Annotated in this window: 69 protein-coding genes and 1 tRNA gene (1 of these 70 only partly in view); 44 read left to right on the forward strand and 26 right to left on the reverse strand. The window is 36.3% G+C overall.

Annotated features, from left to right (window positions below; all coding sequences use genetic code 11):
- The first annotated feature begins 114 nt into the window (after positions 1-114).
- From metE to CVT14_RS00125, 25 genes are all read left to right on the forward strand, one after another.
- Complete coding sequence (gene metE, locus CVT14_RS00005; protein WP_107849370.1) at positions 115-2,388, forward strand: 5-methyltetrahydropteroyltriglutamate--homocysteine S-methyltransferase; 2,274 nt, start codon at positions 115-117, stop codon at positions 2,386-2,388.
- 25 nt (positions 2,389-2,413) lie between these two features.
- Positions 2,414-2,872 (forward strand): hypothetical protein, encoded by a 459-nt coding sequence (locus tag CVT14_RS00010; RefSeq protein ID WP_035169741.1) that lies wholly within the window; start codon positions 2,414-2,416, stop codon positions 2,870-2,872.
- A gap of 4 nt (positions 2,873-2,876) precedes the next feature.
- On the forward strand, positions 2,877-3,761 hold the full coding sequence (locus tag CVT14_RS00015; protein ID WP_107849371.1) for a methylenetetrahydrofolate reductase: 885 nt from the start codon (positions 2,877-2,879) through the stop codon (positions 3,759-3,761).
- A 97-nt stretch (positions 3,762-3,858) separates the two neighbouring features.
- On the forward strand, positions 3,859-5,229 hold the full coding sequence (locus CVT14_RS00020) for a mannose-1-phosphate guanylyltransferase/mannose-6-phosphate isomerase (protein WP_035169743.1): 1,371 nt from the start codon (positions 3,859-3,861) through the stop codon (positions 5,227-5,229).
- 3 nt (positions 5,230-5,232) lie between these two features.
- The gene (gmd, locus tag CVT14_RS00025; protein ID WP_021088705.1) at positions 5,233-6,375 is read left to right on the forward strand and encodes a GDP-mannose 4,6-dehydratase; all 1,143 of its coding nucleotides are present in this window, start codon (positions 5,233-5,235) and stop codon (positions 6,373-6,375) included.
- A 3-nt stretch (positions 6,376-6,378) separates the two neighbouring features.
- The gene (locus tag CVT14_RS00030) at positions 6,379-7,425 is read left to right on the forward strand and encodes a GDP-L-fucose synthase family protein (protein WP_107849372.1); all 1,047 of its coding nucleotides are present in this window, start codon (positions 6,379-6,381) and stop codon (positions 7,423-7,425) included.
- A complete protein-coding gene (locus CVT14_RS00035) occupies positions 7,418-9,106 on the forward strand; it encodes an ABC transporter ATP-binding protein (protein WP_107849373.1) in 1,689 nt (562 codons plus the stop codon). Before CVT14_RS00030 ends, CVT14_RS00035 begins: the two co-directional genes overlap by 8 nt.
- Complete coding sequence (locus CVT14_RS00040; protein WP_107849374.1) at positions 9,103-10,293, forward strand: UDP-N-acetylglucosamine 4,6-dehydratase; 1,191 nt, start codon at positions 9,103-9,105, stop codon at positions 10,291-10,293. The genes CVT14_RS00035 and CVT14_RS00040 overlap by 4 nt, the downstream gene beginning before the upstream one ends.
- On the forward strand, positions 10,280-11,431 hold the full coding sequence (locus CVT14_RS00045; RefSeq protein ID WP_107849375.1) for a LegC family aminotransferase: 1,152 nt from the start codon (positions 10,280-10,282) through the stop codon (positions 11,429-11,431). Before CVT14_RS00040 ends, CVT14_RS00045 begins: the two co-directional genes overlap by 14 nt.
- A gap of 2 nt (positions 11,432-11,433) precedes the next feature.
- Positions 11,434-12,045 carry an acetyltransferase gene (locus CVT14_RS00050; RefSeq protein WP_021088795.1) on the forward strand — a complete coding sequence of 204 codons (612 nt, stop codon included), beginning with the start codon at positions 11,434-11,436 and terminating at the stop codon, positions 12,043-12,045.
- 33 nt (positions 12,046-12,078) lie between these two features.
- Complete coding sequence (locus CVT14_RS00055; RefSeq protein ID WP_107849376.1) at positions 12,079-12,906, forward strand: glycosyltransferase; 828 nt, start codon at positions 12,079-12,081, stop codon at positions 12,904-12,906.
- 12 nt (positions 12,907-12,918) lie between these two features.
- Positions 12,919-13,980 (forward strand): N-acetylneuraminate synthase family protein, encoded by a 1,062-nt coding sequence (locus tag CVT14_RS00060; protein WP_107849377.1) that lies wholly within the window; start codon positions 12,919-12,921, stop codon positions 13,978-13,980.
- A gap of 133 nt (positions 13,981-14,113) precedes the next feature.
- Complete coding sequence (locus tag CVT14_RS00065; protein ID WP_107849378.1) at positions 14,114-15,160, forward strand: nucleotidyltransferase family protein; 1,047 nt, start codon at positions 14,114-14,116, stop codon at positions 15,158-15,160.
- A complete protein-coding gene (locus tag CVT14_RS00070; protein ID WP_021088703.1) occupies positions 15,160-15,861 on the forward strand; it encodes a cytidylyltransferase domain-containing protein in 702 nt (233 codons plus the stop codon). The genes CVT14_RS00065 and CVT14_RS00070 overlap by 1 nt, the downstream gene beginning before the upstream one ends.
- Positions 15,862-15,942: 81 nt before the next feature.
- A complete protein-coding gene (locus CVT14_RS00075; protein ID WP_021088737.1) occupies positions 15,943-17,586 on the forward strand; it encodes a hypothetical protein in 1,644 nt (547 codons plus the stop codon).
- Between the two features lie 40 nt (positions 17,587-17,626).
- Positions 17,627-18,424, forward strand: coding sequence for a TIGR04325 family methyltransferase (locus CVT14_RS00080; protein WP_159071732.1), 798 nt, complete (start codon positions 17,627-17,629; stop codon positions 18,422-18,424).
- Positions 18,421-19,371 carry a hypothetical protein gene (locus CVT14_RS00085; protein WP_021088776.1) on the forward strand — a complete coding sequence of 317 codons (951 nt, stop codon included), beginning with the start codon at positions 18,421-18,423 and terminating at the stop codon, positions 19,369-19,371. The genes CVT14_RS00080 and CVT14_RS00085 overlap by 4 nt, the downstream gene beginning before the upstream one ends.
- On the forward strand, positions 19,372-19,731 hold the full coding sequence (locus tag CVT14_RS00090; protein WP_021088730.1) for a sugar 3,4-ketoisomerase: 360 nt from the start codon (positions 19,372-19,374) through the stop codon (positions 19,729-19,731).
- Complete coding sequence (locus CVT14_RS00095; protein WP_021088802.1) at positions 19,732-20,817, forward strand: DegT/DnrJ/EryC1/StrS family aminotransferase; 1,086 nt, start codon at positions 19,732-19,734, stop codon at positions 20,815-20,817.
- Positions 20,814-21,689: a glucose-1-phosphate thymidylyltransferase RfbA gene (rfbA, locus tag CVT14_RS00100; RefSeq protein WP_021088820.1), complete on the forward strand. Its 876-nt coding sequence runs from the start codon at positions 20,814-20,816 to the stop codon at positions 21,687-21,689. The genes CVT14_RS00095 and rfbA overlap by 4 nt, the downstream gene beginning before the upstream one ends.
- Positions 21,686-22,717, forward strand: a complete 1,032-nt coding sequence (rfbB, locus tag CVT14_RS00105; protein ID WP_021088719.1) for a dTDP-glucose 4,6-dehydratase — start codon at positions 21,686-21,688, stop codon at positions 22,715-22,717. Before rfbA ends, rfbB begins: the two co-directional genes overlap by 4 nt.
- 58 nt (positions 22,718-22,775) lie before the next feature.
- Positions 22,776-23,534 (forward strand): glycosyltransferase, encoded by a 759-nt coding sequence (locus CVT14_RS00110; protein WP_159071733.1) that lies wholly within the window; start codon positions 22,776-22,778, stop codon positions 23,532-23,534.
- 4 nt (positions 23,535-23,538) lie between these two features.
- A complete protein-coding gene (locus tag CVT14_RS00115; RefSeq protein ID WP_035169747.1) occupies positions 23,539-24,519 on the forward strand; it encodes a glycosyltransferase family 2 protein in 981 nt (326 codons plus the stop codon).
- A 9-nt stretch (positions 24,520-24,528) separates the two neighbouring features.
- A complete protein-coding gene (locus CVT14_RS00120; protein WP_021088748.1) occupies positions 24,529-25,575 on the forward strand; it encodes an EpsG family protein in 1,047 nt (348 codons plus the stop codon).
- Positions 25,572-26,705, forward strand: coding sequence for a glycosyltransferase family 4 protein (locus tag CVT14_RS00125; RefSeq protein WP_021088767.1), 1,134 nt, complete (start codon positions 25,572-25,574; stop codon positions 26,703-26,705). The genes CVT14_RS00120 and CVT14_RS00125 overlap by 4 nt, the downstream gene beginning before the upstream one ends.
- A gap of 39 nt (positions 26,706-26,744) precedes the next feature.
- Here the strand turns inward: CVT14_RS00125 and CVT14_RS11000 are convergent, their stop codons facing one another.
- From CVT14_RS11000 to CVT14_RS00140, 4 genes are read right to left on the reverse strand one after another with little or no spacing between them, the layout of a single operon-like run.
- Positions 26,745-26,918, reverse strand: a complete 174-nt coding sequence (locus tag CVT14_RS11000; protein WP_199907314.1) for a helix-turn-helix domain-containing protein — start codon at positions 26,916-26,918, stop codon at positions 26,745-26,747.
- A gap of 59 nt (positions 26,919-26,977) precedes the next feature.
- Positions 26,978-27,367, reverse strand: a complete 390-nt coding sequence (locus tag CVT14_RS10690) for a hypothetical protein (protein ID WP_199907309.1) — start codon at positions 27,365-27,367, stop codon at positions 26,978-26,980.
- Positions 27,367-28,071 carry a cytochrome c3 family protein gene (locus CVT14_RS00135; RefSeq protein WP_107849380.1) on the reverse strand — a complete coding sequence of 235 codons (705 nt, stop codon included), beginning with the start codon at positions 28,069-28,071 and terminating at the stop codon, positions 27,367-27,369. The genes CVT14_RS10690 and CVT14_RS00135 overlap by 1 nt, the downstream gene beginning before the upstream one ends.
- Positions 28,068-28,505, reverse strand: a complete 438-nt coding sequence (locus tag CVT14_RS00140; protein WP_103568684.1) for a cytochrome c3 family protein — start codon at positions 28,503-28,505, stop codon at positions 28,068-28,070. The genes CVT14_RS00135 and CVT14_RS00140 overlap by 4 nt, the downstream gene beginning before the upstream one ends.
- Before the next feature lie 225 nt (positions 28,506-28,730).
- On the opposite strand from CVT14_RS00140, the gene CVT14_RS00145 reads away from it, so the two are divergent.
- Positions 28,731-28,806 (forward strand) — tRNA-Val (locus CVT14_RS00145).
- Between the two features lie 157 nt (positions 28,807-28,963).
- A complete protein-coding gene (locus tag CVT14_RS00150) occupies positions 28,964-30,163 on the forward strand; it encodes a tyrosine-type recombinase/integrase (protein WP_107849381.1) in 1,200 nt (399 codons plus the stop codon).
- Here the strand turns inward: CVT14_RS00150 and CVT14_RS00155 are convergent.
- The 22 genes from CVT14_RS00155 to CVT14_RS00255 all read right to left on the reverse strand — a co-directional run bounded on the left by CVT14_RS00155 (position 30,119) and on the right by CVT14_RS00255 (position 41,519).
- The gene (locus tag CVT14_RS00155) at positions 30,119-30,328 is read right to left on the reverse strand and encodes a hypothetical protein (protein ID WP_087582262.1); all 210 of its coding nucleotides are present in this window, start codon (positions 30,326-30,328) and stop codon (positions 30,119-30,121) included. The genes CVT14_RS00150 and CVT14_RS00155 overlap by 45 nt on opposite strands.
- A complete protein-coding gene (locus tag CVT14_RS00160) occupies positions 30,325-30,507 on the reverse strand; it encodes a hypothetical protein (RefSeq protein WP_107849382.1) in 183 nt (60 codons plus the stop codon). Before CVT14_RS00160 ends, CVT14_RS00155 begins: the two co-directional genes overlap by 4 nt.
- Positions 30,500-30,916 carry a YopX family protein gene (locus tag CVT14_RS00165; RefSeq protein WP_107849383.1) on the reverse strand — a complete coding sequence of 139 codons (417 nt, stop codon included), beginning with the start codon at positions 30,914-30,916 and terminating at the stop codon, positions 30,500-30,502. The genes CVT14_RS00160 and CVT14_RS00165 overlap by 8 nt, the downstream gene beginning before the upstream one ends.
- Positions 30,916-31,395 carry a hypothetical protein gene (locus CVT14_RS00170; protein WP_107849384.1) on the reverse strand — a complete coding sequence of 160 codons (480 nt, stop codon included), beginning with the start codon at positions 31,393-31,395 and terminating at the stop codon, positions 30,916-30,918. The genes CVT14_RS00165 and CVT14_RS00170 overlap by 1 nt, the downstream gene beginning before the upstream one ends.
- Positions 31,346-31,885 (reverse strand): hypothetical protein, encoded by a 540-nt coding sequence (locus CVT14_RS00175; protein WP_107849385.1) that lies wholly within the window; start codon positions 31,883-31,885, stop codon positions 31,346-31,348. Before CVT14_RS00175 ends, CVT14_RS00170 begins: the two co-directional genes overlap by 50 nt.
- Positions 31,886-31,895: 10 nt before the next feature.
- On the reverse strand, positions 31,896-32,156 hold the full coding sequence (locus CVT14_RS00180; RefSeq protein WP_107849386.1) for a DUF5336 domain-containing protein: 261 nt from the start codon (positions 32,154-32,156) through the stop codon (positions 31,896-31,898).
- A complete protein-coding gene (locus CVT14_RS00185; RefSeq protein ID WP_107849387.1) occupies positions 32,153-32,392 on the reverse strand; it encodes a hypothetical protein in 240 nt (79 codons plus the stop codon). Before CVT14_RS00185 ends, CVT14_RS00180 begins: the two co-directional genes overlap by 4 nt.
- Before the next feature lie 11 nt (positions 32,393-32,403).
- The gene (locus CVT14_RS00190) at positions 32,404-32,853 is read right to left on the reverse strand and encodes a hypothetical protein (protein WP_107849388.1); all 450 of its coding nucleotides are present in this window, start codon (positions 32,851-32,853) and stop codon (positions 32,404-32,406) included.
- The gene (locus tag CVT14_RS00195) at positions 32,840-33,088 is read right to left on the reverse strand and encodes a hypothetical protein (RefSeq protein ID WP_107849389.1); all 249 of its coding nucleotides are present in this window, start codon (positions 33,086-33,088) and stop codon (positions 32,840-32,842) included. Before CVT14_RS00195 ends, CVT14_RS00190 begins: the two co-directional genes overlap by 14 nt.
- A gap of 125 nt (positions 33,089-33,213) precedes the next feature.
- A complete protein-coding gene (locus tag CVT14_RS00200; protein WP_107849390.1) occupies positions 33,214-33,690 on the reverse strand; it encodes a DUF736 family protein in 477 nt (158 codons plus the stop codon).
- A complete protein-coding gene (locus tag CVT14_RS00205) occupies positions 33,690-34,727 on the reverse strand; it encodes a recombinase RecT (protein WP_159071734.1) in 1,038 nt (345 codons plus the stop codon). The genes CVT14_RS00200 and CVT14_RS00205 overlap by 1 nt, the downstream gene beginning before the upstream one ends.
- Entirely contained in the window at positions 34,708-35,139 is a 432-nt protein-coding gene (locus CVT14_RS00210) for a hypothetical protein (RefSeq protein ID WP_107849392.1), read from the reverse strand. Before CVT14_RS00210 ends, CVT14_RS00205 begins: the two co-directional genes overlap by 20 nt.
- An 18-nt stretch (positions 35,140-35,157) precedes the next feature.
- A complete protein-coding gene (locus CVT14_RS00215; RefSeq protein ID WP_107849393.1) occupies positions 35,158-35,919 on the reverse strand; it encodes a PD-(D/E)XK nuclease-like domain-containing protein in 762 nt (253 codons plus the stop codon).
- Positions 35,912-36,832, reverse strand: coding sequence for a DUF1351 domain-containing protein (locus CVT14_RS00220; protein ID WP_107849394.1), 921 nt, complete (start codon positions 36,830-36,832; stop codon positions 35,912-35,914). The genes CVT14_RS00215 and CVT14_RS00220 overlap by 8 nt, the downstream gene beginning before the upstream one ends.
- A gap of 65 nt (positions 36,833-36,897) precedes the next feature.
- Positions 36,898-37,530 carry a DUF3560 domain-containing protein gene (locus CVT14_RS00225; RefSeq protein WP_087582249.1) on the reverse strand — a complete coding sequence of 211 codons (633 nt, stop codon included), beginning with the start codon at positions 37,528-37,530 and terminating at the stop codon, positions 36,898-36,900.
- A gap of 63 nt (positions 37,531-37,593) precedes the next feature.
- Positions 37,594-37,932: a hypothetical protein gene (locus CVT14_RS00230; RefSeq protein ID WP_107849395.1), complete on the reverse strand. Its 339-nt coding sequence runs from the start codon at positions 37,930-37,932 to the stop codon at positions 37,594-37,596.
- Between the two features lie 622 nt (positions 37,933-38,554).
- Positions 38,555-39,127, reverse strand: a complete 573-nt coding sequence (locus CVT14_RS00235; protein WP_103602806.1) for a hypothetical protein — start codon at positions 39,125-39,127, stop codon at positions 38,555-38,557.
- Positions 39,128-39,173: 46 nt separating this feature from the next.
- Complete coding sequence (locus tag CVT14_RS10770) at positions 39,174-39,431, reverse strand: thermonuclease family protein (RefSeq protein ID WP_234403096.1); 258 nt, start codon at positions 39,429-39,431, stop codon at positions 39,174-39,176.
- A complete protein-coding gene (locus tag CVT14_RS10775) occupies positions 39,385-39,561 on the reverse strand; it encodes a thermonuclease family protein (protein WP_234403100.1) in 177 nt (58 codons plus the stop codon). Before CVT14_RS10775 ends, CVT14_RS10770 begins: the two co-directional genes overlap by 47 nt.
- An 8-nt stretch (positions 39,562-39,569) precedes the next feature.
- Positions 39,570-40,331 carry a DUF1828 domain-containing protein gene (locus tag CVT14_RS00245; protein WP_103615288.1) on the reverse strand — a complete coding sequence of 254 codons (762 nt, stop codon included), beginning with the start codon at positions 40,329-40,331 and terminating at the stop codon, positions 39,570-39,572.
- 1 nt (position 40,332) lies between these two features.
- On the reverse strand, positions 40,333-40,830 hold the full coding sequence (locus CVT14_RS00250) for a DUF6978 family protein (protein ID WP_103615289.1): 498 nt from the start codon (positions 40,828-40,830) through the stop codon (positions 40,333-40,335).
- Positions 40,831-40,847: 17 nt separating this feature from the next.
- Positions 40,848-41,519, reverse strand: a complete 672-nt coding sequence (locus CVT14_RS00255; RefSeq protein ID WP_087582245.1) for an XRE family transcriptional regulator — start codon at positions 41,517-41,519, stop codon at positions 40,848-40,850.
- A 109-nt stretch (positions 41,520-41,628) separates the two neighbouring features.
- Here CVT14_RS00255 and CVT14_RS00260 point away from each other — a divergent pair, with 109 nt between their 5' ends.
- From CVT14_RS00260 to CVT14_RS00335, 17 genes are all read left to right on the forward strand, one after another.
- Positions 41,629-41,865, forward strand: coding sequence for a hypothetical protein (locus tag CVT14_RS00260; protein ID WP_103615290.1), 237 nt, complete (start codon positions 41,629-41,631; stop codon positions 41,863-41,865).
- On the forward strand, positions 41,852-43,036 hold the full coding sequence (locus CVT14_RS00265; protein WP_275935694.1) for a DNA cytosine methyltransferase: 1,185 nt from the start codon (positions 41,852-41,854) through the stop codon (positions 43,034-43,036). Before CVT14_RS00260 ends, CVT14_RS00265 begins: the two co-directional genes overlap by 14 nt.
- 116 nt (positions 43,037-43,152) lie before the next feature.
- Entirely contained in the window at positions 43,153-43,353 is a 201-nt protein-coding gene (locus CVT14_RS10695; protein WP_199907310.1) for a hypothetical protein, read from the forward strand.
- Positions 43,346-44,254, forward strand: coding sequence for a hypothetical protein (locus CVT14_RS00275; protein WP_107849396.1), 909 nt, complete (start codon positions 43,346-43,348; stop codon positions 44,252-44,254). Before CVT14_RS10695 ends, CVT14_RS00275 begins: the two co-directional genes overlap by 8 nt.
- Positions 44,255-44,896 carry a hypothetical protein gene (locus CVT14_RS00280; protein ID WP_107849397.1) on the forward strand — a complete coding sequence of 214 codons (642 nt, stop codon included), beginning with the start codon at positions 44,255-44,257 and terminating at the stop codon, positions 44,894-44,896.
- A 1-nt stretch (position 44,897) separates the two neighbouring features.
- Positions 44,898-45,080, forward strand: coding sequence for a hypothetical protein (locus CVT14_RS00285; RefSeq protein ID WP_103615293.1), 183 nt, complete (start codon positions 44,898-44,900; stop codon positions 45,078-45,080).
- Positions 45,077-45,223 (forward strand): hypothetical protein, encoded by a 147-nt coding sequence (locus tag CVT14_RS10610; protein WP_159071735.1) that lies wholly within the window; start codon positions 45,077-45,079, stop codon positions 45,221-45,223. The genes CVT14_RS00285 and CVT14_RS10610 overlap by 4 nt, the downstream gene beginning before the upstream one ends.
- Entirely contained in the window at positions 45,192-45,572 is a 381-nt protein-coding gene (locus CVT14_RS00290) for a DUF1064 domain-containing protein (RefSeq protein ID WP_107849398.1), read from the forward strand. Before CVT14_RS10610 ends, CVT14_RS00290 begins: the two co-directional genes overlap by 32 nt.
- Positions 45,572-46,039 carry a glutamyl-tRNA amidotransferase gene (locus tag CVT14_RS00295; protein WP_107849399.1) on the forward strand — a complete coding sequence of 156 codons (468 nt, stop codon included), beginning with the start codon at positions 45,572-45,574 and terminating at the stop codon, positions 46,037-46,039. The genes CVT14_RS00290 and CVT14_RS00295 overlap by 1 nt, the downstream gene beginning before the upstream one ends.
- The gene (locus tag CVT14_RS00300; protein WP_107849400.1) at positions 46,032-47,321 is read left to right on the forward strand and encodes a phosphatase; all 1,290 of its coding nucleotides are present in this window, start codon (positions 46,032-46,034) and stop codon (positions 47,319-47,321) included. The genes CVT14_RS00295 and CVT14_RS00300 overlap by 8 nt, the downstream gene beginning before the upstream one ends.
- Positions 47,322-47,344: 23 nt before the next feature.
- On the forward strand, positions 47,345-47,617 hold the full coding sequence (locus CVT14_RS00305) for a hypothetical protein (protein ID WP_141089617.1): 273 nt from the start codon (positions 47,345-47,347) through the stop codon (positions 47,615-47,617).
- Positions 47,604-49,178: a phage head-tail adapter protein gene (locus CVT14_RS00310; RefSeq protein ID WP_199907311.1), complete on the forward strand. Its 1,575-nt coding sequence runs from the start codon at positions 47,604-47,606 to the stop codon at positions 49,176-49,178. Before CVT14_RS00305 ends, CVT14_RS00310 begins: the two co-directional genes overlap by 14 nt.
- 157 nt (positions 49,179-49,335) lie before the next feature.
- Positions 49,336-49,986, forward strand: coding sequence for an HIT family hydrolase (locus CVT14_RS00315; protein WP_107849401.1), 651 nt, complete (start codon positions 49,336-49,338; stop codon positions 49,984-49,986).
- Positions 49,987-49,996: 10 nt separating this feature from the next.
- Positions 49,997-50,317 (forward strand): hypothetical protein, encoded by a 321-nt coding sequence (locus tag CVT14_RS00320; RefSeq protein ID WP_180995824.1) that lies wholly within the window; start codon positions 49,997-49,999, stop codon positions 50,315-50,317.
- Positions 50,318-50,343: 26 nt separating this feature from the next.
- Entirely contained in the window at positions 50,344-51,492 is a 1,149-nt protein-coding gene (locus CVT14_RS00325) for a hypothetical protein (protein WP_107849402.1), read from the forward strand.
- Positions 51,493-51,507: 15 nt separating this feature from the next.
- Positions 51,508-56,322, forward strand: a complete 4,815-nt coding sequence (locus CVT14_RS00330; protein ID WP_107849403.1) for an LPD23 domain-containing protein — start codon at positions 51,508-51,510, stop codon at positions 56,320-56,322.
- A 130-nt stretch (positions 56,323-56,452) separates the two neighbouring features.
- Positions 56,453-56,466: the beginning of a DUF5309 family protein gene (locus CVT14_RS00335; protein ID WP_107849404.1), read on the forward strand. The gene runs 970 nt beyond the window's last position; the window shows 14 of its 984 coding nt (coding positions 1-14); it begins with the start codon at positions 56,453-56,455; its stop codon lies off the right edge, out of view.

Below are 56,466 nucleotides of genomic sequence, written 5' to 3' on the forward strand. Positions count from 1 at the left end.
CCCCAAACCCCCACCTACCCCACTGCACGTTCAAGGTTGCTGCGCCTTGCGCAGTTTTATAGTAGTCCGCAGAGCGAATTTTCGTCTGCAAATTTAAATTTATAAAGGATAAAAATGATAAAAAGTTATGTTTTAGGTTTTCCAAGAATCGGAGAGAAAAGAGAGTTAAAGCGCGCATTAGAGGGCTTTTGGGCTGGTAAAGAGGGCTTTAGCGAAGAAAATTTGCAAGAGACTGCAAAGACGCTTCGCCAAAGACACTGGAAATATCAGCAAGACGCTGGCATTTCGGCTATTAGCGTTAATGATTTTTCATTTTACGACCTAATGCTTGATAACATCATCGCTTTTGGCGCTACACCTCCAAGATTTGCAAATTTAAGCGGTTTGGAGCAATATTTTGCTTGCTCAAGAGGCAACAAAAATGGCGTTGCGATGGAGATGACAAAGTGGTTTAACACAAACTACCACTACATCGTGCCAGAGCTTAGCAGCGAGAGTAAATTTAGCCTAAAAGCGGATAAAATTTTAGCCGAGTACAAAGAGGCGAAGGCTAACGGCGTAAAAGGCAAGGTAAATTTGATCGGCCCTATCACGTTCTTGGCTCTTTCAAAGACGACTGACGGCAGCTGCCCATTTAAGCACCTTGACGCTCTTGTAGGCGAGTACAAAAAGCTACTTGAGCAAATTTCTAAGCTTGATGATGAAATTTTAGTGCAGTTTGACGAGCCGATCTTCGTAACTGACAAAAACGAAAGCGACCTTTTGCCACTTATCACAAAGGTTTATAACGAGCTAACAGGCGTTGCTAGCAACATCAAGATCGTGTTTGCGACATATTTTGAGCATGCGATCAAGGCAGTTAGCGAAGTGGCTAAAACTAAAATTTATGGTATCGCACTTGACTTCATCCACGGCAAGAGAAATTTCGAAGCACTTGAGACTATCAAAAATAGCCATTTAACGCTATTTGCTGGTGTGATCGACGGCAGAAATATCTGGAAAAGCAACATCGATGAGAAGGTAAAACTTGTAAGTGAAATTTCAGAGAAAATAGGCGGCAAAGACTTTTATATAGGCACTTCATGCTCACTTCTTCACGTGCCATACACTCTAAAATATGAAGAGAATTTAAACCCAGAGATCAAAAGCTGGCTAAGCTTTGCGGTTGAGAAGCTTGATGAGATCAAGATCATCACAAAACTAGCAAACGGCGAGAAGCTAAATGAGGCTGAGGCTAAAATTTACGAAGAGAACAAAAATGCTGTTAAAACTCGCGCCACTTCAAAGCTCATCCACTCTGAAAGCGTTCAAAATCGCGTTAAAAATTTAAGCAAATTTGAGCGTGATGAGAAATTTGAAGACCGCATCAAAATTCAACGCGAAACGCTAAAATACGGCATATTGCCAACGACAACGATAGGCAGCTTCCCTCAAACGGTTGATCTTCGCGTACTTCGCCAAAATTTCAAAAAAGGCGAGATCGGCGCGGCTGCTTATGAAGCAGGCATCAAAAAATACATCGATCACTGCGTGAAATTTCAAGAAGATATCGGCTTAGACGTGCTAGTACACGGCGAGCCAGAGAGAAACGACATGGTTGAGTACTTTGGCGAGCAGATCAGTGGATACGCATTTAGCCAAAATGGCTGGGTACAAAGTTACGGCAGCCGCTGCGTCAAGCCACCACTTCTCTTTGGTGACGTAAGTCGCCCAGAGCCGATGACAGTTAAGTGGATGAAATACGCTCAAAGCATCACAAAACACGTAATGAAGGGCATGCTAACGGGTCCTGTGACCATGCTAAACTGGAGCTTTGTGCGTGACGATCTTCCAAGAAGCGAGGTAGCAAAACAGCTTGCACTTTGTATCTATGACGAGATCGCAGACCTTCAAAATGCGGGCATTAGAGTGATCCAAGTCGATGAGGCAGCGTTTAAAGAGGGCTATCCGCTAAGAGCTGAAAATATCCCAGCTTATGAGAAATTTGCGGTTGATTGCTTCAAGCTTTCAGTAAGCTCAGCCGAGGCAAAAACTCAGATCCACACACATATGTGCTACTCTGAATTTAACGACATCATCAAGACCATCGAAGCTATGGACGCCGATGTTATCAGTATCGAGACTGCAAGAAGTGGCAACGAGCTACTTAAAATTTTCAAAGCCGTTGGCTACAAACAAGAGGTCGGACCTGGCGTTTATGACATCCACAGCCCACGTGTGCCAAGTGTCGAGGAGATCGTCGCTCAGATCAAAGCTCTGCTTGAGGTGTTACCAAAAGAGCAACTCTGGATCAACCCAGATTGTGGCCTAAAAACTAGAAAATGGGAAGAGGTCGAGCCAAGTCTTAAAAACATGGTAGAAGCCGTCAAGATCGTAAGAGGTCTATAAAATTTAATTAAAAAGGATTTGAAAAATGAAAAGGATTTTTCTATTTGTAATATTAGTTATATTTGCGTCCGGATGTAGCTCTGGACGCCACTCTATACCACTCAACAAAGGTGCGTACAAGCAAACAAATATCTATAGTATCAGTGAGGCTTTAAATTTAGAAGCTGCCAAAAAAGAGCTAGCAGGCTTTGAAAATGTGAGGCTTGAATTTGGCTCAAACGACCAAAATAAAAGCGTAATAAAGGCAAATGTAAAGGTTCAAAGATTTATCACTGATAGCGGAGATATAAAGGGCTATTGCCAAGAGGCTTTTGTCGCTGTCATAAAAAGATATATGATAGCTGCTAAAAAGCAAAATGCCGACGTGGCAAATATCGTAAGCTTTTGGCGAGCCGACGCAAAATACCTAAAAGACGAGTTTGTCTGCATGTCGTCAAAAAGTTCTGTTGGCGTGGTGATGAGGGCTGATCTAGTTCAAAAGTGAGAAAATGCTAAAAGAGAAAATTTTAAATAAAGAAAAAGGGCTCGTGCTATATGGACTTACTCCGCCAAAGGCTGAATTTGAAGAGGCAAAGCTGCGTGAGATCTCAGAGCGCTGGAGCGGGCGGATAAATGATATCAAGGCCGACGGGCTCGTGCTTTACGAGGTGCAAGACGAGAGCGAGAGAAATGATAGCGAGAGGACATTTGAGTTTAGTGGGACGCTAAGCCCAGAAATTTACTACAAAAAGTACCTAAACGTTGCAACGCCTAGTATATTTTACCGCGTGGCTAGCGGATACGGCGAGGATGAATTTCGCGCAGCACTTAAGGCTCAAAGCTCAAATTTAAACGTGCTAGTGGGGGCAACTTCTAGCACGCAAAAAGTGAGGCTAAATTTAGCTCGCGCTTACGAGATCGCTAGCGAATTTAAAGAGTTAGTAGTGGGTGGTGTCTGTATCGCAGAGCGTCACGGCAAAAAGGGCGATGAGCCACAAAGGATGCGTGAAAAGATCACAGCTGGGGCTAAATTTTTCATATCGCAAGCGATATTTGACGCACAGCTAGCGCGTAAATTTTTAGAGGATTGCGCGGCTGCAAAGATAAGCGAGCCGATATTTCTTACATTTAGCACAGCGGGCAATGCAAAAACGCTTGAATTTATCAAATGGCTCGGAGTGAGCGTGCCAAGCTCGGTAGAAGAGAGGCTAAATTTAAGCTCTGACTACCTAGCTAGTAGCTGCGAGATCATCAAAGAAATTTGGTGCGAGCTAAAGAAATTTGGCGATGAAAATGGGCTAAATTTAAGCATGAATATAGAAAGTGTCATGGCAAAACGCGCCGAGATTGAAGCGAGCCTGGAGCTAACACACAAGATGAGAGTGTTATTATGATCTAGTGAGCGAAGATCATCAAATTTATCTATTTAAAAGTGAGTTTTTGGTTTAATTAAATAAAATTTTTAATATTAATTTAAAGTTGAAATAAATTATGACTAATATATTATTATGCGGTGGTTCTGGTACGCGACTATGGCCTATTAGTAGGACTTTGATGCCAAAACAATTTATTAAATTATTTGATGATAGGTCTCTTTTTCAGCTAACAGCACTGCGAAATAGTGAAATTTGTGATAGGACATTTGTTATAACAAATATTGATCATTACTACTTAGCAATGGATCAGATAGAAAATTTAAATATCACAAATTTCAAATATCTGCTTGAGCCAGTTGGTAGAAATACTGCTCCAGCGATCACATTGGCTTGCCTCGCACTTGATCCAAATGAAGTGGTTTTAGTAACGCCATCGGATCATTTGATAAAGGATGCTAAAGAGTATCAAAAGAGCGTAAAGGTAGCAAAAGAGCTGGCTGAACAAAATTTTTTAGTTACTTTTGGCATAAAACCAAGTTCGCCTGAGACTGGATTTGGCTATATTGAGAGTTTTAGTGGTGATGTAAAGGCTTTTTATGAAAAGCCAGACTATGAAAGGGCAGTTAAATTTCTAAAAGATCAGAATTTCTACTGGAATTCAGGCATGTTTGTCTTTAAGGCAGGTGTTTTTTTGGATCAGATGAAAATTTTCGCCCCTGAGATACTTGAAGCATGTAAGCTAGCTTTCAATAACGCAAAAAAAGATGAATTTGATATTAAAATAGACACTACCGATATGCAAAATATCCCACAAAACAGCATAGATTATGCTGTGATGGAAAAATCAGATATTGTAAAAATGGTAGCACTAGATGCATCTTGGAGCGATCTTGGAAGCTTTGATAGTTTGGATGAGCAGCTACCAAAAGATACCAATGGCAATACAATAAATAGTGATCTAGTACAGATAAATTCTCACAATAATCTAATCCTATCTAGTGGCAAAAAAATAGCCTTGATAGACGTTGATGATCTAACTGTGGTTGATACAAAAGATGCTCTTTTAATATCTAAAAAGTCCTCTAGCCAAAAAGTAAAAAATGTTGTGGAAATTTTAAAAGAGGAGAGCTCTGAGCTTTGCAATGCTCATCTTACTACGAACAGACCATGGGGAAACTACACTGTTCTTGAAAATCAAGATGGCTATAAGATAAAAATAATAGAGGTAAAGCCTGGTAAAAGGCTATCTTTGCAAAAGCATTTTCATAGAAATGAGCACTGGATAGTACTATCAGGTAGTGCCACAGTAACGATTGGCGAGACAACTAGACTTGTTTGTCCTAATGAGTCTATCTATATAAAAATGGGTGAAGTTCATAGGCTATCTAATGAAGGCAAGATCCCTGTGGTTTTAATAGAAGCTCAAGTCGGCGAATATACAGGCGAAGATGATATAATTCGCCTAGATGATGATTTTAAAAGGTGATTTATGGATAAAAAAGTAGCGTTAATAACTGGTATAACTGGCCAAGATGGATCGTATCTGGCAGAATTTTTACTAAAAAAAGGTTATATAGTCCATGGCATAAAAAGGCGAACAAGTCTTTTTAATACAGATAGGATAGATCATCTTTATCAAGATCCACATGTTGATAATAGAAACTTTTTCTTGCACTATGGCGATATGACGGACTCTATGAATTTAACAAGGATCATCCAAGAGGTGCAGCCATATGAAATTTACAACCTAGCTGCCATGAGTCACGTGCATGTAAGTTTTGAGACTCCAGAATATGTCGCAAATGCTGATGGTACAGGCACTCTTAGACTACTTGAAGCTATAAGGATACTAGGGCTTGAGAAAAAGACTAAGATTTATCAGGCATCTACCTCTGAGCTTTACGGAAAAGTGCAAGAGACACCGCAGAGCGAGACTACGCCGTTTTATCCAAGAAGCCCTTATGCAGTCGCAAAGATGTATGCGTACTGGATAACGGTTAATTATAGAGAGGCTTATGGTATTTTTGCTTGTAATGGTATATTGTTTAATCACGAATCACCAGTTAGAGGCGAGACATTCGTAACTAGAAAGATCACAAGGGCAGCTAGTAAGATAGCGCTTGGACTTCAAGACAAGCTTTATCTTGGAAATTTAGACGCTAAAAGAGACTGGGGTCATGCAAAAGACTATGTGAAGATGATGTGGATGATACTGCAAGCCCCACAGCCAGAAGACTGGGTGATAGCAACTGGACAAACGACAGCGGTTAGAGATTTTGTAAAATTTGCATTTGCCTATGCTGGTATAAATTTGAGATTTGAAGGGGCTGGTGTAGACGAGGTAGGAGTCGTGGACTCACTAAATTTTGAAAAGGCAAAAGAGTTAAACTTAAATTTATCTCATTTAAGTGTTGGTCAAACTGTGGTTTGTGTGGATCCAAGATACTTTAGACCAACAGAGGTTGATTTGCTACTTGGGGATCCTAGTAAGGCAGAGAAAAAACTAGGCTGGAAGAGAGAATTTAATCTTCAAGATCTAGTGAATGATATGATGAAATCAGACTTAAAGCTCATGACAAAAGACGTCTATCTAAAAGATGGTGGATATGAGATAATGAGCTATTTTGAGTAAAAAATGGATAAAAATAGCAAAATTTATGTAGCAGGACATAAGGGGCTGGTGGGTTCTGCTATAGTGAGAAATTTAAAATCAAAAGGCTATGAAAATATAATCACAAGAACTCATAGCGAGCTTGATCTAATGGATCAAAAAGCTGTTTATGAGTTTTTTGAAAAAGAAAAGCCCGAGTATGTAGTACTAGCTGCTGCAAAGGTCGGCGGAATAGTGGCTAATAGTACGTATAGGGCTGATTTTATATATGAAAATTTACAAATTCAAAATAATGTGATCCATCAAAGCTATGTGCATAAGGTAAAAAAACTATTATTTCTGGGAAGTACTTGCATATATCCTAAAGATGCTCCACAGCCAATGAGCGAGGAGGTGCTTTTGGCATCTCCACTTGAATACACAAATGAGCCATACGCGATTGCTAAAATAGCTGGCATGAAAATGTGTGAGAGCTATAATCTGCAATATGGTACAAATTTCATATCTGTAATGCCTACAAATTTGTATGGTCCAAATGATAACTTTAATCTAGAAACCTCGCATGTATTGCCAGCACTTATAAGAAAGATACACCTAGCAAGGCTTTTAAGCGAAGAAAAATTTGACGAAGCGATAAAAGATCTAAAAGCAAGAAATATAAATGAAGCTATGACTTATCTTAATAAATTTGGTATTTCAAAAGATAGAGTAGAAATTTGGGGCACAGGAGAGCCTAGACGAGAGTTTCTACACTCAGAAGATATGGCTGATGCTTGTGTGTTTTTACTGGAGAATAGAGACTTTAAAGATACTTATGACAAAAATAGCAAAGAGATAAGAAATACACATATAAATATAGGCACAGGCAAAGATATCTCGATAAATGAGCTAGCAAATTTGGTTAAAAATATAATTGGCTTTAAAGGTGAGCTATACTTTAATGATAGTAGGCCCGATGGAACGATGCTAAAACTAACGGACCCGTCTAAGCTCCACTCTCTTGGCTGGAGGCATAAAGTAGAGCTTGAAGATGGGATAAAAACACTTTATGAGTGGTATTTAAATGACTAATCTAAAAAAGCTATTAGCAATAACAACACGACAAGAAAAGAAAAATTTTATAATTTTGATTTTTATGAGTATTTTTTTGTCGATCATTGAAACTGTTGGAATATCTGCTATTATGCCATTTATCACTTTGGCATCAGATCCATCAAAAATAGTTAGCAACAAATACTCAAAAATGGTTTATGATTTTTTTGAATTTTCTACCACTACAAATTTTATGATATTTTTTGGACTTTTTTTAATAAGCTTTTATATTTTTAGAGCCATTTATTCGATATTTTATAATTATATACTTAATAAATTTGCGTTTGGGAGATTTCACGCTTTTGCCTTTAGACTCTTTAAAAACTATACAAATTTACCGTATAAAAGATTTGTAAAAAGAAATAGTGCTGAACTAATAAAGACTATCGTAAATGAAGCTTCAAATCTTTCTTTCTATATGCAAAGCTTGCTTTTGATGTTCTCGGAGTTTTTTACTGTAGTATTGCTGTATGCCTTATTGCTTTTAATGGATTGGAAAATGACTCTAGTTTTAACTATTCTTTTGGGGGCAAAAGTATTGTTTTTACTGTTTTTTCTAAAAAAAAGAATAGAAAAAGAAGGTACAAGAAGATCAACAATGCAATCAAAATTTTATAAAATTTTAAATGAAACATTTGGTAATTTTAAGATTATAAAACTTATACAAAATGAAGAAAAACTTTATAGTGAATTTTTAAGCACAAGCCATGGTTATGCTAAGGCTAATATTGTAAGCAATACCTTAAATCAACTACCTAGACTCTCTCTAGAAACGATTGGTTTTAGCGTTCTTATAGGAATTGTTGTCTATGTTCTTTTTAAATATAACGATGCAAGCTTTGTTTTGCCAATTATTTCTATGTATGCCCTAGCTTTATACAGAATTCTTCCCGCTTTAAATAGAATACTTTCTAACTATAATGCTCTTTTATTTTTATCCAGCTCTCTTGATATTGTATATAGTGATCTTAGCTATACTCCGCAAACAGAAGGTAAAGATTTTATAGATTTTAAAAACAAAATAGAATTAACAAATGTAAGCTTTGAGTATAATAAAAATAAAAAGGTTCTAGAAAACATCAACATAATTATAAATAAAGGCGATAAAGTTGCTTTTGTGGGAGAGAGTGGAAGCGGAAAGTCTACTCTAGTTGATTTGATTATTGGATTATATAAGCCACTTAGTGGTGAAATAGTTATAGATGATAAGAAATTAACCACTGATAATGTAAAATCTTATAGGTCAAAAGTAGGCTATATACCACAATCAATATACCTTTTTGATGGCACGGTTGGAGAAAATGTGGCCTTTGGCTACGAATACAATAAAGAAAAAATTATAGAAGTTCTAAAAAAGGCCAATATATATGATTTCTTATCTTCTAAAGAAGGAATAGATACTTTGGTTGGGGATGGTGGAATACAGTTAAGTGGTGGGCAAAAACAAAGAATAGGAATAGCTAGAGCTCTATATAGTGACCCAGAAATTTTAGTACTAGATGAAGCAACAAGTGCTTTAGATAATGAAACAGAAGCAAAAATAATGGATGAGATATACGAAACAAGTCAAGATAAGACATTGCTAATCATTGCACACAGATTAAGCACAATTGAAAGATGCGATAGAAAAATAATGCTATCTAATGGAAAAATAATATGAATAATATCTTAAGCTTAATAGGACGTACGAAAAACCTCTTTGAAGATGATATAAAAGCGCTTGATAAAGACCTAAAAGAGATAGTTTCAAGCTCAAGCTTTTTAGTTATCGGTGGGGCAGGATCTATAGGCTCTGCCGTGACAAAAGAGATCTTTATAAGAGACCCTAAAAAACTCTATGTCGTTGATATCTCTGAAAACAACCTTGTTGAGCTAGTGCGTGACATAAGAAGTGAGTTTGGATATATAAGTGGGGACTTTAAAACTTTTGCCATAGATGTTGCAAGTGCCGAATTTGACGCACTTTTAGCGCAAAGTGGTGGATTTGACTACGTGTTAAATTTATCAGCGCTAAAGCACGTTAGAAGCGAAAAAGACCCATTTACACTTATGAGAATGCTTGAAACAAATATCTTTAACACCGACAAAACACTGGCTCAAGCTATGTGTATGAAGTCAAAAAAATATTTCTGCGTCAGCACCGACAAGGCCGCAAACCCTGTAAATTTAATGGGAGCTAGCAAGCGCATCATGGAGATGTTTGCGTTTAGGCACTCTTTAGAGGTCGACGTCTCGATGGCTAGGTTTGCAAACGTAGCATTTAGCGACGGCTCGCTTCTTTTTGGCTTTCAAAAACGCATAGAAAAGTCTCAGCCCATAGTCGCTCCAAACGATGTCAGGCGCTACTTTTTAACGCCAAAAGAGAGCGGTGAACTCTGCCTTTTAAGCACTATTTTTGGCGACAATAGAGATATATTTTTCCCAAAACTAGATGAAAATTTAGACCTCATAACATTTAGTGAGATAGCCAAACGGTACTTAGCAAATTTAGGCTATGAGCCATTTTTGTGTGAAAATGAGGAGGAGGCTAGAAAGCTTGCAAAAGTGCTTCCAAAAGATGGCTTTTACCCTTGTCTTTTTGCACCTAGCGACACGACTGGAGAGAAGGATTATGAGGAGTTTTTCGTTGATGGCGAGAAGCTTGATATGCAAAGACTTCAAAATATCGGCATAGTTAAAAATGATGCAAATTTTGAAAGCAAAAAGCTAGAAATTTTCAAAAATAATATCTTAAATTTAAAATCAAGCTTAGCATGGAGCAAAGAGGAGATTTTGCGCGAAGTTTTCGAGCTCATACCAAATTTTATGCATAAAGAAACAGGAAAGTATCTCGATGAAAAAATGTGATTTTGACGAGGTTTTAAAATTTATAAAAAGCACCTTTGGCAAGGACAAAGTCCCGCTTCACGAGCCTAAATTTATAGGCAATGAGAAAAAATATCTACTTGAGTGCATAGACTCTAGCTTTGTCTCAAGTGTCGGTAAATTTGTCGATGAGTTTGAGAGCAAGTTAGCTCAAATGGTCGGTGCTAAATTTGCGGTTGCCACGACAAATGGCACCTCTGCGCTTCACATCTGCCTAAAGCTAGCTGGCGTAGAGCAAAATGACGAGGTGATCACCCAGCCAGTTACTTTTATAGCCACTTGCAACGCCATTAGCTACCTTTTTGCAAAGCCAGTTTTTGTGGACGTTGATCTTGATACGCTTGGCATGTCGCCAGCGTCACTTAGCGCGTTTTTGGAGAAAAACTGCGAGCTAAAAGGCGGCAAATGTGTAAATAAAACTAGCGGCAGGATAGTGCGAGCCTGCGTGCCTATGCACACTTTTGGACTGCCTTGCAAGATAGATGAGATAGCTGAAATTTGCAAGCATTGGAACGTCGCTTTGGTGGAGGACTGTGCCGAGAGCCTTGGTAGCTACTATAAAGGCACTCATACAGGGAATTTTGGCAAGCTTGCAGCGATGAGCTTTAATGGCAATAAGATCGTCACAAGTGGAGGTGGCGGAGCTATCATCACAAACGACGAGGAGATAGCAAAGCACGCTAAATTTATCACCACAACGGCCAAGGTGCCACATCCTTTTGAGTATCGCCACAGCGAGATCGGCTACAACTACCGCTTGCCAAATTTAAACGCGGCCCTGCTTGTAGCGCAGCTTGAAAATTTGGAGCTATTTTTAAAGAGCAAACGCGAACTTGCTATGATCTATAAAGAGTATTTTTCTAAATTTGATGATGTGAAATTTATAGATGAGCCGGTGGATGCTAGGTCGAATTTTTGGCTAAATGCGGTGCTTTTTGAAAGCCGTGAAAAGCGAGATGAGTTTTTGAAATTTAGCAATGAAAATGGCGTTTTTACGCGCCCTATCTGGCAGCTTATGAATGAGCTTGATATGTTTAAAGACTGCCAAATAGATGAGCTAAAAAATGCTAAATTTCTAAGCGACAGGATAGTAAATATCCCAAGCAGCGCAAGAGTTTAGCCATGCAAGATATAGTTTTGGTAGGTGGCGGTGGGCACTGCAAAAGTGTGATAGATATCATCGAGAGCGAAGCTAAATTTAATATAATTGGTATCATAGATACGGCAGAAAATATTGGCAAAAAGGTGCTTGGCTATGAGATCATCGGTAGCGATGATGATCTGGCTGAGGTTTTTACATCATGCAAAAATGCTGTGGTGACGGTTGGGCAGATAAAAAGCAGTGGGCCTAGAAAAAGGCTGTTTGCGCTACTAAAAGAGATAGGTTTTATACTTCCAACCATAGTCTCGCCACTTGCATATCTCTCAAAGCATGCAAGTGTAGGTGAGGGAAGCGTGGTGATGCATCATGCCTTGATCAACGCTGGTGCAAGTGTCGGCAAAAACTGTATCATAAATACAAAGGCACTTGTTGAACATGACGCAACTATCGGCGATCATTGCCATATCTCAACAGCAAGTGTGGTAAATGGCGGTGTTGTCGTGCAAGATGGGACATTCTTTGGTAGCAATGCAACTAGCAAAGAGTATATAGTGATAGGTAAAAATTCTATCATAGGTGGCGGAACTAGCGTGATGAGAAGCTTGGAGAAAAACGCTTTTATAAAGGCGTAAAACTAGCATTTTAAAGGAAATTTGTAGTTTTTGATGGTGGATAAAAAATTCAATGAAAAAAAGAAAATAGCATTTTTAACAACCATTTTCCCCATGGAAAAATCATACTTAGTTGATTTTTTTGATTCACTATTAAAGCAAACATTTAAAAAAGTTGATATTATAGTTGTCAATGATGGTTTTAGTAATTTTGATGATATCGCAAAACAATATAGCAGTGACCTCAATATTATTGAGCTAAAATATCTAAACACTCCAGCAAAAAATAGAGAATATGGGATAAATTATTGTATAGAAAAAGGCTATGATGTATTGGTCTTTGGAGATAGCGATGATTGTTTTAAAGAAAATCGCATAGAGAAATCACTTGAGTTACTGGAAGACAATGAAGTAGTAGTAAATGATTTGACTCTTTTTGATGAAAATGGTATTTATGAAGAAAAATATTTATCAAACAGGCTTAGAAATAGGCAAATTATTGATTTTGAGTTTATAAAGGATAAGAATATATTTGGGCTTTCAAATACTGCAATTAGATTAAATGGCTTAGATAAATTTAATATAGACAAAGATTTAATCGCAGTAGATTGGTATATTTTTTCAATCATACTTTTAAAAAATAAAAGAGCAGTTTTTACAAGTGAAACGGTTAGTTACTATAGACAGTACGGTGAAAATACTATCGGTTTAAAAAAAATAAATGAAGAAGCTTTTAATAAAATTTTATTTGTAAGAAAACAACAATATGATAATTTAAATAAATTTAATTACATTTCTGATTTAATGTTTGATAGATTGGATTATATTAAATTTTGTAATTTAAAAAATATAAAGTACCCACTATGGTGGGAGTTAGCTTAAGGAGAGAATAGTATGAGAGTAAGATTAACAAAAACTAAAGAAGTTTATAATTTTTGTAAACCATACATAATTGCTGAATTGGGTTCTAACCATAATGGAAATATGGATTTGGCTAAAAAATTGATAGTTGAAGCAAAAGGAGCAGGTGCTGATTGCGTAAAATTTCAAAGTTGGTCAAAAGATACCATATTTAGTAAAAAAAAATATGAGGACAATTTTTTTATTGCTGATGACTATAGAAATAGAACAGATTATACTCTTGAAGAAATAGTAGATGCTTATTCGATAAGCGAAGAAGAGCTTTTGGAAATGAAAAAATTTGCAGACGAAATAGGTATTGATTGTACATCTACACCATTTAGTAAAAAAGAGGCTGATTTTTTGATAGATAAATTGGACAGTCCATTTATAAAAGTTGCCTCAATGGACTTAAACAATTATCCATTTTTGGAGTATCTGGCTAAAAAAAATAGACCTATTGTTTTAGCAACTGGTCTTAGTGAGCTTTACGAGATTGATAAGGCAATCAAAACTATAGAAAATACTGGAAATAAAAATATTGTAATACTGCACTGTGTTTCAACTTACCCTCCGGTTGATAAAGATGTAAATTTGAATAATATACGAACATTAATGCAAGCTTATCCTGATTATCCAATAGGATTTTCTGATCATACTTTAGGAATTGCGATACCTTTGGCATCCGTAGCATTGGGGGTTTGTTTAATAGAAAAGCATTTTACATTGGACAAAGATATGGAAGGATGGGATCATAAGGTTTCAGCCGATAAAGATGAAATGAAAATTATAGTAGATGGCTCCAAGAGAATAAACGAATCTATGGGTTCTTTTAGGATTACTGCAACAGAATCAGACGAAAGGAAACAGGAATTTAGAAGAAGTATAGTTTTAACAAGAGATATGAAAAAGGGAGAAATTATTAAGTATTGTGATATAGACTATAAAAGGCCTGGAATAGGAATAAAACCAGAGATGAGTGAATTTATAATAGGAAGAACACTAAATAAAGATCTAAAATATGATCATATACTAACAAAAGAGGATATACTATAACATTCCGAATATAGAGTTATAATTGATACAGTAGGAAATAGCCATGTATGATCACATAGATAAAAATTAGAAATTATTGTTGCTAGTAATTTTAAGTTCTGGCTTATGGATATATTTTACTAAAGGAAAATTTGTGAGAAGTATAGAGATTATAAAGTTAAAGCAGAATGCCACAATTAGGCAAGCTTTAGAGATTATAGATAAGGGTTCTATGCAAATCGCATTAGTGGTTGATGAGAAAAATAAACTTCTTGGGACGATAACTGATGGTGATATAAGAAGAGGAATATTGAGAGGATTGGATATAAACAGTTCTATTGAGACGATTATTTATAAAAAACCAGCTGTGGCAAAGATTAATAATACAAAAGAAGAAATCCTAAGGATTGCTCTTAAAAGAAAACTTCATCAAATACCTATCGTAGATGATGATGGAGTGATTTTAGATTTAAAAGAAATAGAAGAGCTTATTGAACCAAAAATTAGAACAAATAAGGTTATCTTAATGGTAGGAGGTCTTGGTACTAGACTCAGACCACTTACAAAAGATACGCCAAAGCCGATGTTAAAAGTCGGAAATAAACCAATCCTTCAAACGATAGTCGAGAAATTCGCAGAGTATGGCTTTGTAAATATCACAATGTGCGTAAATTTTAATGCAAGCATTATTAGAGACTATTTTAGTGATGGAAAAGAATTTGGCGTAAATATCGACTATGTTTTAGAGCAAAAAAGGATGGGCACAGCAGGGGCATTGAGCTTACTAAAAGAGCGCCCAAGTGAACCATTTTTCGTAATGAACGGCGATCTTCTTACAAATGTAAATTTCGAGCACATTTTTAACTATCACATGCTACATAAAGCCACAGCTACAATGTGCGTAAGAGAGTATGACTATGAGGTGCCTTATGGTGTGGTAAAGATGAATGATAATAAAATAATAGAGATCGTAGAAAAACCAGTACAAAGATTTTTTGTAAGTGCAGGTATTTATATGTTTTCACCTGAAATTTTTGATTTTATTCCTCAAAATGAGTTTTATGATATGCCAACTCTCTTTGAAGAACTAATAAAATTAAGCAAAAATATTGTATCATTTCCTATTAGAGAATATTGGCTTGATATAGGCAGAATTGAAGAATACCAAAGAGCAAATGAAGAATATAAAGAAGTTTTTTAATGTATAAAAATAATAACTTTTTGGCGATTGTACCAGCAAGAAGTGGTAGCAAGGGTTTGCCTGGAAAAAATATTAAAGAATTATGCGGAAAGCCAATGATTGCATACACTATAGAACAGGCTCTTAGATCAAAATATATTAACGATGTAATAATTTCCACAGATTCTGCAGACATAGAAAAAATTGCAGTCGAATATGGAGCAAAAAGTCATTTCTTAAGGCCCGGATACTTGGCAAGCGATAACGCAAAAGCCATTGATAATTACATATATACCATTGATAGATTAAATAAATACTTTGGATATAACATTGAAAATTTTGTATTGCTTCAACCCACATCACCATTAAGAAGTACAGAAGATATAGATGGTGCTATTGAGCTTTTTATAGAAAAAAAAGCAGATAGTGTAATTAGTTATACTGAAGAATATCACCCTATAGAATGGCATAAATATATCACAGCAGATGGAAAATTTGAAAATATATTTGAAGAAAGACTTCTAAATCGCCAAGAAATTAGAAAAAGCTATTTTCCAAATGGTGCAGTATTTGTTTTTGATTATAAGTTATTAAAACAAAATAAATACTATGGGGATAACTCGTACGCCTATATAATGCCAAGAGAACGCTCTATAGATATTGATACCATTGAAGACTTTAAGTATGCAGAATTTATAATGAATTCTATATATAATAAATAATTTATAGTTTTATAAGTAAAAATAAGTAGTGTAGTAGCATTTGGTTGATTTTATCTAATGTTTTATAATTAGAAGGTGTTTATGAGCGTCTTTAAATATGTTAGGGATATATTAAGTTTATCAAAGAGAGGAACCTTTATTGATTATATCTTTTTTTATGTAAGGTCTGTTTCAAAAGTTAAACAGCTAAGTAAAATAGATTTATCAAATATATCTAAGTATTTTAAAGAAAATTCTAATTTTATAAGATCAAATAGAAATATCCTAGTGGAGTTTTTTAGTGATTACCCTATAATGGTTCACAATATTTGTAATTTCAAATTGCTTTTAGAAAATTTAGGAGCTACAAATAGTATAGCTTTACTTCAATATAACTCAGATATTAAGATGAAATATATTGCAAATATATATGGCATAGATAGTTTTATACCGGTATATACTTTTAAAAACATTTTATATAGATATAAGGCACTAATTTTTTTATTTAATAATTGTAAAACTTTTAATTATAATAAAACTTGTGGCTGGAATATAATTTGCGAAGGTATTGAAATAGGCGATCTTATATATGATCAATTTCTAAGGTTCACGAATTTGCCAACTTATAGAAAGATGGATTTAAGGTTTTTATTATACATTTATAACGCTATAACACTTTTTTATAGATATAAAGATATTCTAATTGAAAATAAAATTACTGATGTTGTTTTATCTCATAACGTATATGCTGATTATGGGATATTCTTTAGAGTAGCTTATCTGGTAGATCCAAATATAAAATTTTATGATGGAGAAACGACTAAGAACGGATATATTACTATTCAGAATGCTACAAAGGGGTTTATAAAAAAGCCGAGATGCTTTAATCAAGAAATTATGGATATTATATTTTCCGATATTTCTGAAAAAGAGCTACAAAAAGAATATGAATATACAATATTCCTTAGAATTAATGGGAAAAACCATAAAAATTTTGATAATTCAAACGTATACTTAAATACTGAAATAAATAGTATAGGTGAGTTAAAGGATAGGTATGCGATACAAAAAAAAGGTAAAAATTTTTTTATATTTTCGCATGCTTTTGTCGATGCTGTTAAATATTTTGATACACTTTATTCAGATTTTTATACTTGGTTATATGAGACTTTATTATTATTATCAAAAAAAACATTAGAGCATAATTTCTATGTAAAACCTCATCCATCGGAATACATTTATAAATGTGATATTACTGTTAAAAGCGTTGTTGATGAAATAAATACTAAATATGGTGCCAAGTTTATATATCTTGATAAAAAGGTAGATAATAAAGTGGTATTTGAATATGCAGATGCTTGTCTAACTTGTACCGGAACAATCGGTGTTGAAGCCCCTTGTTTTGGTATTCCAGTTTTTACAACTTCAAATTTTTTGGAGACAACTAAAACTACTATAAATTCTTTAACTATAGATGAATATAAGAAAAACTTGGAGAACATAGAAAATGTTCAAAGGTTAAGTGATGATGTCGTTGAAAGGGCAAGATTATATTTTATCTTTTTTGATAAATATTCCATGATTGATCTAGAAAATCCAATTGAAGATATTTATAAATATTCTTATAAACAATACGAACTCATAAATAATTGTATTTTGAACAGTCCAAAAATAAAGGATCAAAGACTTTTCAAGGCATTTAAACATTCTATGAAGAATAATTACTTATATGTTTATAAAACATAGAATATAAATGGAAATTATATTAAAAGGACTAATTGTGCCGATGAAAAAATTTATTAAGAGTTTAATTCCGCCTATTTTATTTAATCTCTTGAAGAGAATGAAACCAAACAAACACGGCTGGAAAGGTAGCTATAACACTTGGGAGGAAGCTAAAAAGGTATCTATTGGTTATGACAGTAAAGAAATACTTCAGAAAGTTAGAGTTTCTCTCTTAAAGGTTAAAAACAAAGAAGCTATTTTTGAAAGAGACAGTGTAATATTTGATAAAATCCAATATTCTTGGCCGCTCTTAGCTGGGCTTATGTATGCTTGTGCAAAATCTAAAGGAAAGCTTAGGGTGCTTGACTTTGGTGGAAGTTTAGGGAGTACATATTTTCAAAATAAAAAATTCTTGGATTGCTTTGATGAAGTTTCTTGGAGTATTGTTGAGCAAAAGCATTTTGTTGATGTTGGAAAAAATGATTTTCAAGATAGTAGATTGCATTTCTATTATGATATAGAAACTTGCAAAAAAGAGCAAAATCCAAATATTTTGGTTTTATCAAGTGTTTTACAATATATTGAGAAACCCTATGAATTGATGGAAAGTATATTAAAAAATAATTTTGATTTTATTTTGATAGATAGAACCCCTTTTGCAAAAAAAAAGCAAATCAAACTACAAATAGTTCCGCCTCAAATTTATGACGCCAGTTACCCATGCTGGTTTTTTGAAGAAAATGAGCTATTGCTTTTTTTAAAAAACCAAGGATATGCCGTTGTTGAAGAGTATGATGCCTTAGACGGAAAATGCGAAGATTACTATTTCAAAGGATATATTCTAAAAGGTATTAAATGATATATAACTATTGCACCCTTTTTGATAGCAACTACCTAACTCGTGGTTTAGCTATGTACGAGTCTCTTAAAAAATATAGTGATGAATTTCATTTATATATTTTTTCTTTTGATGATATGAGTTATAGGGTTTTAAAGGAATTAAATTTAGAATCAGCAACAGTAATTCAGCTTGAAGAATTTGAAGATGATGAACTTTTAAATATAAAAAAAAGTAGAACACCAGGTGAGTATTGCTGGACTTGTACGCCCTCGATTATTAAGTATTGCATAGAAAAGTATAATCTAAGTAGTTGTACATACCTTGATGCAGATTTGTATTTCTTTTCAGACCCAGCCGTGCTGATAGATGAGATGGGTGAAAAATCTGTTTTAATAACGGAGCATAGATATACCAAAGAATATGATCAAAGTAAAACCAGTGGAATTTATTGTGTGCAGTTTATGACATTTAAAAATGATAAAAATGGAATGGAAGTGTTAAACTGGTGGAGAAATGCTTGTAATGAGTGGTGCTATGCGAGATTTGAAGATGGTAAATTTGGAGATCAAAAATATTTGGATGATTGGCTAAATAGATTTAAAGGAGTCCATTCTTTAAAAAATTTAGGAGGTGGTGTTGCGCCATGGAATATCCAACAATATGATCTTTCTAAAAAAGAATTTAAGCTGATTTTTTATCATTTTCATGGTTTTAAATTCTTAGAAAATAATAAATTAGAATTTGGAAATTACAAATTAAGAAAAATTGATTTAAAAAACTTATATAAGCCATATTTGTCTCATTTAGAAGATATAAAAAACAGATTAGAAGAGATAGGTCATAAATACGATTTTCACGGTACGATAAAATGTAAAAAAAATTGGAAAACACCACTTGTAAAAATTAAAAGATTGATAAAAAATACTTATAATGTTTATGATAAAAATTATATTTTAGGACTATGAATGGCTTATATTATTGATCTTCCAACATTTAAAGACGAAAGAGGCGGGCTTACTGTCATGGAAAGACTGCTTCCATTTGAGATAAAGAGATTTTATTGTATATATGATGTGGCTCAAAAGAGGGGTGGGCATAGACATAAAAAGACCGTTCAAGCTTTAATCTGTGTTAGTGGAAGTTGCGAGATATATGTCAATGATGGGCTAAAAAAAGAGACATTTTTATTAGATAGTCCTTCAAAATGCTTACTGCTCGAGCCAGAAGATTGGCATACTATGGATAATTTTTCAAAAGGGTCTACTATATTAGTTTTTGCTTCAGAGTTTTATGACAAAGATGATTATATTGATGAGGAGTATTGAATGATCGAGTATGAAAATTTAAGGCTTGCAAATGAAAAGCTTTTTAATAAATATAAAGAAAGTTTTAGCGAATTTTTAAATAGCGGCTGGTTTATCTTGGGAGATCAAGTAAAAAAATTTGAAGAGAATTTTGCCTCCTTTTGTAATGTAAGACACTGCATAGGAGTTGCAAGTGGCTTGGATGCTCTTATCTTGGCAATAGACGCATGTAAATTTCCTAAAAATAGCGAGATAATAGTACCATCTAATACCTATATAGCAACCATTTTAGCAATTGTTAGAAATGGGTTTAAACCTGTTTTGGTTGAACCTGATATAAATACATACAACATAGATCCAAATAAGATTGAAGAAAAAATAACCAAAAATACAAGAGCAATTACAGTCGTACATTTATATGGCAAGGCTTGTGATATGGATAAAATTTGCGCTATTGCAAATAAGTATAATTTAAAGATAATTGAAGATGTAGCGCAGGCGCACGGGGCTAAATTTAAAGATAAGATCGTTGGTAGTTTTGGTATAGGATGTTTTAGCTTTTATCCAACAAAAAATTTAGGTGCATTGGGCGATGCTGGGGCTATCACTACAAATGATGAAAATTTGGCAAAGACATTTCAGTCTCTCAGAAACTACGGCTCTGCTATAAAGTATTATAATGATGAGCTTGGTTATAATTCGAGATTAGATGAAATTCAAGCTGGATTTTTATCGGTTAAGCTTCAAATTTTAGATGATATTACAAATCATAAAAGAGAGCTAGCAAAGATTTATTTGGAAAATTTGGATGATAGGTTTGTAACGCCTGTTGTGGATAAGGATTATTTTGACGTGTATCATGTTTTTAATGTTAGACATAAAAAAAGAGACGAGCTAAAAAGCTATCTACTTAAAAATGGAGTAAAAACTGAAATACATTATCCATTGCCCCCACATAGACAAAAATCTATGCATGGCATAATAGAAGGTCGGTATCCAATAAGTGAAGAGATACACAACACAATATTAAGCTTGCCAATATCTTATTTTCATAAAGAAGAAGATATATTAAAAATTTGCGATATTATGAATAGGTGGCATAAATGAAAGGGATAATTTTAGCTGGCGGAAGTGGAACTAGGCTTTATCCAATTACAAAGGGTATAGTTAAGCAGTTGTTGCCAATTTATAATAAGCCAATGATATATTATCCATTGTCGGTGCTCATGCTTGCTAATATCAAAGAAATTTTGATCATTTCTACCCCCAAAGATATAGATAGATTTGAGGACATATTTGGGGATGGAAGTAGTTTGGGCATTGATATCCAGTACGCCATACAAGATCATCCAAATGGGCTTGCGGAAGCTTTTATAATAGGTGAAAAATTTATAGGTAACGATGATGTTTGCTTGGTGCTTGGTGATAATCTCATATATGGTGAGGGATTAATAAAACTACTTGAAAATAGCAAACAAAAAGTAGAAAATGATAAGAAAGGCGTTGTGTTTGGTTATTACGTTGATGATGCATCAACTTATGGTGTTGTGGAATTTGATAAAAATAAAAAAGCTATAAGTATCGAGGAAAAACCAATAATACCAAAGAGCAACTACGCAGTAATAGGTTTATATTTTTATCCAAACAATGTTGTGCAGATAGCTAAAAATGTTAAACCATCAGATAGAGGCGAGCTAGAAATAACTACAATAAATCAAGAGTATCTAAGACAAGAAAAACTTTATGTAGAGGTTTTGGGTAGGGGTTATGCTTGGCTTGATACTGGCACGCATGAAAGCCTATTGGAGGCTAGTAAATTTATAGAAGTGATCGAAAAAAGGCAAGGATTAAAAATAGCTTGCATCGAAGAGATAGCTTATAAAAAAGGATATATTTCAAAAGAACAACTGGTAGCACTGGGAAATGGACTATCAAAAAATAGCTATGGAAAATACCTTTTAAAGGTAGCTAATACATGAAAACTATTTTAGTAACTGGCGGCGCTGGCTTTATAGGATCAAATTTTGTACCGTATTTTTTAGAAAAACATCCAGATTACAGATTGGTAAATTTGGATCTGCTGACATATGCAGGGAATTTAGAAAATTTAAAAGAGTGTGAAAAAAATCAAAATTATAAATTTATCAAGGGTGATATTCGTAACAGAGAGTTGGTGGAATTTATATTTAAAGAATATGACGTGCAAGGAGTTGTTCATTTTGCTGCTGAGTCTCATGTGGATAACTCGATAAAATGTCCAGATATATTTATACAAACAAATATAAATGGAACTTTTACCTTGATAGATGTAGCTTATAAATATTGGATGAAAAGTCCATTTAACTATAAAGAGGAGTATAAAGACTCAAGATTTCATCATATTAGCACAGATGAGGTTTATGGAACGCTTAGTCTTGATTCAAATGAGCTATTTACTGAAAAAACACCATATGCACCAAATTCTCCATATTCAGCATCTAAGGCGTCATCTGATATGATAGTTAGATCCTATCATGAGACATATGGACTAAATACGGTTATTACAAATTGTTCAAATAATTACGGTCCAAAACAGCATAGTGAAAAATTTATACCAACAATTATAAAAAATGCACTTGAAAAAAAGCCAATACCAGTCTATGGTGACGGTAAAAATATAAGAGATTGGCTATATGTACTTGATCATTGCAAAGGAATAGATACTGTCTTTCACAATGGGAAAAGCGGGGAAACGTATAATATTGGTGGACGCAACGAAAAGACTAATCTGGAAATAGTTAATATCGTTACGACCATTTTAGATAAAGAAAAACCTATTGCAAATTTCTCATATAAAGACCTAGTTGCGTTTGTGGAAGATAGGGCAGGGCATGATAGAAGATATGCTATAGATGCGAGTAAGATAGAAAAGGAGCTTCACTGGAAAGCAGACGAAAACTTTGAAAGCGGAATAGTAAAAACCATACAGTGGTATTTAAAAAATAAATTTAATGATTGTGAAGTTTGATATAAAGTGTAGGCTTTTTGCAGAAATAGATATTAAAAATAAAATAAGACACATCCAAATGAATCAAAAGATTTACTATAAAAACTACAATGAAAAACCAACTAAACTTAGCGTAATTACCGCAACCTACAATGCAGAAAAATTCTTGCTTAGAGTTATAAAAAGTCTGCAAGAGCAAACCGATAAAGATTTTGAGTGGATCATTTCTGATGGAGCATCTAGTGATAGTACTTTAGAAATTTTAAAAAGTACTGAAGGAATAAATATAAAAGTTATTTCTGGAGAGGACTTTGGGATTTATGACGCTTTAAACAGAGGTATAAAGGCTTGTAACGGAGAATTCTACCTTGTTATTGGTGCTGATGATGAACTTTATCCAAATGCTATTCAAAATTATAAGGAAGCTATAGAAGATGGTGTAGACATAATAACAGCTTGTGTCGATACTGATAATGGCAAAATCGAGCCAAATAGTGGTCCAAAATGGCTTAAAGGACAATTCCACTATATTTCAGGGCATGCTGTTGGCTCAATATATCGTACAAGTCTCCATCAAAAGTTTGGATACTATTCTAGAAAATTTCCAATAGCGGCAGATCAGCTATTTGTATTGACTGTTGCAAATTGTGGAACTCAGATAAAAATACTAAAAAGTGTGGTCGGTAAATTTTCAAATGATGGAGTCAGTAGTGTTGATATATTAGGAACTCTTTGTGAATTTTATAGAGTTCAAGTAGTGATGGGTGAAAACAAATTTTTACAAACTATCCTATTTGTTTTAAGACTTATTAAAAATTTTGGAAAAATGCAGAGATAAGCAAATGAAAGACCACGATGTATCCATAATAGTACCCATTTATAATGTGGAAAAATATATAGAAAATTGTGTAGTTACGCTTTTAGAGCAAGATTATGACAATATAGAGTATGTTTTTGTAAATGACTGCACGCCAGATAAATCTATGAAAATTTTGGAGAATACGATAGAAAGATACCGAAACAGAAAAAAACATGTAAAAATTATTAATAAAACAAAAAATGAAGGTTTACCGCAAGCTAGAAAAAGTGGGTTGAAAATAGCAAGCGGTAAATACATTTTACATGCAGATAGTGACGACTGGGTCGATAAAGATATGGTAAGCTCTTTGATATATGAAGCTAAAAAAAGCGATGCAGATATCGTTTGTTTTGACTACATTAAAGAATTTAGCAAAAAAAGCGTTATAAAAAGTTTTTTTTATACAAAAAATCATCCAAAGTTAAATTTGGAATTTGTAAAAGCTATTTTATCTCATGAGATTTCTGTTTCCATGTGTGATAAATTAGTTAAAAGGGAGCTTTATAAAAATATTGATTTTCCACATTTTTCACATTGTGAGGATAGTTTTGTAAATTTGCAGCTTTTTTATGAAGCAAAAAAAATTACTCACATTGCAAGGCCATTTTATCATTACAGAACGAATCCCAATTCACTTTCTAATAGTTTTTCAAATAATAAAAAGGCTCTTGATGACTTTGCTGAGTTTAGCAAAGCCGTAAGGAATTTCCTGCTGCAGAGAGGTCTTTTTGATGAATATTTTAAATATCACATCCCTGCAATTTTAAAGTTTATTTTGGATTATTCGGACAGCAACTTTAAAAAGCATATAAATGCTATATGTCCAGAGGCAAATAACATAAAATATGTTTTTAAAATAAATAGAAATTTTGTTTATAAAATTTTATACGGTTCTGTATTTCTGGGGTGTCCTCAAATTTTTGTTTTCGCAAAAAGGATTTTTCTTTCTTTGAAAAATAATTAGGAAAATTTATTGCTTTATTTTGTAATATTTGCTTACATATCAACATTTTTAGTATTAGATTTGACTAAATTTTCACGCTTTAATAAAACAGCATTAGTTGTGCTATATCTATTCTTAATATTGTTTATTGGTGCAAGATACGAGATTGGTGGCGACTGGAATTATTATTTATATGAAATGTTTTATAAAGATGCAAGAATTGATCTCGGATATGAAATTTTAAGTCTAATTGGAAAAAATATCTCTACGCAACATGGGATCATTTTTGTAAATTTATGCTGCGCCTTTTTATTCTTAAGCTGCTTATTTTTCCTTGTAACTAGATTTAGATATCCTTTTACTGGATTGCTTGTTGCATTTCCTTATGGTATTACGGTGGTAGCTATGGGATATACTAGACAAAGTGTTGCAATAGGATTTGGTTTTGTCGCGATGTACTTTATGGCAAGAAATCATAATTTTAAATCCATGATTTTTATTTTAATTGGTAGTTTATTTCATAAGTCTATTGTTATATTACTGATATTTTTACCATTGCTATATTTAAGACAAGTTGATATAAAAAAAGTTTTTATGGGTATAGTATTTTTTCTTGTTCTTGCATTGATATGTTTTAAATTTGATATTTTTGCTGGATATATTAGCAAGATAAAATTTTTATATTTATCTGATATGCACTATTCCAATGGTGCATTTATTAGGATTGCTATCCATATTGTTCCTCTTATCTTATATATATTTATGAGAAATGATATAAAAAATAGTAAAAATATAAATTATATATTATTCGATGAGTTATCTGTTTTAATAGTTGTGGCTATGTTTTTGTCTATATTTTTATCTACTTTGGCAGATAGACTCAGTTTATATTTTATTTTTTTTGATATCGTAATTTTTAGTATTTTTCTAGAAAGATTAGAGATAAAGTTAAAATTTACCTTAGCGTTTTTAATCATAATAGAAAATTTTTTGATCTTTTATATTTGGTATAACTACTCGTTTTATGCCATTCATTATTGGCAACCTTATAAAAACTTTTTTTTGGAGATGCTATGAAAATTTTTATAATCGGCAATCTCGCCTCCACGATGATAAATTTTAGAAAAGAATTTATTAAAATGCTTGTATTAAACGGACATGAAGTTTATTGCTTGGTTAGTGACTACGATAAAAAAAGTAGAGAAAAAATAAGCTCTTTTGGTGCAATACCGCTTGACTATACTTTAAATGCAAAAGGTTTAAATCCATTTAAAGACGCTATTGCTACGTTTGATTTGATTGGACTATTTAGGCAGTATAGACCAGATGTAGTTTTTTCTTTTTTTGTTAAGCCAGTCATTTTTGCAACTATAGCTGCAAAAATAGCAAGAGTGCCACGAATAGTTGGTATGATAGAAGGACTTGGTGGGGCTTTTACTGTCCACAAGAGCGGTCAAACAAAAAAGGCGAAAATTATCAAGACAATACAGATTTTTCTATATAAAATTTCCTTACCACTTCTTGATGAACTTATCTTTTTAAATAGCGATGATAAAAAAGAGCTAATAGATACTTATAATATAAATGTAAAAAGTGTCAATATACTGGGTGGCATAGGTGTTGATTTGGAAAAATTTTCATACTCTAAAGCAACAAGTGATCCTATTAGTTTTATATTCATAGGTAGATTACTCACAGAAAAGGGTATTTTTGAATATTTGGATGCGGCTAAAATGGTTAAAGATAAATATAAGGATGTAAATTTTTATATATTAGGTGGCTTTGAAGAAAATAATCCATTTGGACTAAAGCAAGAAGAGCTAAGACCTTATCTTAATGACGAAATTGTCATTTTCCCAGGATACGTAAATAATATAAAAGAATGGATCACAAATAGTTCGGTATTCGTCTTGCCGTCATATAGAGAGGGTGTGCCAAGGAGTTCGCAAGAGGCGATGGCAATAGGAAGAGCTGTCATAACAACAGATACTGTTGGTTGTAGAGAGACGGTCAAGGATGGAGTAAATGGCTTTTTAGTGCCGCCATACAATAGTGATGTGCTAGCACAAAAAATGATGTACTTTGTAGAAAATCCAGAAATGATAATTCAAATGGGCATTGAAAGTAGAAAAATCGCAGAAGAAAAATTTGATATAAATGAACAGAACAAAAAGCTTATGAGTGTAGTTGTTGGAGATAAAAACTAGAGATTTTTAAATTTTTTATTTTCTAGGCTAACCCCCTCCTCACTCTACCTTATATCCAGTGCCTCGCACTGTTTTTAGGCAAATAGTTGGTATCTTAGCTCTTATCTCCCGCACGAGTGATCTTATACACTCTTGCGATAAGGTTTCGTTTTTATATATGTGGTGATCTATCTCGTCGTAGGTGACGACGTGGGGCGAGTTTTTGCATAAAATTCAAGTAGCTGGCTCTCTTTTTTGCCAAGGTAGATGACCTCGTCCTCTTTTCTTATACACTAGGAGTCTTTGTCAAAGACAAGGCCATTTTTTAGCTCAAATTTAGAGCCCAAAAGCACCTTGCAAAGCCTAAAAACATGAAATAAAAACTCTTCAGGACAAAATGGCTTATAGTAAATTTCCTTAAAAACGCTAGGGACGCTAACGCCCTGCAAAAGCATAATGAGAGTGATGTTTTGGCTATCTCTTATAAATTTAATCAGATCAAGGTTTAAATTTCTAGCCTTTACGTCAAAAACGTACAGATCGTATCTGTTGCCACACTCAAAGTCCTTTATGACTTCGCTGGCGCTTTTTAGCTGGATCATCCTAAACCCAAAGCGGTAAAGCGATGCATTTAGGATGACATTTTGCTCAAAGTCGCTTGAGAGCAACAAGATATTCTTCATCAGCCAGCCATGCCACCGCCAGCTGGTTTTTTGGTGTCTTTTTCAGCCTTTTGTTTTATAAATTCCTCTTCTTCTTTTGTAGGTTTGTACTCATCTTTGAAGAATTTTTGCTTAGTTTCGATCCTCTTTTCGATCATCTTTTTATCATAAATTTTATATGACGGCTTCCAGTACTCAAGATAGTTTCTAAAGCCAGCGCCGTGACCTGCGTCATAGTGGCAGCTTACACATTTTAGCTCTTTAGGGGTGTCAAGGAGCTTTTTGTAGTGAGCGTGCATCTTTTGAGCTTGCGCTGAAGTGTTGTTGCTATCTATCACGTTTGTGTGGCAGCTTGTGCAGCCGTTGTCAAAGACGAAATGCTCGCGGTTTTTGAGGTTTTTGTGCCAGTCAATAGCATTAGGATCGCCAAAGAAATGCACCCAGCCCTCTAAAATGCCGTTTTTCGCCTTTGTTAGGGCGTATTTTGCGATGTTGTCATGCGGTATGTGACAATCCACACATCTTGCTTTTATGCCAGTTTTGCCCTTGCCGCTGTGGATGTCGTCGTTGTAGGCGATCACCATAGGATCCATCTCGTGGCAAACGATGCAGAATTTATCCCCACTCGTCTCATCAAGTGCGTAATGAACTGGCAGAACGACTAAAAATCCAACAATTCCGCTTATGAAGATTATAAGTGCTAGTAATTTTTTTGAAATTTTCATGGTGTTACTCCGTTCATCCATTGTGGCACCTCGTGTTCATGGCACTCAGAGCACATGTTTGTAGATGGTTTGTGTTCGTTGTGGCACTCGTCGCAGTACAAAGTCGGACCATCGTGAACAGAGTTGTGAGGATTTGCCTTTAGAGTATCCATAAATTTTAGCCTTTGGGCTAAGAGCTTCTTGCTCTTGTGACAGGATAGGCAGCCAGCGTCGCCGATCGCTTTAAATTTGCTAGGATCATCGCCTTGGTTTTGGTGACAATCAACGCAGTCAAAGCTTAGGTGCTCATGATGAGGTTTGATCTTATACTTGGCTCTTAGCTCATCAGAGACTGCTACTTTTGTGACGTTTAGATCGCCCTTTGGCATATCGGCACCAAAGAGATGAAGCGAAAATAAACAGGCAAAAATAGCGATGAATTTAAGCTTATTCATACCCTTTTTCCTTTCTATTAAGATTTTATAAACATCAAATTTCAATGAAAAACTAATATTTTTACTTAAACTTATTTTTATAAAATTATAGTCCTTGTTTGATTAAATCTGCATTAATAATAATTTAGTGTGCCAAAATATAGACCAGTTTTATGAAGTTGAATTTTAAAGAAAATGGCAATTAAGCTAAATAAAATGGAAAATAAAATATAATCCCAAATCTTTGGTCCCGTAGCTCAGTTGGTAGAGCACTACCTTGACATGGTAGTGGTCGATGGTTCGAGTCCATTCGGGGCCACCATTTCTACTTTTTATATCAATTTATACTCATTTATTTTTATTTATAGAAGTCCTAAATTTAGCTTCTAAAAAGTATTTTTCAATTTATATTAATTTATAAATATTTATACTTATTTACAATCAAAGTGTATAACAAAATGTATAACTAAGGGATAAACATGCCTAAAATTTTAAACATCTCGCAGGTAAAAAAACTAACCCACGATGATAAAAAGCTTAAAAATCACTCCATTGATAGCACTTGCTCACTTTACCTTGCTTGTTTTGACAATGGCACTAAAATTTATAAGATGCGCACAAAAAGTGGCTATATAACGATAGGGCGGTATGAGGATATAAGCTTAGCAGAAGCAAGGGATATGGCAAAGAGCATGCGAAAAGAAAAGCTTGGCTTAGTAGTAAAAAGCAAAGCCCTTGGCGAGTGCTTTTATGAGTGGCTAGACATAAAGATACCGCACATTGATGACGAAAAGACAAGACAGAAACGTCGTAAGCAGATAAATAGGGTAAATAAGCACATTTTAAAGCCACTTGGTAGCAAAAATATCAGTGAGATAACAAAGCAGGATATTTTGGATGCGACTAAGGGTGTGAGCTTAGAGAGTGCAAAGAAAATTTTAACAACGCTAAGATATGTTTTTAAATTTGCTAGGGGGAATGGTTTTGTAAAGGATATTAGCTTTTTGCTTGAAATAATAGAGGACAAAAGAGATATTTTTGTAAATAAAAAGGTTGAGCATAGAAAGGGTATAACAAGCGAGCTTAGGTTAAAAGAGATAATCACCTGCGTCCATGAAGCAAGGATAAACCAAGTGGTTAAAAATATGTTTTTCTTTAACCTTTTAACCGCACAGCGACCCCACCAAATAAGAGAGCTTACGTGGGATAGGGTAGATTTGCAAAAAGGGCTTATCTACTTTTACGAAGAGCAAAACAAGACTGGACTAAATGTGAGACTGCCGCTATCAAAGCAAGCGATAGAAATTTTAAATTTTCAGCGTGCTATTAATGATAACGGCAAGGCAGTCTTTAAATCCCCTTTTAACTCACGTGTTAGCGGTCAAGCCTTTTGCGATGCTGTGCTTTTAAAAACGCTAAAAAGTATCGGCATAAACGACCTTCACGCACACGGCTTTCGCGCTACTTTTGCTACCTTTGCGATCCGCGCAAATGAGGGCAACAAAGCGATGTTCGAAAAAAGAGTGATAGATGAGATATTGCTTCACACGGTAGGCAGTGACGTGGATAAGGCTTATTTTAGGGATTTTAACACGAGTGAGCAACTTCGCGTTTTGCAATGGTGGGATAATTTTTTATTTGAGCTTTGTGGTTTTAAATTTTGCCAAATCAGCCTCTAACCAATCAAGTGGATAGCGGATAACGCCGTTCATCTCGATGTATCTGGGGACAAATTCATACTTGTTTTTGTTTTTTGGCATACGCATAAGGGCTAAAATATTGCTGTTTTTAGAATAACCCAAAAACTCCGTAGCCTCTTTTTGATTTAACAGCCTTTGGTTCATTTTTTATCCTTAATATAATCTTTCAAATCTCGCAGAGCGTGCCGTAAATAGCGGACGTCACATTTAAATAAAAGAGCTTGTATTTGCTCGACTAGCTTTGTTTTTTCATTGTGTGCCTCGCAAAACGCTTCTAGGTTTGCAAGGGCGGCTAAGTGTTTTTCACGCTCTGGACTACTCATCTAATAGCTCCTTATTCTCGTAAATGTTGCCTAAGACTTTTAGGTCATCTACTTCATTGAAGTACTCATTAAAGTGGTCTTTAGCCTTGAGTACATAACTAGCAGCATTATTATCCCACTCGACAACGCCTATATAGTTCTTACGAGAAGCTGAGAAGCTAACGATATAGCCTGTATATATCTCATTACCATCAATATCGTAGTACTCAGTGAACTCTAATAACTCTACTTTATTAGGATCATAACTATCGAAAGCTACCTCAAAAGGGCTATGCTGTCTAAACGACTTCGTATGCACTTTAGCTAGAGTTTTAGTATCTAAGAAGAAATCTAATCGAAGAACATCTTGTAAGATATACTCGTTTAAATCAAGGTTCTTTACCCAAGCCTTATACTTAATGTTTCTCATTAATTCTCCTTTAATTTAAAGCCAAGAGCATATATAGGCTTCCAGCTAAGCGTATCGTGATTAGATGCAAACTCTTTATCCATTTCAGGTATAGTCTTTCTAAATAGGCATATAGAGTATCTTTTAGAGACATAATCGTAAATATTAAAACACCACAATACATCTCGTTCATTGATAAACTCTTTCTCTACATATTCAGGAGTTTTATTTACCATATCATCTAGCCTGTAAAACTCTTGTGTTGCTTCAGTGACCTCATATACTTCAATGTCTGTATAACCTTCGTCTGATTTATAAACTAATCTATCTCCTACTTTAAACTTAAGTGTAGAGTTGGGTCTTATTCTGTATTCCTCTCTATCAAAATCCCAAGTATCCGTGCCTTTTGCAAACCAGCGTTGAAAAATGGTGTCGTAGGCATCCACAATCTTACCCTCTGCGTAAGCTGTAATAAGTTTTATCTTCTCTTCTAGTGTCATCTTCTTCTCCTCTAGGGATTCTAAATCCCATACTAAACATAGGCTCATACACTTCATTAGCCCGATCTTTAATCTCACCTAGCTTCATCATAGTTAGAGCTAAGGTATATCTATCTTGTTTCTTGTAATGTATAACGTGCCACCAATAGACATCATTGATATTCACATAGTTATCATTTACTCTATCTGACCAAGTAGTATGATTGACTTCTTCCCATATATAGTTTCCTTCAGCATCAAAACCTTTTACCGTTAGTACTTGAGGATTGAGCTTACCTTCATCAGCTTTATTTACAATCCTATCTCCTATCTGAAAGGTAGCATCAGGGTTAATCTTGGGTTTTACTCGATATTCATACATACCGAAATCTAGCTCACCAGTTAGTAGGTCTTCCCAGTCATCTTCTTCACCATCAGTTTCAGAATACTGAATAGTTAAACCTTTCTCCATAGCTTGGATAATCTCAATTTTTTCTTGTAGTGTATTCATAATATGTCCTTTAATCTTTAGTGTTTTTATGTTCTGCATTTTCCCTAATATATGCATCAAAAAATAGTATTGCCATTGCTAACAACAAGGATAATACTATTACATGCACTCCTCGCCAAAATATAACCCCGTCAGTAAGGTAGAAAAATGTGGTAAATAGAAATGTTAAACTGCCCGCAACGGAAAGTATCGCTATGATACAGTTTGCTAGCGGAGAGCTTTTGTCTAAATTCGCCAGCGAATAGCAAATTTCTCTTAAAAAATATTTCATTGTTTATCCTTTAGCTTTTTATATTCTTCTAGCAGCCTTTCTCTCTCAGCGCTTTTTAGATAAAACAAGTCATAAATAGAAAAATTTACCCATACCGGCTCTATATCAAATTTTAAAAGTGATGTATTTAATTGCTTTAGTTTTCTGTAATCACTTGTGTCAAATAGCCAATCATGGCTTAAAAACCACTCCAAAAGCCCCATTAATCTCTCTTTTTCCGTTTTCCACCAAAACACTATCAATCCTTTCAAATATTCTCAATATAAAAATAAGCCAGTGTTTGGCTATCCTCTGCCTCTTTGCGGTATTTTGTATCACAGCTTTTATTTGAGATATACGCTATTTTCTCTTTATTCGCCGTATAAAAATCAGCCAGTATCGGAGCCAGCCTTTGTCCCTTGCGCTCATTTGGTGCTAACCTCAAATAAAGCAGATCACACGCTAGTTGTGGAGCGGTTGTGCTAAAGTTTTGCTTGGCAACGCTCGCCTTGTTATCCAGAGCGTTTATTTGAGTTTCTATCCGCCTTTTAAATGCGTGATAGTGAGACACTATCGGCGTCATCGCCTCGATCAGCTCGTCGATAAATTTGCTTGCTTTTTTGTTTATGAATAGCCCCAGCTGCTCGGTGCTATCCATTTGCAAAAAGCTATACGCCATTACAAAAATAGCGGCGTCTTTAAGTTCAGCCGTTGTCATCGCTCACTCCGTTTAGATTTTTGCCTTTGAGTATTTGTAGCACGTCTTGCTTTGAAAATTTAGAGGCTGGGTTTAGCTCGATTTTACTAAGCCAGTAGCGATCTAGTTTTTCGCAGTAGTATTTCATCGCACTTTCAAAGTTTAATCGCTGTGGCAGTGGCACGTCTATCTTAAACGTGCCTTTTACTAGCTTCATCTTATCTTTTGCATTCATAATCGCTTCGCCGTAAGTCATTTTCCTTTTCCTTTTTAATAATTTACTCGTCAAACAAAATTAACCAGCAAAAAGCCCTAAAAATTGGCTTTTGCATGGCTGTATTAAGTTTATACTAAGCCAACTATCAAACAACCGTCAAGCAATTAAAACGGTATCGTTTCGTCGTTGTCGTATTTGTCGGCGTCAATATCTACGTCATCATCTATGGTAGTGTTAGCTTGTGGCGTGTGGGAGTTATTATTCTTCTTTGGTGCGCTCCACGTAGCTTCAAACATCAACCCATTTGGCTCTTTTGGAGTAAATAACGCTAAATAAACACGTCCGCCAGCTACTAGAGGCGTTTCTATATGCCCCCTAAAATAGTTTGTTTTTCCGTCATTGCTGACAGCATTCCAAATTCCGCCTATAATCTGCCTTGCTCCCTCGTAATTTTTAGGCTTAAAAAGCACTATTTTATATATTGGGGCGTTTTGATTTTTAGCTAGCTCGTCATCAGGAGTTGGGATCAGCCCACACTCAATAGGGCGTAAAAAGGGGATATTTATCATACCCCCTATAAATTTTACTTCTTTGCCGTCTTGAGCTTTGAAAGTTTGATTTTTAAAATAGCCTACATTCATTAGTTATCCTTTAAATTTTCTATTAAATTGTCTATACTGCTTGGATCGTTTAGATACATCTGGGCGTCATCAATGCTTAACCTCTCGACTAATTTTTCAGCCTCTGTTTCACTAGCACCTCGTTTTATTAGCTCGCTTTGTAGTAGGTCGAGGGGCATTGGCTCAACTGTCAAATTTTCTTTTACAGTTGCGATTTCAACTTCAAGGGGCGCGGCTTCGATGTATTCAGTTTGTGAATTTTTTGCACCAACTGAGCTGTTCGGTTTTTCCGAACTACTCAAAAGCTCATTTAGTCCAGCTTTGGGCGGTGTAATAGTTTCTTGTTTTGTGATAGGTTCGTCCTCCGCGCTTACGGCTTCGGCTAGGCGATCATTTATCGGTAAGCGTGAAGCAACGTATTTAAGAGCTTTGGCTTTATACATTTCCTCCGCCCAGTCTAGCCATATATACTCAAGCTTGTCTTTTTTGCTTTGGTTTTGACTTTTTAAGCGTAATTTCTCGAGCTTTTTCTTACTGACAAACTCACTGAAAACATTATCATTGCTGTCTTTTGCATATACAATCACGCCCACTAAATGGCTAAATACCCAGTCGCCGTCATCGTCGCTTCGTTCGTCATAATTTGGCGCAAAGTGTATCTTGTCATCAAGCCCATTAAACTCTAGGCTAAAATCGTCACAATCATAGACGGCTACCGCTCTAAATTTCCAACCGTTTTTCATACCCAAACTAATAAGCCCTTTATAGCCTATTTGAAGTTGTGCGGTTTCGCCACCATTTTTTAGCTTAAATGGCACTACATAGGCTTGTCCGAAAAGCTTATTTGGGTTTAGCCCTATTTGGACTATCTGCATAGCTGTATTTACTATGCTTTCAACACTACAATTCCTTAGACCATAGTCGTTAGCCATATTTGCGATAGCGCTGGCAAATACGCTAGCTTTTGCCTTGTCATTGCCTACTATGGTTGAGATTTGGCTCATTTTAGAGCCGACTAATGCTCTTGCATCTTGTTCTCTAGTTTGTAGTTGGTTCATTGGTCGTCTCCTGTTTTTTAATTTTTTTATCATACTTTTTAGAAAAATGCATAAGCCTAGCTAAAGTATAAGCCGCAACCCTAACGCTATCCAAATAATTATCGTCTCTGTTTGCGGCTTCAAAATAGCAACAACTCTGTATAGCTTCATCACCGTGTTTATATTTTGGAAGAGATCTGTTGTTGTTTTCAAATTTATGCTTATCACTTTTTCGATAATCTCCATAATAAACGTAAAAGCAGGGGCTACATTTTTGGCTTTTTTCGTCATAGACTAATTCGTAAACTACTTCATACTTGTAATTTCTATCGTCTTCGCAATCGTAAAACATATAATCAAAAATACTAAAAATCTCTTTTTTGATGTTCTTTTTTAGTTTTTTAATTAGATATAAAATCTTTTGTTCCGTCATTTTTTATCCTTTTCAAATTTAGGCTGTCTCGCCTAGTTGTTCAATTCTCCAGCGCGGTAAATCCAACTCGTGAAACAGCACACTCTCGTTGCTCACGTCGTAGCCTTTAATGTTTTCTAAAACTTCCGTATATGCTGCCCTACCATCCTCAATAAATCGCTGCGTAGCGTAAAACGCAAATGGCTTACACGGACTTTCGTTTGGGATCACGAAAAACACGAAAAAATCAGCCTTAAACCCAGCGAGCCTTAACGTATCCATATAAAAAGCGGCTTGTAAGTGATAGCCTAAGTCATAGGCTTCATCTCTAAATCGCGCCTCAGTGGTGCATTTAGATGTTTTTACGTCGTATATGATGCCCTGCTTTCTATCGTAAGCGTCCATCCGCACGCGCCTAACAAGCCCGTCATCTTCAACAAAAAGGCTGTATTCGTTTAGCGTCTTGCTTAAATACTCGTCAAACATCACGCGCCCGTTGTTTATCATTATGCGGGATTTCTGCACGGCTAACGGGGTTAAATCGAATTTATCCTCGTTGTAGTCGGCGGGTTCAAGTAGTCCTTTATGTACCGCCGAGCCCAGCTCCAGCGCGGGGCTTGGCATACTCATAAGCTTTGCGCGCTTAAAATAAAGCTTCGGATCGGTGCGCGCGTCTCTTAGCCCGCTTGAGCTTATGCCCTCTAAGCTATGATACTCCTCGTTGCTGACGACTTTGGGCGAAATGAGCTTATTAAACGGGTATTTAAATTGAGGCTTTTCGCTCAAATCTATCTCAAGCATTTAACACCTCGATTTTGTTTAAATTCGTTATACCCGCCGCGGCTAACATCTCTTTGATCTTGTCCGTTAGCTTGTCGTGCGGAGCATTTGCTGGAGCTTTGACCTCAAACTCGGCGCGGATAGTGTAGATAGCCTTGCCGTTTTCGGCTTCGCGCGGCTTTTGCAAAACTTCACGTTGTGCGTCATAAAAAGCTTGCGGGATTGCTTGCTCGGCTTTTGCGCGCTCGATAGCCTCTTGTTTTTCTCTTTCAGCTCTTGCTAATAGTTCAGCTTCCCTTTGTGCAGCTTTTGCTTCTAGCTCCGCCTTTTCTCTAGTTGCTCTTTCCTCTGCTTCACGTCTTGCTTGCGCGGCTATCTCGGCATCTCTAGCCGCCTTTTCTTGTTCTGCGATTTTGGCTTGCAAGATTTCGTTTTCAAGGGCTTGTATTTTTACCTCAATCGCCTCTTTTGTGGCTTTTGCTAGAGCTCCAGCAGATGTTACCGCGCTTAATTTAATTAGATCGGATGTATTTATTCTTTCAAAATTTAGCTGCTTTTCGTCGCAAAGAGCTTTTGTATATTCAGCTATCCTTGCAGCGATTGCTTCAAGCTTGGCGTTTTCAAAATTTGCCACGCCGTCTGCTATCTTTTGGCGGCCGTCCGTGATGATAGCTTCGATCTCTTTTTTCTCGGCTTTTAGTTGATTTACTGGTGCTGAAATTTTATCAATATAAAATTTATATCGCTCGCCAATCTCTGTTTTAACCTTATTAAAATTTGCCATCACCTTTTTGGCTTCAGGGATGTTTTCCTCAGTTACATTGATAGAATATTTTTCTACCTGCCTGCTAGCTTCAGCTTTTAGTTCCTCAAAATTAGTAGTCAATTTTTGACTATCTGCTGTTTGCGCCTCGTAAGTTACAATTAATTCCATTTTTTATCCTTTTTTTAACGTATTTATCTTTTATGTTAAAAATTTCTCAATTTTTTAACAATGGTTTAAGCCCATAATTTATGAGCTAATTCTAATTTTGCCGTTAGGTCTTTTACTGCTTTTGTTGCGTATGCTAAGCTGTAGTCGTGCTCTCTTTGTATCGTGCCGTCCTTTAGCCCTTTTTGGCGAGCTTTGGCTTTTTCTAATTGTTTAGAAAAATACTCTAAACTTTGTGGCATTGAGAGATTTATCTCCTGCGCTTTTTCTTCCCAATACTGCGCCCTAGCTGCTTTCTTGCCAGCTATATCCTCTTCTTTTACAGCGTTTCCTATCCTGCGCCAATTCCGATCTATCAACGCTCTGTGTCTTTTTTCGCTGTGATGTCCGACTTTTATTGGCTCGGCTAGCCTTAAAAACTCCGCCCCTTCTTGGCTTTTTTTGTGCCACTCATGGCTTTTTGCTTCGTGTAAAGCCTGCGAATTTCTGTATTTGTCGGCTTTTCTTTCAGCATAGCTTAACTCTTCTAGGCGGACAATCGAATAATAAAATTTGTTATTTTTTTCGGCTACCAAGTTATAAACTTCGCAATCCACCTCTTTGCCGTATTGTGTTTCAAGAGTTATTATTTCGCCCTTATTGTGCTTTTCGTCGCATTCTGCCACCCATACATTAGGGCAGTATTTTTTAAAATTTGCCATTATTTAATCCTTTTTATAATCTCTAAAAACTCGCCTACAGTCATATTTGGCTCGCCGTAAAACTCAACAAGCCTCTTTAGTGTTGAGTAACGCATCTCTTTCTGCCGCCTCCTCTCTTAGCTTTTTGAGTGTTTGTTTGTAGGTCGTTGTGTAGCTTAAGACCGCCTCGTTGCTCATTTCAGCCTCAACGCATAGTACATAGACAAGTGCGGCATAGGCGAAAAAGTCTTTTTTGCAATGCTCGATAAGCAGATCAACTATTTCGCCAATGGCATTTTTAAAGGTGTAGCGGTGGAGGTTATACACTGCCAAAATATCACTTATTAGCTCGTCGTATTCTTGCTCGAAATTTATATTTTTTACGTCGCTTTCGGCACGTGCTAAGTCATAGCTCAAACTCATCTTTAACTCCTTTTGATGCTTAAATAGGCGATGTTTTTTATCTCGCCGCCATTGCTGAAAATCACTCTAAAGAATTTAATTAGCTTTCTCATCTCTAACTCCTTTTTCTAATAGAAACCTTGCTCGCCACCGCCGTCTGAAGATGTTAAAAATTAATTTAGCTTGCAAAAGCAATTTTTAAAGGAAAGATTTTTATATGAAAAGTGTTAGGCTTTCGCCTACTCCAAGCAAGCAAGGCTTTTATTAGAAAAAGTAGTGTTTTTCGTTTTATTAATAACCCTGTAAAAAACTATCCTAAATCAGGGCTGGTACCGAATAGCGACGTTTCGGCTCGCTATATCCGCTTCAGATTGAAACGTGATTGACCTGCAAAACTCGCAGGAGGCTCACTCTGTCAGCTTTCGCTTGAAGCCTATCTACTTTTTGTTTCGATGAGAGAATATTACCAAAGGTTATATTAAATATAACTTAATGTTATTTAAAATATTACTTAAAGTTATATATTTAAAAAATCTTTTAAAATTTGTTTTTAAAAATAGGCTGGGGTATAACTTGTGTGGATATTTAGATGTATTTATGGGATATAACAAAAAGCCGCTATATTTAAGCGGCGCTTATTGAACTAATATGGATATATAGGATTGGCTTTGTAATATTGTCTATTGCCTTGATTTTGTAAAGCGTCCAAAGAATCGTTCATTTGTCGTAAATTCCTATTTACAGAGTTGATTGTATTTTGATTTTGCCTATTTATCATAGCATTTGTGTTGGCGTTGAGACCATTAGTCCATGCATTCATTGCATCAAAAATACTATAATTATTTGCAGCCGCTGAGGCTCTTGCTGCTTGCATTGTAGTTATATAGTTAAGTTCTGCCTCGCTCATAGGCGAAACACAACCTATAAGATTTTCATCAGCCATTTTTTGGAGAGTATCGAATTTTTTGGCTTTGATAGCAGTCACAAATTCTTCTTTTTTATAGGGAGATAACCAAAAAAGATCTCCTGGCTTGCAAGAATATATCCCCATTTTATAAGTATCAGTTATTTGATCCTCTTCCAAAATAATCCCCTGTGCATCGACTGGGGCGTAATAAGGGATGCCTTTAAAAAACGCTACATCTCTATTATTTGGGTTAAACATACAACCAGCAAGCAATAAAGAAAAAAAACTAACATAGATAGCTTTTTTCATTTTCAACTCCTTTTTAAAAATTATTACATTGTAATTATGGCAAATTTTAAAATAAAAGTGTGTAAAAATTAACGTTTTCTCCACTCCCACGGCGGGTAGGATCATTACTCTGCCAAAGCCCTCGCTTATTCTCACGAGCTGTTTTCTCTTGATCTACATATATTCTCGAGTATTTTACATAAGCCCAAGCGTAGCCGTTTAGTACCATTTGAGCGTTTATATCTTGCCCTTTATAGTAAATAATGCCTAGAGTGCGTTTATATCTGTCCGTAGTCTTGCTTTTTTTCTGGTGCGTCAATGCCATATAGCCTGACTTTTGTTTGCTCTTTGTTTTGTAGTATTGTGATCGTGTCGCCGTCAGATATTTTTACGACTTTGGCTGAAAAGGCAAAGAGAGATAGCGGCAAAAGAAAAAAACAGACGATAGGAAACAAATCGGATTTTACGCAGCTAAATAGTTAGCATAGTTTTTTATGCTACTCCATTTTAAGAGTTTAATGTTTAACTCTTGTGTAGCTAATCTTATCTCTTGTTCATCGGAAGCATCATCGTTAAGAATGATGATCTTATCGCTAGAGCTTCTATCTGAGGCTAAGTCTGTAAAAGTAAAAAGGGTAGCTTTTAAATTTTCTTTTTTTGGGTTGTTTAACAACTTGATAAGCCTCTCTTTCTCTTGTTTTGAACGGCTTATTAAAAACTCGAATTTATGTGATAAATGAGACTTTCCTTCTACTGATATATTTGTAGTGTAGCGAGCATCAATATTGTTAAAAAAATTCTCCACTTCATCATAAAAAAAGCCGTTATTGCCCTTACTTGGGACAAACATATCATTTACGCTTATTAAGGCTTGTATGACATTGTGTTGTTTTCTTGCAAAATCTAATGCCGTAGCAGACACAAAAAGTTCGTTATCTTTATTTTTAAAAATGCCAAAACCATTTAATGCTATTTCAAGCTGTCTAACCCTTTTTTGAGAGTTAAACTCAAAGCCTGATAAATTTAAATCTTGAATAGTCTCGCCACCATCGCTAATCTTAATAGAGCGGTCATCTAAAAAATCAATATAGACTGAAATATTGTCATTATGTCTATTTAAAAATGGCGTTATAACCTCAAAGCTATCTTTGCTGATAGCATTAAGTTCAAAACCACCATTTAAATACTCATAATAAGACCCTAAAAGTCTATTAATATCAAGCATTTTAAAATAACGCCCTTTCTATTTTTATCTTTATCCTGCCATAAGTGCAAAACTGCTCTATCTGAGCCAAAAAGTTATCATCACATTCGCTAAGTTTAAACTCACTTATGGGAAACGCCCATTTATCATCATAGCCATCGATATAGACATGTAAATGTGCGCCGAGTTTTAATCTTGCATCGGAATATTTTTGCATAAGTAATCTTAAAGTTTCATCATCTGGAGCAATATTTTCATTAAATGGTGGGTTTGTATGAACGCTGTAAAAGTCATTTCTTAAAAGATGGATGTTTTTATTGGCTCTTAGCTGTAAAGTCTTTCTTTTGGACTGCTTTTTTGATGTGCTAATATCGAACAATAAAGAAATATCTTTTAGCCTCTCATCCTCTGCCTCTAACTCAATGGTTTTAACATGAAAATTTATTTTATCTAAAACGAAATTTACCTCTTTGACTCTTTTAAAAACTGCTATCAACTCATTAGCTTCTTGGTTTGTCATAGTTTATCCCCCCCCTACTATATCCTTTTAGAGTTTATGGCATAGCAACCAACAACACGCCCTAAAATTTCGACGTTTAACTCTTCCTCGATAATTATTGGCTCGTAGTCCTTATTGTCACTTATTAACGCCAATGTAGGACGTTTTTTTATTCTTTTTATAAATATTTCGTTTTCATATTTGCAAACATAAATAGCGCCCTCTATTTGGTTTATATCATCGCAAAAAACAACCAAGTCGCTTTCTTTAATAGTCGGCTCCATTGAGTTACCGAAACAAGGAACAATGCCTAGTTTTGCGTGCGGACTAACATTAAACATAATTTTTAAATCGTTTGGATTAAAAGGCAGCAATTCAGGTTCGCCAAAATCGTCGTTTTCAGCGCCACGACCTGCAGAAACCACCCCGTCTTTATAAAAAGGGATATACACAGTTTTGGCACTGTTAGAAGAGATATTATCTGCATATTTATGGGCTTCTGTTGGTTTCTCTATGGTGTCGTCTAACCAATAAGCGATCGGATAGCCTGAAAATTTAGCCAGTGGCAATAAATGTTTTTTTGTCCTCTTTTCTCCAGCTAACCACTGGCTAACTAAAGGCTGTGAAATGCCTAAAATATCGGCAAATTGTATAGTATTTATACCTTTTTCTTTTAGTAAATCTGACAATTTATCTTTAAATTCTTTCATTTTTTACCCCTTTGCAAGATATAACTTTGCGTAATATTTTATAACTAAAATAGTTAAAAATCAAATAACCTTAAGTTATATTTTATATAACAGATAGTAATATAAGGTTATGAAACAGACAGAATATAGAAAAAAGATTAGAAAATGGCTTGGTAAATTTTACAAGTCGGCTGGGACTTGCAATACATACGCGTGTGGATCAAACAATAAAAAACCTAATGGGGATGTGAGATACGCAGCTTTGCAAGAGTTGGGACATCCCTTTTATGCTTGGGGCGACAAGCTAAATGCATATATTTTAGGGGTAGAAAAGCAGGAGGAGGAGGCTAAAAATGGTAGCAAGTAATAGCCTAGAAGCCAAACAACTCAAAAAGGCTAAAAAAATGACCCTCGCCACTCTCTTTTCAGGTATCGGCGCGCCCGAGTTTGTCGCTCGCGAAGTATTTGACGAGGTAGAGACGATATTCGCCTGCGAGATAGACAAATTCGCGCGTCAAAGCTATCTAGCCAATCACGAAGCCCCGGCAGTTTTTTACGAGGATGTTTGCGATCTTGACGCTAGAGCTTACGCCGGGCAAATAGATATTTTGATCGGAGGCAGCCCTTGCCAAGACTTTTCAATCGCAGGACAACGCGCAGGCGAGGATGGCGAGAGAGGCAACCTGATATGGCAATTTTACCGCATTGTTAGTGAAGCTCGCCCTAAGGTATTCATCTATGAAAACGTCAAAGGCTTTTTGTCTATTAACAGCGGCAAAAGCTATCAAAGGTTTTTAGATGCTTTGCGGAAACTAGGCTATTTTTGTCACGCCGAGATTTTAAACACCAAAGACTACGGCATACCGCAAAATAGAGAACGATTGTATATTGTGGGGTTTTTGAACGCAGACGAATATCACGCTTTTTCTTATGCTCCAAAAATACCGCTAAAACTAAATTTGGGCGATATGCTTGATCGCGAAGTAGATGAAAAATACTTTTTGAGCGATAAGATGATCGCATGCCTTAAGAAAAAAGAAAACAACTTTCAGGGTAGCTTTGCTCCAAAGTTTTTATGCGATGTAGGGAATTGCATAATGACTACCGCAGGAAATCGTCGGACGGATAACTTCATAAAAGTAATCGGTAAGCTCGACATAAAAGGCAACGACATCTTAAAGCGCGTTTATGCTACCGACGGGGTAGCTCCTACTATACACACGGCACAAGGCGGCAATCAAGAGCCGAAAATTTTACAACGCGCACGAGGTTTTAATAAAGGCAATGAGTTTGAGCTTTGCCCTACGATAAGCTCTAGCAGCTTTGAGCAAAATAATCTACTAAAGAGCGAGCGCATACGTAAGCTAACCCCTAGAGAGTGCCTATGCCTGCAAGGGTTCCCCGAAAACTTCAAAATCGTAGTGAGCGATACGCAGGCTTATAAACAAGCGGGCAACGCGATGAGCGTCAATGTCGTAAAAATGATTTTCGAGCAAATAAAGCTCGCAAAAAATAAAGATTTTAGGCTAGGAGCGTGAAATGATCGCCGAAACAAGCATAAACGGCTACATAGCGAGCGCAGATAAACACGAGATACAAAAAAACGAAGATAATGAAAGCGCTTTTTAAATACCCAAATGGTGCGTCACGACATATGTTGTCGGAAGAAACAGGGTTGCCTACTGCGACCGTAAGCGCGAGAGTAAATAACCTTGTATTTTTGGGGCGCATAAAAGAGCGAGGCAAAGATAAATGCCCTATTACTGGAGTGACTGTTAAGTGGTGCTTTTTTAACGAAAATCACTCGATGAACGAGAGTATTATAAAAAGCGAAAAGGAGCCAAGTGATGATTAAAACTCATAGCGTAGATGTTGAATTGGCTTGTAAAATAGGCTTTGATGAAGCAAATATCTTAGGACATATTGCTTATTGGACTAAACACAACAAAGATAATAATAAAAATTTTTATAATGGCAGGCATTGGACTTATAATACTCTTGATGCATTTTTAGAACAATTTCCATACTATAAAAACACGGATAAAATAAACCGAATTTTAAAGAAACTTGAAAAGATTAATGCAATAGTAAAAGGGAATTTTAACAAAAATCAATTTGACCGCACAGCTTGGTATTCTTTAGGCGATGATTTTCTTTATCTAATTGATACTAATTTTAATGTTACGAACGAGTGCAAAAACGATAATTTAGAATTGCAAAATCCAAATTGCGAATACGAAAAATCCATTTTGCAAAAACGCGAAATGGAAAAAGCTAAAATGCAAAATGGATATTGTGAGAATACAAAATCAATAAAGAATAATAATCAAGACAGTTCAAACACAGATCAAACAACAATTCAAACACAAACCAAACAAACCCCCCTACCCCCTAAGGACATTTCACTACCTGACTTCATCGATCCAAATCTTTGGCAAAAATATCTAGCCTACAAGAAAGAGCGACGAGAGAAACTAAGCACTGAGGGTATCGAGATGAAATTTAGCGAGTGGGCTAAATGGGCGAGCGAGGGCATAGACGTAAACGAATGCATAAGAGAAGCAATGCGAAATGAGTGGCAGGGCGTCTTTAAGCCAAAACCAACCTACAACAAAGCGCAAAGTGGGCTTAGCCTAAGCGTAGAGGACGTAAGGCGTTTTGGTGGCGATGTAAGCTACTACCTCGAGAGCACGAAAGAAACGAACCAAATAGCTACCCAAAACGTGGCATATCTTAAAAACAAGGAGCCGTTTTAAATGAACCGCATACAAACGATCAAAGAAGCGCTTGGCGTAAATGAAACTCAAGCACTAATCACAGCAGAGCTTTTAAAACCGCTAAAAGATGAGGATATTATCCCATTTTTTGCGTATAGGACAAGCTTTATTCAACCGAAACAGTCAAGCGAGCTAATCACAAAAAACGCCGTGGCAGCTTTTAGAAAGCAAAAGGCGCTAGAAGCGATCAAAGAGGGCAAATTTAGCTTTAAAAATATCGAGCAGTTGGTAGAGTTTGTAAAAACCTTTTTTTGCAATGAGAGGCTTTGCTATGGAGCAACTTACAAAGATTTTGTGATCATCGGCGTAGATGAATACGGCAACCTAATCAACCACTACCACATAAACCAAGCAGGTAAGCCAGTGCAGCTAAGCAGTGATGACGAGGCAGAGGTTTATGCGTGGCTCTTTAAAAATCAAAAGCGTATCGGCGTAATCAAATACGTGAGTGAAAGAGAAGTGAAAGAGAAAGAAAAAGAGCAAGAGAAAATAGAAGCGGCAAATAATGCAAATTTACTCCCAGCTGATCCAGACGCACCGCTAAAAATGAGCGATGAAGCAAGAGCAAGGCTAAGAATTGGGCTATCTGCTCTTGCGTTAAATTTTGCAAAAAGAGCGTGAGATGAAAGCCGTTTATATCACGATAGCCGAAAGCGGAGCTAGCATAATCGCAAAGGTAGCAGACGAAAACAAAAAGATACTTGATAGCTTTGAGGTAAGTCGCAAGGACGCAAGCGGAGTGCTTGAAGTAATGAGAAAGTGGAACGAGAAACACAAGGACGATGACACAAAGGGGCTATTTTGAGATTAACAAGAAGTGAAAATAGAGCCTATCAGCTAAGACTACTTGAAGCATATCCACTTTGTCAAATATGCGAGAAACAACAAAGCATAGAAAAATACGAGGAGGTAGCTGATGAGAATTGGCAACGTTTCGGTAAATGTTAGGAACAAATACCATAACCGCAAAACTAAAGGCTTTGATAGTGCCAAAGAGTGGCGTAGAAACCAAGAGCTAGAAGCCTTACAAAGAGCTGGAGAGATAAGCGAATTAAATCGCCAAGTGCCGTTTGTGCTAATGCCTAGTTTTGCCATAACAGACGAAACAACCAAGCAAGGCTTTAGAACGATACGTGAGATCAGATACATTGCGGATTTTACCTATCGCCTTAAAAATGGCAAAAGGATAATAGAGGACGTTAAGGGAGTGCAGACGGAAGTTTTTAAAATCAAGCGAAAACTACTAGAGAGAAAAATAGCCCTTGGAGTGATAGAGGGTGAGTTTAGGATTTATTAATGGCAAAGATAAGCGACAAGACAAAAGAAGCGATCATAGCCGAGTATCAATTAGGGGCTAGCAAGAAAAGTTTAGCCTTCAAATATGACGTAAGTATAGGTGCAGTTTTTAAAATTTGCAACGGCATAAGCCAGGCAGATGCTGAATTAGTGAAACAACAAGTGGCGATAAATACGGCTTTAGCCAACGAAAATGAAACAAAAGTGAAAGCGTTTCACGAAATAGTAGATGAAAAGACTAAACACCTGATCTATTTTCAAAACGCAGCGCTCAGAAACCAAAAGAAAGCGGATGAGATGTTAGAGATGAGCGATAGGATAGCAGACGTTGAAGCTCACAGCAGGATAACCGCTAGAAATAAAGAGACCGTGCTAGGGCGTGAGGCTGAGACTGTGATCAATAATGCAAACGTGCAAAGCGAGCAAAAGATAATCATTGAGCGAAAGGAGTTAAAAGGTGATGAGTGAAACTGCGCTTTGCCTAACCTATACGCCGTGGCAAAAGGAAGTCTTTTTTGAGAATACCGCACGCTTTACAACAATAGAAAAAGGTCGGCGTGTAGGATTTACTAAGGGGATAGCAAACGCTACGATCGAGTGGCTTTTAGAGGGAAAAAAAGTGCTTTGGGTAGATACTATCACATCAAACCTACAAAGATATTATGAACGCTATTTTTTGCCTGAATTAAAAGCCCTGCCAAAAGAGCTGTATAAATTTCACGCGCAGGACAAAAAGCTAAGTATCGGCGAGGGCTACCTTGATATGAGAAGTGCAGAACGCCCAGAAAATATCGAGGGCTTTGGCTACGATATAGTGATCCTAAACGAAGCTGGCATAATCTTGAAAGATGCCTACCTTTGGGATAACGCCATAAGGGCAATGTTATTGGACAATCCAAAATCAAGAGCGTTTATAGGCGGCGTGCCAAAAGGCAAAAACCGCTTTTATGATCTTGCTAAACGTGGAATGAGTGGCGAGAAAGACTGGGTAAATTTTCAAATATCAAGTTTTAATAACCCACTGCTTAAAAAAGAGCAAATAGACGAAATGGTGGCAGAGCTTGGCGGTATAGATAGCGATGTGGTGCGTCAAGAGATATACGGCGAGTTTTTAGATACAACCTCAAATGTGCTTTTTAACCTTGCTCTAATTGAAAACGCCTTTAGCACGCAGATGCCAAACGAAAAAGCTAGCATTGTCTGGGGGTTAGATGTGGCACGTGAGGGTGACGATGAAAGCGTGCTTTGTATTAGGCGAGGTTACGGCGTTACAAACTTTTACACATTTAGGCTTGATAGTGTTACTGCCTTAGCAAGGGAGATTTTTGGCATATACGAGAGAAGCGAAGAGAAGCCAGACGCTATTTTTATTGATAGTGTTGGCGTGGGTGCTGGTGTGTTTGATACTTTAGTGGATTTTGGCTTGCGTGGTATAGTCAGAGAGGCAAAATTTTCATACAAGGCAACAAATGAGAAGCTTTACGCCAACAAGAGAGCGGAAGCATATTTTACACTCAAAGAGAAATTTGGATTACTTAGCATCGTGCCAAACGACAAACTCAAAAAACAGCTTAGTACTATTAGTTTTTACTATGACAAAAAAGAGCGTTATTTGCTCTTGCCAAAAGAGAATATCAAAAAAGAGTTTGGCTTTAGCCCTGACTTGGCGGATGCCCTTGCTCTTACGTTTTTTGACCCATTGCCAGCAAAAATAAACACAATCAACTACGATGACGGAGGCGTTTGGTGAAAGAGTGCCAAAATTGGGTAGATTTGGCAAAACAAATCGAGTATATTTTTGAGCGTATTGATGTAGAGCTAATTAGAAAAGTGGCAACGCTTGATGATGAGGCTTTGCGTCTTTGTTTTTGTGTGATGATTTGCGAGTGGCTAAAAGGGGCAAAATTTATCCCTACAAAGCAAGCAAGGGTAAAACTTGCAACGGCTCTAAAACAAAAAGGGCTTAGCAAAAAAAGAGTGAGCGAGCTAGCAAATGTCAGCACAAGAACAATTTATAGATTAGGACACGAAAATGACGAACGATGAGAGAATAAGCTACCTCGAGGAGCTAGTGCAAACAGCATACAATGGCTATGCGGAGTATAAACCATTTTTTGACAAGCTAAATGATGCGTATTTATTGGTGCTTGAAAGCGAGCAATACAACAGCCTTAAAGAGCGGAATAAGAGTAAAAACTACATACCAAAGCTAAATTCAAAAGCAAAAAGAATATATGACGGCCTAACCGAAACATACTTCAACAATGACACATTTGCAAAGCTAGAGCCATACATAAACTCAACGCATGATGTGATCGATAAGTGGCAAGAGGCACTAAATTTCTATTGCGACAAGATAAATTTGTATAAGATTTTTTCGCCCATCTTTTTAAAAGCTGCTTTCTCGGCAAGCTCGGTGGTAAAAGTGTTTTGGGGAAAAGATGAAGCAAAGATAGAGGAAGTGGATATAAACGACATCTATTTTGATCCTGATGCCAAAAATACAGACGACATCCGCTATATCGTGCACAGAATTTACCTTACAACAAACGACATCAAAAAGCTAATCAAAAATAAAACATTTAAGCAAATTGATCTAAGTGAGAATAGACCTTATGAGAGAATTTGTCTAAATGAGATATACGAACTAAACGATGAGAAATGGAGCGTTAGCACGCTTTACAATAGCGAACTACTAAGAGATAAAGTAGAACTAAAAGACGGACAGCCATTTATTTTTGGCTATATGCTGCCACAAACAAAACGCAATACTGATCAAACGTTTGTCTGTGCTTATGGTGAGCCAGCTCTTGCTTCACTTTTACCTTTGCAAGACGAGCTAAATGCTATTAGAAACTCAATCACAGACGTAACAAGAAACCAAGCAACGCCAAAGATCATTTTTAACCGAAGTGCAAGTATATCAAGGGCTGATTTAGAGCGCCCAAGTGGTGCGATTTTTACTGATAGCCCAGCAGACATCAAGATAGTACCGCCTGGCGACATCAACGCTTCAATGGCTACACTTCAAGTGATCGAGCAGGAGATGAGCGAAGTTAGCGGAGTAAGCCCACAGCAAAATGGAGCACCAACAACTAGGCAAGAAACAGCGACAATGGCGTCAATTATGGCAAATGAAGGTAGCGTAAGGCTTCAAGGGTATATAAGAACCTACAATGAGACCTTTTTTGAACCTATATTTGAACGCCTTGCATTCTTAGTTTGGAAATACGGCGACCCATTGTTTTTTGCAGGCTTTAACCGCGGAGAAGTACCGAGCTTTAACATCAACCTAAACACTGGTATAGGAGCGCTAAATAAAGAGGTGCAAAAGAAAAGTCTGATGGATGCTAGCCAAGTAATAGCAGCTCAATTTGGCATGTGCTTGCAACTTCAAGACGGCGAGGGTGCAAATAGGATGAAAGAAGCAAACGAGAAAATCCTATTAGAGCTATTGCCACTATATGGCATAAAAGACCCAGAGAATTTTATTGGGAAGGAGAGTGAGCTTGCTAAACAACTTAAGCCACAGGCTATTTTGCCAAGCGTGGCAGAGCCTATCGCAGAAGCAGGAGCTTTATCAGCTGACGCAATGCCAAGCGTTTAGGGATTTTTCAGAATATCTTTTGGGGCTTTATTCGACCAATGTAAATGCTAGCCAAGATAATAAAAATAGCGATGAAACGAGGTTAAGGGCGATCGAGAATATGAAAACACTCGAAAGCCTTTTAAGTTTTTTTGAAAATTACAAAGAGGAGTAATAAATGACAGAGCAAGAAGCACTAAACGAGCTAACAGCCATAGTAAATGGGAACGAGCAGGCAGAGCCTGAAACAAACGAAGTGGCGCAAGAACCACAAGAACAGCCAGCAGAGCAACCAATAGTAGCAGAAGAGCCAAAAAAAGAGGAGCTTAATATTGAGGCTATCAAGCAAGCAATGGCTGAAGCGCTAGCAGCAAAAGAGCAACCGCAAGAGCCATCACAACCACAGCTTGCCCCTGAAAAACAAGCACTACTTGACAGTTTAGGTCTTGGAAATCTTGACGCCTTAAAAGCTCAAATGGATCAAATCTCGCAAGCTCAAGCAGCGCAAGCAGAAGAAGCTAGAAGGCAAGCAGTCTTTGACAAAAACCTAGCAGAGTTTAAAAAAGACTACCCAACAATACGCCCTGATGATCTAGCCCAGTTTGCAAAAGCTCACGGCATGAGTGATCTACTTGGTGAAAACTACGTAGGTTGGAAAGCAGTCGCAATGGGAATGATAAACGTAGCAAAAAGCAAAGAGAAGCCAGACGAAATTTTAAGTGGGTCAAATGCAAGCAGTGAATTATCAGCGTTTGATAGAGCCAAGAAAGGCGAGAACGTGAGCGACGTAGAATATGGCGCAGAGCTTTTAAAATTAGCAGGACTATAAGGAGGAAAAAATGAGTTGGGATTGGGGCGGAAGCAATATAACACAAGGGGCTGGCAAAAATGGCGGTGGCTTTTTAAGCTGGCTTGGTGGCGGTGACGCTGGAGGCGTGCCTAATTGGCTAACAGCATTAGGAACTGGTGGCGCACTATGGAGCGCTTACAACCAAAACAAAGCAGCAAAACAAGCGTTTAAGCTAAATAAAGATGCTTATGATTTCAATAAGATGCTTTCACAAAGACAGCTACAAAGAGAAAATCAAGCAAATCAAAATTTAGTCAATGCTTGGAACGCATCAAACTTTCATAAACAACAAGAGGAAGAGGCTTATTAATTTAAGCCTCACAAAAAGGAGCAAAAATGCCATATTTTAACCCAAATAAAATAGACTTTAACTACAACACCAACACAATAGACGCAGTGGGTGCAACTGGTAGAGCATTATGGGACATTTATCAAGACAGTGTAAGAAACAACTTCACAAAACAAAGACTAGCAGAGGAAAATAGATCAAATTTAGCACAAGAAAGCTACAACAATAAACTTTTTGACGCAAACGAAGCGTGGAGGCAAAATCAAATAGAGAACCAAGAGAAAGATAGGGCGTGGAAAATGAACACTGACGCTAGAGATTTTGCGCTCAAAGAAAAACAAATTAACGCTCAAATAGACGCTAATAATGAGAATAGAGCTTTTAATCAATGGTATAAAAACCAACTTTTACTAGATAGGCAAGACGCAAGGGAAGCAAGGGCACAACAAAACAACCTTGACCTAACAATGAAGATGCAAGCAAATGAGGGGGAAGTTGGCGCACTTGCAGAGGCAAATTCAGACAATGCTTTTTTAGCAGGACAATATGGGGCGCTAAACCCTGACGGAACGATAGATAAAGATAAATTTGTAAAAACAATGGTGGCTCAATATAAGACAAACCCAAAAGCCGCTGTTACAGCGGTAAATAAAGCACTGGCTGAGAAAAAAGCACTAGATGCGAACCTCGCACAAAGTAACACCATAAAAACAATAGCAACACTAGAAGAGCAATTAAAACAGATACCAGAAGACAAAAGGTTAGACAATTACGATGGCTGGCTAGATAGGATCGGCGATAACTTTAACGCAATGAGAGGGGCTGGAGCAGATAAAAAAGCAGCTGAGGCTATTTTAGCAATGTTAAACAACGCAGGCTTTCAGGCTGTCCGTGTTGGTAGAGCAGATGCGGAAAGAAAAGACTTTGACAAAGAATATAAAGTAAGTCTTGATAGTGCTTTTGTTGATAATGACAAGCTTGCTAAAGCTCAAAAGCTACAGGGGCTAACAGTGCCAGCAGCAAGGCAAGAGCTAGAATTAAAGAGAGATAGCGTAAGCAACCAATACGCAAAGAAAAAATATCAAGATCAAATAGATCGCTTAAATGCAATAGATAAAAGACTAGATAAATTTTTTAATAAAAAACCAAGCGCTACTGAGACAAAAAATAATTTTAAAAATGTGATCGAATATTAACAAAAGGATAAAACGATGCGATTTGAACAACCAAAAACTTATGATACCTTTGTAAATGATAAAAAGGCGCTAGGGATAAACGCTAAGGCGAATGAGTTAAAGCGCTCTATGACAAACTATTTTAGCGACCCAGACGATCGCTATGACAACCGCATAAGGGAAGCCAACGCTGATAATAACGCAGAAATGGTGGATGCAATAAATAGTATCAGGGCGCAATATGACGCACAAGTGCCACTAACACAAAAAGTTTTTGGCGACAAAGAAGTAGTAGAGCAAAAAGGGGTTGATGCATTAAAACAAATATCAGCTGAGTTAAAAAGACAAGGCAAAGGCAGCCTTGTAAATGCTGACGGCAATGTCCTTTTTAAAAACAAAGCTGGTGAGCTTGTAGATTTAGACCAAGGCATATTAAAAGACCTTTGGCATAGCACAAAAGCCAATAAAGGCTCTATTATGGCAGGCATAGGGGGAGCGCTTTTAGCGCCAGTTACTGGCGGAAGTAGTCTATTGCCAGTAATGGTAGGTGGAGCGACTGGCTCTGCGCTTGGTGCAGCAGGGGATTATGTGGGCAACGCAAATGATACTGGGCAAAATGTAGATACTGGAACACTTGCAAATTTAATGTTAGAAAACGCAGGACTTAGTGTATTAGGCGATGGTGTAGGTTATGCAGTAGCTAAAGGCGGCAAAGCACTAATAAATAAAGCAGGCGATGTAATTAACAAGAGCAAAACATTAAAAGATAGCCTTGGCAACGAAATAGAAAATGTTAATCTAAAACAAAAAGCCGTCAATATATTAAACAATACGCCTCTTTTGGGAGATGTAACAAGTGCAAATCACGCACCAGCAATGGGAGATATAACAAGGAGTATTAAAGCAGCAGATGCAGTCTTGTCGCCTGAAGAGCTGGCTGAAAAAGAGGCTTATTTAGCCAACAATAAAATAGAGCTAAATGATATAAACACTTTAGGGCTGAAAGCAAAGGCTTATGCAGATGATTATGCTAATAGAACAAGTAGCCCTTGGGTAAAAGATAAAGTCACAAAGGCTGGCGAATACGTAGAGAATAAAGCCAAAGGCACACTTGACCCACAAATCACAAAAGAGCAAGAGATCGCACTAAATAATGCCTTTGCTGACCCTAGCGAAATGAAAACTATTGCTGATGTAATAGGTAGCGATGATTTGGTGCGAAATAAAGCTATAAAAATAATTGATGACCAAGCACAAAAGAGATTAGAAGCAGCTGGAATTGATAAAAACTTTAGGATCAACCCAGAGAGTTTTAGAAAACTAGATGATACCGATAAAGCATTTGTTAGTGATATTTTGGGTAGTTATGTAAACGCCACAAAAAGCGACTATAACCAAGTAGTAGATGCCTTCAAGCAAGTGGCAGGCAATAGCCCACTACAAATAGATAAAAAAGGGCTAGATGATGCAATAAATAGCATTGTAGCTAACTATGCAAAAGTAGAAGATAGAGACAAAATGCGTATAGCCTTAGATCAAATGGCGCAAGAGGGCTTTAATATTAATAAAGCTTTTGATGTTAGGCGCTATTTGAATAAAGCGATAAGAAATTCTGACTACACTGGCGAGCAACAAGCGAGAGCTTTAAAGGAAGTGTTAGACGATAGTATGTTTAACTCTCTTGGTGATGACAGGGGCGAGCTTAGGGCATTACTAAAAGAGCAGGACGAAAAATATGCTCAAATGAAAGCCTTAAAAGATACAAAGATTTTCAATAAGGGCAATGATCTATTGAGCGACGATTTTAACTTTGATAAAGTCGGTGATTTGATCAATAAAAATAATGACGTTTGGGCTAAAACAACCAAAGGGCTCAATAAAGAGCAAATAGCAGAAGTAGAAAAAGCCTACATAAGGAGTGCAATAAAAGACGAGCTAGTTGATCTTGGCATGAATAGAAAAGGGTTTAATCCTATTGCGGTAGCAGAAAAACTAAGCGACGCTAAATTTGTAAGTGACGAAGCGAAAACTTTACAAAAAGCACTATTTGATGACGCAAAATTTCGCCCAAACACAAAAGGCATAATTGACGCAATAGATGCAGGGCTAAAGACAAAAAGCCAAGGTGGAAGTATAGCCACAAGCTTTAGTGGCAAAGTAGCTATGGCATTTGTAGCAAGAAGTTTTGAACGCTTGGCAAAACATATCCCACTAATAGGCAAACAAGCAGGTAAAAAGAATTTATATGCTGAAGCATTTTTAAAAGCAAAAACTACGTCTGACGCTTTAACCGATATAATGAAAAACGAAGCTATACCGATAAAAGATAGATTTGATCTGCTTACTCAGGCACAAAGCAAAGAGATAAGGAGTTTAATTGATGATTTTATGGCTAAAAAAGAGCAGGCTAAAAGTGATCTAATAAAAATGGACACCGCAGAAGGCAACCCTAAAAACACAGAAATAAAAGGCGAGAATTTTATCACAAAGCAAAGCCCAGCGCCAAAGAGTGATTTAAATGTAAAAATTAGCGTGGATGACTGGGTGAGAGAACTTGGAGGGATAAATGCAAATAAACAAATTAAAGCGGATTTAACCAATCTTTATGAAAAGCACAAGGAACTTTTTGCTAAGCCAAGTGATGTTTTTAGGCTAATAAAAGCAGTCAAAGAAAATCCGACGTTTTTTTATAACAATAATGAGCCAAATACGGCTTTGATAGGCAAAATTTTAGATAATGGCAAGCTTGGTAAAATAGGCATACAAAAAGACTATGATAGCGAGTATTTAAAGCTAAACCATGCAACTTATTCAAGTAAGGCAGACAAGGAAAACAAGAGACTTTTAAGAAGAAATGAAAAATCTCATCTAGTGGGGTCGCCTACTCCCACACAGCTCACTCTTGGCGAAGCCACAGAGCCAACGGCGGATGGTGCAAAAGCACTTTTAGATGAGAAAGAGCTAAAGGTAGGGACGCCATACCCTACACTCCAACGTGCTGATATTAATCAGGTTGGACCGACGGCTGGTGCAAAAAGCACATTCTCTAGCTCTGATGAAAGCATTATACCACAAAAAGACAAAAACATTAAAACGATCAATGCAAGCCCACATATCGCAAGTGGCTTACTTGGCGGCACAGCAAACGGCGCTGATGAAAATGGCAACGTAAGCCCTGAAGAGTTTGCAAAGGGATTTATATATGCATTGTTTGGGTCAAAGTTTAGTGCTTCAGCGGTTAAACGCATAAGCCCAGAGCTTTATAATTCTATTCTTGGGCTTGGCAAAAAGATGCCACAAATGGCAAAAGATAATCCAAAACTTTTAACTAAAATTTATGGATCAGCGAAGAGCAATAGTATAAATTCTTTTGCAGGAGAAAAAGCACTTAACGCTAGCGCCAATAAACTCTCAAAAGCCAAAGCTATGCTAGAAAAAGGCGAAGATGAAGTTAAAATTTGGCAAAGCACTGGGTGGTATAAAGACAAGGACGGAGCGTGGAAGTTTGAGATAGATGATACCCCAGCTAAAATCAAAAATCAAAACGCAGATAAATTAGGCGAATTGCTAGAGCATAAAGAGCTATTTAAGGCATACCCTGAGTTAAAGGATATAAAGATTAAAAAGATGAATGAGAAAGAGGTAGGGAAACCAGGATATTACGACCCAAACAAAAAAGAGATAGTTCTAAGAGATATAAGTGACAAATCGACTCTTATGCACGAGGTGCAACACGTCATACAAGACGTTGAAGATTTTGCAAGGGGTGGAGGGCTGGCAGAGGCGCGTAGTTTTTTGCGTGGGAAAGAGGGGCGGAAATATGAGCAAGAGCTTAAGAGTATAGATAAAACCTTGAGTAATTTATTGCTAGAGACTCAACATATGAGAATGCGTTACGACGAAATTCCACAGAGTGAAAGAGAGTATGAATATGCAAAAGAATTGTTTAGAGGTATCAACAATAACGAAAAAGTATATGCGGATTTCTCGGCAGTTAGAGACGATTGGAGAAAAAAACTATTTGAAATAGATAAAAAAATACGCTTACAAGATATACAAGATACTTATAAAAAAATACACGGTGAAGCCGAAGCAAGAAATGTCGAAACTAGGCTAAATTTAGACGGCAAAGCTTATCCACATGAGACTTTTGATGTAAATCCAAACGAGACATTTGTAAGTAGAGAAGATGGCGTAAATTTTAGTCAAAAATTGCCTGAGTTAAAAGAAAAACGAGGCATCTATAATGTCACATATAACGGCAAGTTCTCAACTCCAGTTTATAAGGATTTAGAAGATGTAGAGGGAGCGGTAAGATATGCGATAGGAAATAAAAACAAAGGGGCTAAACATATCGAGATAAAGCATTTAGAAGACACAACAAAGGAAGGTTATGTTACGAAGCAAGAACTATTAAATATGGGCGAGAATATGCGTAAATTTATAAAAGAATATAAAGAACCATTTATAAATGATCGCAAAGCAAGGCTTTATGAATGGGAAGATAAAGACGGCGTGAGATTTAGGCTTGTCATAAATGACATAAAGGATAAAAACGGAGGAAGCGGGATACACTCCGCAATTACTTCAACCTCCGCTAATAACGATATTATAACCTTTTATTCTGATAGAAATCTAAAAGAGCCGATGAAGTTTGAGAACCCAAAACTTAAACTACTTGATGCAATAGACAATAGTAGCGACAAGGTCGGTGCAGTTGAAAAAATATTGCTCAATAAACATATAAGCGACGGCGTAAAAGCTAAAGCAGTTAATAGACTAACTAAAAATAAAATTAGTCAAGGTGTAAAAACTAACTACATTTCTACTAAAAACTCCAATAATAATTAAAAAGCCCTATATTTAGGGCTTACTCTCTTTTCAAAAAAATAAAAAATATTCAAACTTTGCCAAAATTGGGTAGATTTGGCACAGCCGTTAATGATAAATTGCCATTAAATTGCATAAAAGGAGCAAAGAAATGGCAATAACAAC

Source organism: Campylobacter concisus, assembly GCF_003048445.1.
Taxonomy (GTDB): Bacteria; Campylobacterota; Campylobacteria; order Campylobacterales; family Campylobacteraceae; genus Campylobacter_A; species Campylobacter_A concisus_BF.

Bases quoted from the DNA above. Each gene is read 5' to 3' on its own strand.
- CVT14_RS00325 (WP_107849402.1), top strand. From the start codon at position 50,344: ATGCCATATTTTAACCCAAATAAAATAGACTTTAACTACAACACCAAC.
- CVT14_RS00190 (WP_107849388.1), bottom strand. From the start codon at position 32,853: ATGACAACGGCTGAACTTAAAGACGCCGCTATTTTTGTAATGGCGTAT.
- CVT14_RS00225 (WP_087582249.1), bottom strand. From the start codon at position 37,530: ATGGCAAATTTTAAAAAATACTGCCCTAATGTATGGGTGGCAGAATGC.
- CVT14_RS00295 (WP_107849399.1), top strand. From the start codon at position 45,572: ATGGCAAAGATAAGCGACAAGACAAAAGAAGCGATCATAGCCGAGTAT.
- CVT14_RS00220 (WP_107849394.1), bottom strand. From the start codon at position 36,832: ATGGAATTAATTGTAACTTACGAGGCGCAAACAGCAGATAGTCAAAAA.
- CVT14_RS00245 (WP_103615288.1), bottom strand. From the start codon at position 40,331: ATGCTTGATATTAATAGACTTTTAGGGTCTTATTATGAGTATTTAAAT.
- CVT14_RS00170 (WP_107849384.1), bottom strand. From the start codon at position 31,395: ATGACACTAGAAGAGAAGATAAAACTTATTACAGCTTACGCAGAGGGT.
- CVT14_RS00115 (WP_035169747.1), top strand. From the start codon at position 23,539: ATGAAAGACCACGATGTATCCATAATAGTACCCATTTATAATGTGGAA.
- CVT14_RS00160 (WP_107849382.1), bottom strand. From the start codon at position 30,507: ATGAGTAGTCCAGAGCGTGAAAAACACTTAGCCGCCCTTGCAAACCTA.
- CVT14_RS00200 (WP_107849390.1), bottom strand. From the start codon at position 33,690: ATGAATGTAGGCTATTTTAAAAATCAAACTTTCAAAGCTCAAGACGGC.
- CVT14_RS00090 (WP_021088730.1), top strand. From the start codon at position 19,372: ATGGCTTATATTATTGATCTTCCAACATTTAAAGACGAAAGAGGCGGG.
- rfbA (WP_021088820.1), top strand. From the start codon at position 20,814: ATGAAAGGGATAATTTTAGCTGGCGGAAGTGGAACTAGGCTTTATCCA.
- CVT14_RS00195 (WP_107849389.1), bottom strand. From the start codon at position 33,088: ATGACTTACGGCGAAGCGATTATGAATGCAAAAGATAAGATGAAGCTA.
- CVT14_RS00250 (WP_103615289.1), bottom strand. From the start codon at position 40,830: ATGACAAACCAAGAAGCTAATGAGTTGATAGCAGTTTTTAAAAGAGTC.
- metE (WP_107849370.1), top strand. From the start codon at position 115: ATGATAAAAAGTTATGTTTTAGGTTTTCCAAGAATCGGAGAGAAAAGA.
- CVT14_RS00080 (WP_159071732.1), top strand. From the start codon at position 17,627: ATGAAAAAATTTATTAAGAGTTTAATTCCGCCTATTTTATTTAATCTC.
- CVT14_RS00125 (WP_021088767.1), top strand. From the start codon at position 25,572: ATGAAAATTTTTATAATCGGCAATCTCGCCTCCACGATGATAAATTTT.
- CVT14_RS00230 (WP_107849395.1), bottom strand. From the start codon at position 37,932: ATGAGTTTGAGCTATGACTTAGCACGTGCCGAAAGCGACGTAAAAAAT.
- CVT14_RS00280 (WP_107849397.1), top strand. From the start codon at position 44,255: ATGAACCGCATACAAACGATCAAAGAAGCGCTTGGCGTAAATGAAACT.
- CVT14_RS00085 (WP_021088776.1), top strand. From the start codon at position 18,421: ATGATATATAACTATTGCACCCTTTTTGATAGCAACTACCTAACTCGT.
- rfbB (WP_021088719.1), top strand. From the start codon at position 21,686: ATGAAAACTATTTTAGTAACTGGCGGCGCTGGCTTTATAGGATCAAAT.
- CVT14_RS10770 (WP_234403096.1), bottom strand. From the start codon at position 39,431: ATGGCATTGACGCACCAGAAAAAAAGCAAGACTACGGACAGATATAAA.
- CVT14_RS00260 (WP_103615290.1), top strand. From the start codon at position 41,629: ATGAAACAGACAGAATATAGAAAAAAGATTAGAAAATGGCTTGGTAAA.
- CVT14_RS00300 (WP_107849400.1), top strand. From the start codon at position 46,032: ATGAGTGAAACTGCGCTTTGCCTAACCTATACGCCGTGGCAAAAGGAA.
- CVT14_RS00055 (WP_107849376.1), top strand. From the start codon at position 12,079: ATGGTGGATAAAAAATTCAATGAAAAAAAGAAAATAGCATTTTTAACA.
- CVT14_RS00315 (WP_107849401.1), top strand. From the start codon at position 49,336: ATGACAGAGCAAGAAGCACTAAACGAGCTAACAGCCATAGTAAATGGG.
- CVT14_RS00275 (WP_107849396.1), top strand. From the start codon at position 43,346: ATGATTAAAACTCATAGCGTAGATGTTGAATTGGCTTGTAAAATAGGC.
- CVT14_RS10690 (WP_199907309.1), bottom strand. From the start codon at position 27,367: ATGAAGAATATCTTGTTGCTCTCAAGCGACTTTGAGCAAAATGTCATC.
- CVT14_RS00255 (WP_087582245.1), bottom strand. From the start codon at position 41,519: ATGAAAGAATTTAAAGATAAATTGTCAGATTTACTAAAAGAAAAAGGT.
- gmd (WP_021088705.1), top strand. From the start codon at position 5,233: ATGGATAAAAAAGTAGCGTTAATAACTGGTATAACTGGCCAAGATGGA.
- CVT14_RS00095 (WP_021088802.1), top strand. From the start codon at position 19,732: ATGATCGAGTATGAAAATTTAAGGCTTGCAAATGAAAAGCTTTTTAAT.
- CVT14_RS00265 (WP_275935694.1), top strand. From the start codon at position 41,852: ATGGTAGCAAGTAATAGCCTAGAAGCCAAACAACTCAAAAAGGCTAAA.
- CVT14_RS00150 (WP_107849381.1), top strand. From the start codon at position 28,964: ATGCCTAAAATTTTAAACATCTCGCAGGTAAAAAAACTAACCCACGAT.
- CVT14_RS00030 (WP_107849372.1), top strand. From the start codon at position 6,379: ATGGATAAAAATAGCAAAATTTATGTAGCAGGACATAAGGGGCTGGTG.
- CVT14_RS00285 (WP_103615293.1), top strand. From the start codon at position 44,898: ATGAAAGCCGTTTATATCACGATAGCCGAAAGCGGAGCTAGCATAATC.
- CVT14_RS00175 (WP_107849385.1), bottom strand. From the start codon at position 31,885: ATGAATACACTACAAGAAAAAATTGAGATTATCCAAGCTATGGAGAAA.
- CVT14_RS00075 (WP_021088737.1), top strand. From the start codon at position 15,943: ATGAGCGTCTTTAAATATGTTAGGGATATATTAAGTTTATCAAAGAGA.
- CVT14_RS00180 (WP_107849386.1), bottom strand. From the start codon at position 32,156: ATGAAATATTTTTTAAGAGAAATTTGCTATTCGCTGGCGAATTTAGAC.
- CVT14_RS00015 (WP_107849371.1), top strand. From the start codon at position 2,877: ATGCTAAAAGAGAAAATTTTAAATAAAGAAAAAGGGCTCGTGCTATAT.
- CVT14_RS00140 (WP_103568684.1), bottom strand. From the start codon at position 28,505: ATGAATAAGCTTAAATTCATCGCTATTTTTGCCTGTTTATTTTCGCTT.
- CVT14_RS00320 (WP_180995824.1), top strand. From the start codon at position 49,997: ATGAGTTGGGATTGGGGCGGAAGCAATATAACACAAGGGGCTGGCAAA.
- CVT14_RS00210 (WP_107849392.1), bottom strand. From the start codon at position 35,139: ATGACGGAACAAAAGATTTTATATCTAATTAAAAAACTAAAAAAGAAC.
- CVT14_RS00070 (WP_021088703.1), top strand. From the start codon at position 15,160: ATGTATAAAAATAATAACTTTTTGGCGATTGTACCAGCAAGAAGTGGT.
- CVT14_RS00060 (WP_107849377.1), top strand. From the start codon at position 12,919: ATGAGAGTAAGATTAACAAAAACTAAAGAAGTTTATAATTTTTGTAAA.
- CVT14_RS00035 (WP_107849373.1), top strand. From the start codon at position 7,418: ATGACTAATCTAAAAAAGCTATTAGCAATAACAACACGACAAGAAAAG.
- CVT14_RS00050 (WP_021088795.1), top strand. From the start codon at position 11,434: ATGCAAGATATAGTTTTGGTAGGTGGCGGTGGGCACTGCAAAAGTGTG.
- CVT14_RS00290 (WP_107849398.1), top strand. From the start codon at position 45,192: ATGAGAATTGGCAACGTTTCGGTAAATGTTAGGAACAAATACCATAAC.
- CVT14_RS00010 (WP_035169741.1), top strand. From the start codon at position 2,414: ATGAAAAGGATTTTTCTATTTGTAATATTAGTTATATTTGCGTCCGGA.
- CVT14_RS00135 (WP_107849380.1), bottom strand. From the start codon at position 28,071: ATGAAAATTTCAAAAAAATTACTAGCACTTATAATCTTCATAAGCGGA.
- CVT14_RS10695 (WP_199907310.1), top strand. From the start codon at position 43,153: ATGTTGTCGGAAGAAACAGGGTTGCCTACTGCGACCGTAAGCGCGAGA.
- CVT14_RS00155 (WP_087582262.1), bottom strand. From the start codon at position 30,328: ATGAACCAAAGGCTGTTAAATCAAAAAGAGGCTACGGAGTTTTTGGGT.
- CVT14_RS00165 (WP_107849383.1), bottom strand. From the start codon at position 30,916: ATGAGAAACATTAAGTATAAGGCTTGGGTAAAGAACCTTGATTTAAAC.
- CVT14_RS00045 (WP_107849375.1), top strand. From the start codon at position 10,280: ATGAAAAAATGTGATTTTGACGAGGTTTTAAAATTTATAAAAAGCACC.
- CVT14_RS00020 (WP_035169743.1), top strand. From the start codon at position 3,859: ATGACTAATATATTATTATGCGGTGGTTCTGGTACGCGACTATGGCCT.
- CVT14_RS00040 (WP_107849374.1), top strand. From the start codon at position 9,103: ATGAATAATATCTTAAGCTTAATAGGACGTACGAAAAACCTCTTTGAA.
- CVT14_RS00235 (WP_103602806.1), bottom strand. From the start codon at position 39,127: ATGAAAAAAGCTATCTATGTTAGTTTTTTTTCTTTATTGCTTGCTGGT.
- CVT14_RS00205 (WP_159071734.1), bottom strand. From the start codon at position 34,727: ATGAACCAACTACAAACTAGAGAACAAGATGCAAGAGCATTAGTCGGC.
- CVT14_RS00215 (WP_107849393.1), bottom strand. From the start codon at position 35,919: ATGCTTGAGATAGATTTGAGCGAAAAGCCTCAATTTAAATACCCGTTT.
- CVT14_RS00310 (WP_199907311.1), top strand. From the start codon at position 47,604: ATGACGAACGATGAGAGAATAAGCTACCTCGAGGAGCTAGTGCAAACA.
- CVT14_RS00330 (WP_107849403.1), top strand. From the start codon at position 51,508: ATGCGATTTGAACAACCAAAAACTTATGATACCTTTGTAAATGATAAA.
- CVT14_RS00110 (WP_159071733.1), top strand. From the start codon at position 22,776: ATGAATCAAAAGATTTACTATAAAAACTACAATGAAAAACCAACTAAA.